The organism is Bradyrhizobium sp. CCBAU 53415 (assembly GCF_028128735.1).
GTDB lineage: Bacteria > Pseudomonadota > Alphaproteobacteria > Rhizobiales > Xanthobacteraceae > Bradyrhizobium.
On the sequence record NZ_LBJF01000026.1, the window covers coordinates 222,561 to 277,406 of the forward strand.

The following is a 54,846-nucleotide window of genomic DNA, read 5'->3' on the forward strand; positions in this document are numbered from 1 at the left end:
GAAATGCTGGCCGTGCCAGAAGGCGAAGATGGCCGGGATCTGCGGCTCGACGCGTTCATAGACGTCAGCCGGATCGAACGTGAACTTGTTGGTCCGCCAGACCAGACGCAGATATTCGGCCGCCAGGACCCCGACGGCACGCTGAAACCAGCTGCTTCGCAGCGTATTGCGAAGCAGTCTTTTCAACGCGCCGGTTCTTGATTCGGGTCGAGCAGCCGGTGGAGATGGACGATGAAATAGCGCATCTGCGCGTTGTCGACCGTGCTCTGCGCCTTCGCCCGCCAGGCAGCATGGGCGGCCGCATAGTTCGGGTAGAGGCCTACGATCTCGACGTCGTCGAGGTTCTTGAAGGTATTGCCCTTGAGATCGACGAGCTCGCCGCCGATGACGAGGTGAAGCAGTTGTTGCGGGGCACTATCTGGCATGAGTCCTGTTCCTAACGGGCTGCCCGGCAAAGCAGTGTCCGACAAGCACGACGAAAGCGCTCAGGCCAAGGGACGGTTGCGAAAATGCGCGACAATGCCCGCATGACGATCGCGTCCCGCTGCCACCAGCACCCCGTGCGCCACTTCCCGGCGGTTATAGAGGATGGGTTCTCCGGAGAGGTCGCTCATCCTACCATCCGCTTCCTGCACGATCAAATCGGCCGCCGCAAGGTCCCAATCATGGCTGTTGCCCCCCGCAAAAGCCGCATCCAGCGCGCCATGAGCGACCCGGCACAGCCGCAGCGCGAGCGATCCGATTCGCCGATGCAGCTTGATCTCGCCGGGCGACGGCTTCAGCCGCTCGACCAGCGGCTTCGGGCCGGCGACGCGGGCGAAGTCGAGCTCGGATCCGGACGTTGCCCGCACCGGCTGGTCGTTGAGCGTCGTGCCCCGGCCGCGCACCGCGAAGAAGAACTCGTCGCTGGCCGGCGCGAACACCGCGGCAAGCACCGGCGAGGCGTCCTCCACCAGCGCCACGCTGACGCACCATTCGTCATGGCCGCCTAGATAGTTGCGCGTGCCGTCGATGGGATCGACGATCCATGTCAGCCGCCGCGACAGTCGCGCCGCATCGTCGGCGCTCTCCTCGGACAGCCAGCCATAGTCGGGAGTCGCAGCGCGCAGGCGCGCTTCCAGGAGATCGTTGACCGCGATATCGGCTTCCGACACCGGCGAGGACGCGCCCTTGGTCCATTTCCTGAGCTCGGTGCGGAACATCGATTGCGCGAGCGCGCCCGCTTCCCGCACCGTATCCTTCAGCAGCGCCGCGTCGCGGGTCAGGATGGTGCTGTCCAGGGAGTTCGCGTCAGCGTCCGCCAAGCGTCAAGCCCTCGATGCGCACCGTCGGCGCATTGACGCCATAGCGGAATTCGAGATTGTTGGCGGGCTGCATCGACTTGAAAATCTCGAACAGATGCCCCGCGATCGTCACTTCGCTGACGGGATAGGTGATCTCGCCGTTCTCGATCCAGAAGCCGGAGGCGCCGCGGCTGTAATCGCCGGTGACGCCGTTGACGCCGGAGCCGATCAGATCGGTGACATAGAAGCCCTGGCTGATATCGGAGATCAATTCGGCCGGCGTCGGCGCGCCGGCCTCGAGATGCAGATTGTACGGTCCGGGCGAGGGCGAGGAGGAAACGCCGCGATGGGCATGGCCGGTCGTGGTGAGGCCGAGCTCGCGCGCGGTGGCGCAATCGAGCAGCCAGGTGGTCAGCACGCCCTCGTCGACCAGCGCGATCCTCTTCACCGCGACGCCTTCGGCGTCGAATGTCTGCGAACGCAGTCCGCGCCGGCGCAGGGGATCGTCGACGATGCGGATGTTCTTCGCGAACAGCTGCTGGCCGAGCTTGTCCTTCAGGAAGCTGGTCTTGCGCGCGATCGAGGCGCCGTTGATGGCGCCGACGAGATGGCCGACCAGGGAGCCGGCGACGCGCGGATCGAACACCACGGGCACCTTGCAGGTCTCGACCTTGCGCGGATTGTAGCGCGCCACGGTGCGCTCGCCGGCGGAACGGCCGACAGCTTCCGGCGACAGCAGATCAGCGCCGTGCGGCGCCGAGGTGAAGTCGTAGTCGCGCTCCATGCTGGTGCCTTCGCCCGAAATGGCGGTCGCGGAAATGCCCTGGCTGGAGCGGAGGTAAGAGCCGTGGAAGCCGGTCGAGGTGACGAGCACCATGCCGCCGATGCCGGCGGACGCCGAGGCGCCGCCGGATTTGGTCACGCCCTTCACGCCGAGCGCCGCAGCTTCGGCCGCGAGCGCGCGGCGCTCGAGTTCGGCGGTCGCCGGCACGTCGGGATCGAGCAGGTCGAGATCGGGGAAGTCCCGCGCAAGCAGCGCGGGATCGGCGAGGCCGACATATTTGTCGTCGGGCGCGACGCGCGCCATCGCCACCGCGCGTTCGGCGAGCTTGGTCACGGCATCGCCGCTGACGTCGTTGGTCGAGACCACCGCCTGGCGCTGGCCGACCAGCACACGCAGACCGACATCGTCGCCCTCGGACCGCTCGGATTCCTCGACACGGCCGTCGCGGACCTCGACGCCCTGCGAGACACCGCGCACCGCGACCGCATCGGCCGCATCCGCGCCGGCGCGCCTGGCCGCTTCGACGAGCCGCTGCGCGAGATCGGAGAGCGCGGACTGATCGAACAGGTCGCGATTGGCCTGCGACGATTCTTGGGTCGAAGGCGTCGAGCTTGGTGAAGAGTTCACGAACGAAATCCTGTTGGGGCGGGGGTCGGGACCGGAACCCACAGATGTGCCCTGGTAGCGCGGACTTCAAGCATTTTCAGCCCGCCAAAAGCTCAGATTCGCGACTTCGGCGCAACGCCTCGTCAATCATGCGTGCCAAGGTCTTGTCAATCATGAGCAGCGGTGACGGTGGGTTAACCAGCCTTTTTAAGCGGTTTCGGAAAGGGGCGCGCTAAGGTCCTCGCATCGACCGGGAACATAATCCCGGCGGGGAGAACTGAAGCCGTGAGGCGTCAAACAGCAACATGCGGGGTCGCTCCCGCCGGGTCGAGCCGCTCCTTGCGGCTCGACCCTCTTTCCCTTCCGGTCCGCTTCGATGCGCATGATCCGCGCGCCGACGGACATGTCAGGCAGATCGAGCTTCATCGCGAGCGTGTCGTGCTGCGCCGTGCCGTCCGCGGCATGCAGATGGCGATCAACGTGCGGGTCAGCGACTTCACCGGCGTCGCCCTGCGCGGCAATGACGAAGCGCAGACGCTCGTCCTCGTGCATCGCGATCCCTCGTTGTCCATTCCGCTGCTGGTCGGCGCCGGTGCCGACGAGATCGCGCAAGCCTGGGCGATCTGGAGCGAGCTCTTCGCGCTGCCGCAGCTCGACGAAGCCGCCCGCAAGCCTGCGCCGCGCCGGCGCCGCGCCAACGCGATCCGCGCCCGCCGACCGAAATTCCTGATGCGCCGGCGCGTTGCGATGACGCGCGAACTCACCGTTCATAAGGGCGAGCGCGAGATCATCGCGCGGAATTAAAGGTGCCGTAGGGTGGGTTAGTCTTACTGCGTCATAGCCGAAGGCGTAACCCACCTCTTATATTTCCGCGGCAACAGAAGTGGTGGATTACGCTTCGCTAATCCACCCTACAAGACCTACGCGGCTCGCATCACCGCGTCGACCAGCAATCCCGCAAACAGCAGCAGGCCAGCATCGCGGTTCGACTTGAACAGGCGCAGGCAGAGCTCGGGATTGTCGATCCTCAAGCGCACGATCTGCAAGGCCAGATGCACGGCGAAGGCCACGAGCCCGAGCCAGGCCGGCCAGCGCGCATCGCCGGAGGCCAGCGCGATGCCAATCGGCATCACCGCGAGCCCGTAGAACAGGATCAGCGCCTGATGCGTGTGCGCGCCGAACAGGCGTGCGGTCGACTTGATGCCGATCAGCGCGTCGTCCTCGGCGTCCTGATGCGCATAGATCGTGTCATAGCCGATCACCCAGGAAATCGCGCCTGCATAGAGCACGAGCGCGGTGAGATCGATGCGTCCGAACGTGACGGCAAATCCCATCAAGGCGCCCCAGGAGAAAGCAAGTCCGAGCACGATCTGCGGCCACCAGGTGATGCGCTTCATGAAGGGATAGATCGCGACGATCAAAAGCGAGGCGATGCCAGTCGCAATCGCGAAGCGGTTGAATTGCAGGAGCACCAGGAGGCCGATCAGCGCCTGCGCGACCATGAAGGCCAGCGCCTGCTTCGTGGTCACCTGCCCCGACGGCAACGGCCGCGAGCGCGTGCGCTCGACCTTGTCGTCGAGGTCGCGGTCGGTGATGTCATTCCAGGTGCAGCCCGCCCCGCGCATCACGAAGGCGCCGATGAAGAACAGCACGATGGTGAGCGGCAGTCCGCGGACGTCATGCGCCATGCCGCTCGCGAGCGCCGCCGACCACCAGCATGGCATCAACAGCAGCCACGAGCCGATCGGACGGTCGAAGCGGGACAAGCGCAGGTAAGGCCGCGCCCAATGCGGCGCGAGCGTATCGACCCAGTTGCCGGTGGAATCGGCAACGCGGGCGGACGTGCTAGTGCCCAGTTTTCGAAGTTCGTATTCCATCGCGGCGTATTCCGGTACGAACTTCGAAAACTACAAGCGCACTAGCCAGAAAATTACAATTCACGTGCCGCTTATCGATTTGAAGTTCCTATGAGGATCTCGCGGCGAGCACCGTAGGAACTTCAAATCGGCGGCACGAGTATCATCGGGTCAGGACGTTGCCGTTGAGCGTATCGAAGGTGCTGCCGCCCTTCCTGCCAGCATTGGCTTCCGGCGCCGAACCCGAGCCCAGGACCTCGCTCAGCGAGGGGCCAGCCGGACGCGCCTGTTGCTGCTGCATCTGCTGCGCCACCATGCAGACCTTCTTATGCATCGCCTCGGTGTTCTTGTGGCCATCCTTCATCTGCGCGCCGACCTGCGCCGGAATCCCGCATTTGGCTGCGTGGGACTCGATGTACTTGATCATCTTCACTTCGGCCTGGCTGAAGTTGCCGATCAGCTTGCAGGCCTCGTCCGGCGGCGCATGGCGGTCGCTCGCGGCCTTGATCAGCTTGCCGCGCTTTTCGGCTTCCTCGCGCAGAGGAATGAAGGCCTTCATGCAGTCCTCGCCGGGACCGGCTTGCGTCGGCGGTGCCGCGCTGAACGCGCCGGCACCTCCGAGTGGCGCGGCGCCGTTCACGGGAAAGGACGATTGCGGCGCCGTGCCGACGGAGGCGACGGGCGCCGAGCCGTTCACGGGCGGAAAGGCGGAGCTGGTCGCTGCCTGGCCGGGCAGCGGCGCCGGGAAGGCGCTTTGGGCGTAGGCGCCCGCGGCACCCATGGTGACCATGGCGGCAGTGATCGGAACCATCAGATGACGGATCATGAAGGCAGTCTCTCCGGCAGGAGCTTACGGGATTCGGCGTCTTCCCATTTGAAGCGCAATCAGCGTGTTCGCGTTTTTACGATTCCCGCCGGCCCTTAACAACCCGTGGAATTGGGCAGGAGCGCGGCGCTGGGACGCATCAATTCGGCGATATTTACCCCCAAAAGTACCGGTTTCGGTTAAGAACGGCGGCAAATCGGACCCTTGAACGATGCCCTCCCACGATTTTCGCGCTCCCCGGCTGTTCGTAGACTCCCCCCTCGTGCAGGACGCCAGGGTGCCGCTCGACCGCGACCAGAGCAATTATCTCGGCAATGTGCTGCGGCTTGCCGCCGGGGCCGAGGTGCTGGCCTTCAACGGCCGGGACGGCGAGTGGCAGGCGGCCATCGAAGGCCGCAAGAGGCCGGATAGCCTCGTGATCCTCCAGCAGACGCGGCCCCAGGACCGGCTACCCAACCTCACTTACGTCTTCGCGCCGCTCAAGCATGCCCGGCTGGATTACATGGTGCAGAAGGCCATCGAGATGGGCGCCGCCGCCCTGCAGCCGGTCCTGACCCGCTTCACCCAGGCCTCCCGGGTCAATACCGAGCGGATGCGCGCCAATGTCGTCGAGGCGGCCGAGCAATGCGGCATCCTCAGCCTCGCCACCGTTGTCGAGCCGATACCGCTGGAACGGTACCTCAGCCAGCGCGCGGCGAGCCGGTTGCTGATCTTCTGCGACGAGGCGGCGGAGGTCCAAAACCCCGTTCAGAGCCTGCAAGGCGCCCGCGAGGCCGGCCAAGGCATTGACGTGCTGATCGGCCCCGAGGGCGGTTTCGCCGAGGAAGAGCGAGCGCTGCTGCTGCGGCAGCCCAAAATCCTGCGGCTGGCGCTCGGCCCGCGGATCATGCGGGCCGATACGGCCGCAGTGGCGGCGCTGGCGCTGGTGCAGGCGGTGCTGGGCGATTGGGGCGGCAAGACTGGCTAGTTTCCGTCGGCGATGCAGTCGCACCAGGCCGTCATGCCCAGGCTTGTCCCGCCTGCGGGGCAAACCAGGGCGAGCCCGGCGAAGACGATGAGCGATGCATTGCCCGTCGTTAAGCGATTGATCCTTTGGAGGTCGAAACCGTTTTCGGGCCATGCTAAGGGCTGCGGCAATCCCCTTGCCCTGCCCGGTTCCGCCGGGACGATGGACCCCTGTGATGACCGCGACTGCCACCTCAAATGCTGCCGGCTCCGCCGCCTGGGCGGATACGCTGCTCTTGTCGTTCGCGCAGGCGGGCTATGTCAGGGCCGAGCCCGCTATCCTGCAATCGGCCGAGCCGTTCCTCGACCTCTCGGGCGAGGACATCCGCAAGAGCCTTTATCTGACCACAGACCTGTCCGGCGAGGAGCTCTGCCTGCGCCCGGACCTGACGATTCCCGTCGCCCGCGACTATCTCGCCTCGAGCCGCGCCGGTCAGCCGGCCGGGTTCAGCTATCTCGGCCCGGTGTTCCGCTACCGCAGCGGCCAGGCCAGCGAATTCCTGCAGGCCGGCATCGAATCGTTCGGCCGCCAGGACCGCGCCGCGGCCGACGCCGAGATGCTGGCGCTGGCGCTGGAGGCGACCGGCGCCTTCGGCGTGGGCGACGTCGAGATCCGCACCGGCGACGTCGCGCTGTTCAACGCTCTGCTCGATGCCCTCAACCTGTATCCGGTCTGGCGCCGCCGCCTGGTCAAGGATTTCAACCGCAAGATCAGCCTGGAGCAGGATCTGGAGCGACTGGCAGCCGCGACCACCGCGACACGCAGCGAATATGAGGGCGTGCTGGCCGCCCTCGCCGGCTCCGACCGCAAGGCGGCGCTCGCCTTCGTCACCGATTTGATGTCGATCGCGGGCACCACCAATGTCGGCGGGCGTACCACGGCCGAGATCGCCGATCGCTTCCTCGAACAATCTACGCTGAAGGGCGGCGCGCTGCCGCGCGAGGCGATTGCCGTGCTCAAGCGCTTCCTGACGATCTCGGGCAACCCCGACGACGCCATCGCCGAGTTGCGCGCACTCACGACCGACGCGAAGCTCGATCTCGCCAAGGCGATCGATCAGTTCGAGAGCCGGGTCGGCTTCATGGCGGCGCGCGGCATCGACGTGAAGCAGACGCGCTTCTCCACCGCCTTCGGACGCGGCCTCGATTATTACACCGGCTTCGAATTCGAGCTGCATCACCGCGGCAACGGCGCCGAGCCGCTGGTCGCCGGCGGCCGCTATGACGGGCTGATGACCCAGCTCGGATCGGCCGAGCCGATCCCCGCGGTGGGCTTCTCGGTCTGGGTGGATGCGCTGACGAAGATCGGCCGCAAGGTGGGAGCTTAAGCCATGAGCGCGCCATTCGTTCTGGCCGTTCCCTCCAAGGGCCGCCTGCAGGAGAACGCCGAGGCCTTCTTCGCCCGCGCCGGGCTCAAGCTGTCGAAGGCCGGCGGCGCCCGCGACTACCGGGGCACCATCGCAGGGCTGGACAATGTCGAGGTCGCCTATCTCTCGGCGAGCGAGATCGCATCGCAACTGTCGCGCGGCTTCGCGCATCTTGGCGTCACCGGCGAGGACCTGGTGCGCGAGAACATCGCCGATGCCGACAAGCGCGTCTCGCTGATCGAAGGCCTCGGCTTCGGCTATGCCGACGTCGTGGTCGCGGTGCCGCAGGCCTGGATCGACGTCCGCACCATGGCCGACCTCGACGACGTCACCACCGGCTTCCGCGAGCAGCATCACATGCGGATGCGGGTCGCTACCAAGTTCGTCAACCTCACCCGCGCGTTCTTCCAGACCCACGGCATCACCGATTACCGCATCGTCGAAAGCGCAGGCGCGACCGAAGGCGCGCCGGCGGCCGGCAGCGCCGAGCTGATCGTCGATATTACCACCACGGGCGCGACGCTCGCCGCCAACGGCTTGCGCGTGCTCGACGACGGCGTGATCCTGCGCAGCCAGGCCAATCTCGTGGCGTCGAAAGATGCCGACTGGTCGCCGCAGGCGCGGGAGACCGCGCGCGTCATCCTCGACCACATCGCAGCGAGGGCGCGGGCCAACAAATACCGCGAGGTCCGCACCCGCTTCCGACAGTGCGACGCCGCCCTGCTCGGCGAAGCCCACAGCCGGTACGGCGTCGAGGCCCCGTTCGGCGGACCGACCTCGTCAGGCATGCTGACGTTGCACTGCCCACCGGGGCAGCTCTACGCGCTGGCGAGCTTCCTGCGCGAGCATGGCGCCGAGACCGTTTCCGTGGTTTCGCTCGACTACGTGTTCGACCGGGAGAACCCGCTGTTCGCCAGGCTGGAGGCGTTCCTGCGGCGGTGAGTCCCAGGTCGGTTCGGCTTTTCCGTTCAGCTTTGCGACAGTAACCGGCAGCTACCATATGCTGTTGAGGATGACCTTGAACGCCTCTGGGACCTTGATCGATGACGCTGGGCTCTGACGTTTCCGGCATGACGACGACGGCAGCCACCGCTGCCGCGAAGGGACTGTCGATAGTCGTCCCCGTCTACAACGAGGCGGCCGGCCTCGCCGCCCTGCATCACCGCATCTGCGATCTCGCGAGGACGCTGCGGCAGCGCTATCGGCTGTCTTGCGAGGTCGTCTACGTCGACGACGGCAGCAAGGATGCGACGCTGTCGATCGCCCGGTCGCTGCCGGCCGACGCGCTCGACGTCCAGGTGGTGTCGCTGTCGCGCAATTTCGGCAAGGAGGCGGCGCTGATGGCCGGCCTCGACCACGCAAGGCTCGGCGCCGTCATGTTCATGGACGGCGACGGCCAGCATCCGCCGGCCCTGATCGAACAGCTGGTGCGGCACTGGATCGACGACGGCTATGACGTCGTCTACACCGCGAAAGCGCATCGCGACAACGAGACCTTCCTGCGCCGCGTCGCCGTGCACGGCTTCTACGCGCTGATCAATTGGGGCGCACGCCAGAAAATCCCCGAGGACGCCGGTGACTTCCGCCTGCTGTCGCCGCGCGCGGTCGCTGCGCTCAGGCAATTGCCCGAGCGCAACCGCTTCTTCAAGGGCCTCGCCAGTTGGATCGGATTCCGCCAGATCCGCGTCGACTACGAGCCTGCGGCGCGCGCCCATGGCGTCACCACCTTCAACGCCGCAAGCCTGCTTGGCCTCTCGATCGAGGGCCTGACCTCGTTTTCGGTTGCGCCCTTGCGCTTCGCCAGCCTGCTCGGCGTCATTCTCGCCGGAGGTGCCTTCCTGTTCGGCCTTTCGATCCTCTGGGAGGTGTTCACGACCGGCAAGCAGGTGCCCGGCTATCCCTCGCTCGTGATCGGCCTGATGACCATCGGCGGCGTACAGCTCATCATGATCGGCATCGTCGGCGAGTATATCGGCAAGATCCTCTCCGAGCTGAAGGCGCGTCCGATCTACTTCGTCGCCGAGCACAGCGAAAGGCATTTCGAGGCCGACAAGGCCGACGACGTCTCCAAGAGGACGGCGGCCGAATGAGCGCGGCGGCAAGGCCGCGGCGGATCTGGCTCTGCGCCGACGATTACGGCATCAGCCCGGGCGTCAACCGCGCCATCCGCGACCTGATCGAACGCGGCCGCCTCAACGCCACCTCGGTGATGATGGTGGGTGCAGCGATCGCGCGCAGCGAGATCGAGGCGCTTCAGTCCGCGGCGAAGACGAGCCCGCGCTGCACGATCGGATTGCACGTGACGCTGTCGGCGCCGTTCCGGCCGCTCACCATGCATTTCCGCCCGCTCGACGGCGACATGTTCATGCCGTTTCCGAAGCTGCTGCGCGCGGGCGTTTTGCGGCGACTCGACCGCGAATTCTTCCGCGCCGAGGTGAAAGCGCAACTCGTGGCCTTTGCAGACGCCTTCGGTCGCGTGCCTGATTTCGTCGACGGCCATCAGCATGTGCAGCTCTACCCGCAGGTGCGCGACGGCTTCGTCGATGCGGTCGTTGAAACTGCGCCAAGCGCCTGGGTCCGCCAGGGCGGCCGCGACCTGCCGCTCAGGCAACGGCTGGCGTCACCAAAAGCCATGGTGCTCGACAGTCTCAGCGCGCAATTCCGCCGCCGCGCCGGCAGCGCCGGCCTCGGCTTCAACCCCGGCTTCGCCGGCGCCTATGATTTCGCGCGCGACGCCGATTTCGGCGCGCTGATGCGACATTTCCTGGAAGGCCTTCCCGACGGCGGCCTCGTGATGTGCCATCCCGGCTTCGTCGATGACGTTCTCGCCGGCCTCGACCCGATGACCGATGTGCGTGAGCGGGAGCACGCCTATCTCGCCAGCGACGCCTTTGCGCGCCTGCTGACCGCCAGCAACGTGACGCTGGAATGAAACCGGCGAGAAGCGGGCCAGGAGGCAGCTTGTCGCATACGGAAATTTAATACGGCCGGCACTGTTGGGGCCACAATGGAACCCTACATCTGCCTCGCGCTTGTTTTGCGCGAGGGAGATTGATCATGACGCCGCAAGAACGCCAGCTCGTCGATGAGCTTTTCGACCGGCTTTCGAAACTCGAAAATGCACCGCGCGATCCGGACGCGACCGCCGCGATCTCCGACGGACTGCGCAAGGCCCCCGGCGCCGTCTATGCGCTGGTGCAGACCACGCTGTTGCAGGACGAAGCGCTGAAGCGCGCCCATAATCGCATCCAGGAGCTGGAAGCCGCCCAAGCGCCCCAGTCCGCCCAGTCCGGCGGCTTCCTCGACACCATGCGCGACTCGCTGTTCGGCGGGAGCCCCTCCCGTGGCTCGGTTCCAAACGTCCCGCCGCGCGACTCGCGGCCGGTGTGGAATAGCGGCCAGGCGATGCAGCAGACGCAGCCGGGCTACGGCCAGCCATATGGACAGGCTTACGGCCAGGGTCCGGGACAAGGTTATGGTGCCCCACCGGTGGGCGGTGGCGGCGGCTCGTTCCTCGGCACGGCGGCCGCGGCCGCGGCCGGCGTCGTCGGCGGTTCACTGCTGCTCTCCAGCATCCGCGGCATGATGGGCGGCGGATCGCATCAGGCTTTCGGCGACACCACCATCATCGAGGAGCGCGGCGGCGGTGGAAGCCCTTGGGGCGGTAGCGACCAGTCCGGTGGCTCGCTCGCGCGTGATGCCGGCCTCAACGACATCGGCTCGAACCGGGACTCCCGCCAGGGCTTCTTCGACCAGGCCTCGAACGATGACCGTAGCAACAACGATCAGAACTACGACAACGATCACGACGACAACATGGACATGGCCGACGACAGCGATTTCGATGGCGGAGACGACGGCGGCAGCGACTACGCCTGAGCAGTTCGCCCGGCAAATGCGGAACGGCCGCCTCCAGGCGGCCGGTTTCTTTCAAGGTATAGCTCAAGCACCTTCTGTGCCGCCGCACGCAGGCGGCTCTTCGATATAATATGACTAATGCGCGCGGTTATTGGACAGCACTGAGCGAGCGTTGCCGGACGCGCCTGACTTCACCACGAAAAGCGAAATCGCCCTCGGACACACGCGACCGTAGACTCCCGGATTTCCAAATTTGGACATAGGTGTTCAACTGGAAGAACACGTTGCTCGTGCCACACAACGTGGCTGCCTCTCTTGGCTAGAGTCGGGGGTTTCGAGAATGAGTCCACTTCAGGAGCGCATTGCAACCTTGAGCGACGTGACAACACATCTGATCACCGAATTGTACGAGTTGGAGGGACTGCACGAGCGCCTCAGGAAGGCAGAGCTGTCGGCGCGGCGGTTGAACCGCTCCGCTCACCCGCCGCATTCGGCTTCATCAACTCGTCGTCGCTGCTCCGCCCCGCGTCTCGGGTCGAGGCGGCACCGTCAGCGAGCATAGACCACCTTGGCAGGCATTCGCCGGAGGCACGCAACGCCTTCGATGTCGCGCATCCCGAGCCGGCGCGGCGCGCGGGGCTGATGGCTCCGTCGAGCGCATGAGTCACATCACCACGACCTTGGTGCCGACATTGACGCGGCCGTAGAGATCGATGACGTCCTCGTTGCGCATGCGGATGCACCCCGAGGAGACGTTGGTGCCGATCGTCCAGGGCTCGTTGGAGCCGTGGATGCGGTAGAGCGTCGAGCCGAGATACATCGCGCGGGCGCCGAGAGGATTTTCCGGACCGCCTTCCATGTGCCGGGGCAGATCGGGCCGGCGCGCGAGCATTTCGGCGGGCGGCGTCCAGTCCGGCCATTCGCGCTTGGCGGTGATCGACTTCACGCCGGACCAGGTGAAGCCGGGACGCCCCACGCCGATGCCGTAGCGCATCGCCCGGCCGTTACCCTCGACGAGATAGAGGAACTTGTTCGGGGTATCGACCACGATCGTACCGGGACTTTCCTTGCCGCTATAGTCAACGAGTTGTTTCTCGAATTTCGGATCGAACAGACGCTGCCGCGGATCGACCGCCTCCTGCTGGAGCGCGTCTTGCTGATATCCCCCCTGCATCTGCGGCTCGCCCATCGGCGGCAGGCGGCGCTGATCGTAATAGGCCGGCTGCTGCTGATACACCGGCTGCTGCGGCGCGTAAGCCGGACCGCGGCCGGGACCATCCCCGAACAGGAACTCGATGAAGCCCCCACCCATGTTCGAATTGGAGGCGACCGGCACCGGCGCCGGCGGCACCTGCGGGGCGTAGAGCACCGCGGGCGGATCGTTCGGAATGCTGTTGTCGAAGGCGCTGGCATCGTTCGCGCCGGCAATGAAGGTGCAAGCGCTGCCGAGCAGCGCGACAGACATTTTCTTGAACATCGACGTACTCTGTACTGTTTCGTCTAGATCACATGCGCCGCGGAAGCTGCCTGGCTGATCGGAGCCCGCGACGTGGTCAATAAAGAGCAAAAGCCGTTTTGTTTGGTAAACGTATCGGGCGCTTGGATTCACCACGTCGCGAGCGGCGGCGCTATTTGGCGATCAGCGTTTATTTTCCATGAACGCCGTGCGTCCATGGTTAATCGCCTCTTTGCGCGGCGTCGCGCGCGGCCGCCCGGCAGTTCCCGCTGTGAACTTCGTGTTAAATCGCTTCTGCCTACAAAGACGCGTGAATGAGGTGGGGGGAGTATCCTGATGGCTGTTCACCGCAAACGTTTTCGTGTCGAGGATATCGTCGGTGGCGAGATGCCCATTCTAGACATAACTGAAGAGGCACCCCCGATGCATAGCGAGATCATGGCTGAGCTGCGCGCGATCCGCGCACAGATGGCGAAGGGCGCGGCCCCGCTGTCCGGAAGCGCAGCCATGGCGGCGATCGACGCCTCGACGGCCCACGAGCTTGCCGAGGCGCGTACCATGCTCGAGACCTACCGGGCCCAGATCGAGCAGTGCGAGAAGCTGAAGGTGGAGCTCGACCTCATCCACGACGCCATCGATCGCACCAAGCGCGAGATCGCGACGCTGCACGGCAAGAGCTTCGACGGCGGCGAAATGGCCAAGGTCAATGGCGAGCTCGGCGCGGTGGTCGGCGGCACCGAGCAGGCGACCCAGCAAATCCTCGAAGCCGCGGAATCGATCGACCAGGCCGCCAGCGCGATGTCCAAGGTGGACTCGGCCGATCAGCAGAAGCGGCTCGCCGACGACATCCAGGAACGCGTCATCTCGATCTTCGAAGCCTGCAACTTCCAGGACCTCACCGGCCAGCGCATCAGCAAGGTCATGACCACGATGAAGTTCATCGAGCAGCACATCAATGCGATGATGGACATCTGGGGCGGCGTCGACGCGATCAAGGCCCATGTGCCGGCGCAGGTCGACAGCCGCAGCGAGGACGAGAAGCTCCTCAACGGCCCGAAGCTCGCCGGCGACGTCGGCCACGCCTCGCAGGACGACATCGACGCGCTGTTCGACTGAGCACGGCGCGAGATAGAGAAAAACAAAACGCCGGCGAGAGCCGGCGTTTTTTGTTTTGCGGGTTTGCCTCGTACGGTCATTCCAGGGCGATGCGTCAGCATCGAGCCCGGAAGCTCGAGGTTCCGGGTTCGGTCCTGTGGACCGCCCCGGAACGGCAATCAGAGCATCACGCCCGCGGCGCGCAGCGGACGTAGACCATGTTGCCGTAGCGGGTGGCGGCGTCCTTGTCGATGAAGCGGGTGATCAGCACACGTCCGTCGAACGAGACGATCTCGCGATCCTGCTCGCCAGGGGTCGGTCCCGCCGGTCCGATGTAGTTCTTGCCGCTCGGCGAGCCCTTCAGCCTTAGTTCCTGCGGCGTCGCCTGGTCGGCCAGATGCATGATCACGCCGCCGGAGGAGCCTGCGGTGATCACATAAGGGTTCTTGCACTGCGCCCGGGCGGCAGCCTCGGTGCGGGCGCGATCGGCCGGGTTCTGGAACGAGGCTAGACCCCAGCGGCCGACGATCTCGTCGGGGCGGATGGTGGCGGGCATTTCCGGAGCCGTGCCCGGTTCGGCCTCGGGCGGAGGCGAGGACGACGAGAAGGACGGCAGGCTCATGCCGCCGCCGCAGGCGCCCAGCAACAGCGCCAGACAAGAGGCGGCCGCCAGATTGGCCACCGTGCGCGCGTGAGCTGAACTGATCATGGCATTCCCCCGAACAAGACCATGGCCGCACCCCTCCCGCAGCCAAGCGCAAAACCGCTGCCGGAGCAATGACGTCCTTTGATACGCCGGCGCCCCGAACAAGTTTCCAATGCCACCATCCTATATCCGCCTCAACAATCGCTTAACCACCTTTGCTTGACAGGATCGCGGCCAACCCATATTCCCGGACCCACTATTAGCACTCGGAAAGCCCGATTGCTAAGCGCGCCTTTCCATCCTCTGAGAGAGGATGGACAGAAACGCCGCCCCACCGACTTCCACTACTTCCAAAGCGAGCCTCCAAAGGGAAACGTCATGGCTAAATCCAAATTTCGTCCGCTGCATGACCGTGTCGTGGTCAAACGTATCGACGCCGAGGAAAAGACCAAGGGCGGCATCATCATTCCCGACACCGCCAAGGAAAAGCCGTCGCAGGGCGAGGTGGTCGCCGTCGGCCCCGGCGGCCGCGACGAGACCGGCAAGCTGATCCCGATCGACCTCAAGGTCGGCGACCGCGTGCTGTTCGGCAAGTGGTCGGGCACCGAGGTCAAGATCGACAATGAAGAGCTCCTGATCATGAAGGAGTCGGACATCATGGGCGTGCTGGCCTAAGGCCATCTGCCTGAACAGCCGCTGAATGCTCCATCGTCATGCCTGGGCTTGACCATCACTTTTCGCAAGATGATGGCTTGCCGGGCCTACGCCCCGCCGAAGCGGCTACAGCCGCGCTGGCGGGTCAGGCCCGGCAATGACGAAGAGAAGCGGCACACACAGCACGAACAAGACACACATCACCAAACACGAGGGATTGCAGAAATGGCTGCCAAAGACGTCAAGTTTTCCGGAGACGCACGCGATCGCATGCTGCGCGGCGTCGACGTTCTCGCCAACGCCGTCAAGGTGACGCTCGGCCCGAAGGGCCGCAACGTCGTCATCGAGAAGTCGTTCGGCGCGCCCCGCATCACCAAGGACGGCGTCACCGTCGCCAAGGAGATCGAGCTCGAGGACAAGTTCGAGAACATGGGCGCCCAGATGGTGCGTGAGGTCGCCTCCAAGACCAACGACCTCGCTGGCGACGGCACCACCACCGCGACCGTGCTGGCCCAGGCCATCGTGCGCGAAGGCGCCAAGGCGGTTGCCGCCGGCATGAACCCGATGGACCTCAAGCGCGGCATCGACACCGCGGTCGCCGCGGTCATCAAGGACATCGAGAAGCGCGCCAAGCCGGTCGCCGCCTCCTCCGAGGTCGCCCAGGTCGGCACCATCTCGGCCAATGGCGATGCCGCGATCGGCAAGATGATCGCACAGGCGATGCAGAAGGTCGGCAACGAGGGCGTCATCACCGTCGAGGAGAACAAGTCGCTCGACACCGAGGTGGATATCGTCGAGGGCATGAAGTTCGACCGCGGCTATCTCAGCCCCTACTTCGTCACCAACGCCGAAAAGATGACCGCCGAGCTCGAGGACGCCTACATCCTCCTGCACGAGAAGAAGCTCTCGGGCCTGCAGGCCATGCTGCCGGTGCTGGAAGCCGTGGTGCAGTCGGGCAAGCCGCTCGTCATCATCGCCGAGGACGTCGAGGGCGAGGCGCTGGCCACCCTGGTCGTCAACCGCCTGCGTGGCGGCCTCAAGGTCGCCGCCGTCAAGGCGCCGGGCTTCGGTGACCGCCGCAAGGCCATGCTGGAGGACATCGCGATCCTCACCGGCGGCCAGCTCATCTCCGAGGAACTCGGCATCAAGCTCGAGAACGTCACGGTGAAGATGCTGGGACGCGCGGGCAAGGTGGTGATCGACAAAGAGAACACGACGATCGTCAAGGGCGCCGGCAAGAAGCCCGACATCGAGGCGCGCGTCGGCCAGATCAAGGCCCAGATCGAGGAGACCACCTCGGACTACGACCGCGAGAAGCTCCAGGAGCGCCTCGCCAAGCTCGCCGGCGGCGTTGCGGTGATCCGCGTCGGCGGCGCCACCGAGATCGAGGTCAAGGAGAAGAAGGACCGCGTCGAGGACGCGCTCAACGCCACCCGCGCCGCGGTGCAGGAAGGCATCGTCCCCGGCGGCGGCGTCGCGCTGCTCCGCGCCAAGAAGGCGGTGGGCCGTCTCACCAACGCCAATGACGACGTCCAGGCCGGCATCAACATCGTGCTGAAGGCACTGGAAGCCCCGATCCGCCAGATCTCCGAGAACGCGGGCGTGGAAGGCTCGATCGTCGTCGGCAAGATCCTGGAGAACAAGTCCGAGACCTTCGGCTTCGACGCCCAGAACGAGGACTATGTCGACATGGTCGAGAAGGGCATCATCGATCCCGCCAAGGTGGTGCGCACCGCGCTCCAGGACGCCTCCTCCGTGGCGGGCCTGCTGGTGACCACCGAAGCCATGGTCGCCGAGCTGCCGAAGAAGGAAGCTCCGCCGGCCATGCCGGCCGGCGGCGGCATGGGCGGCTTCTAAGCTCCGTTCCATTGCTGTATTGCGAAGGCCGCCTCCAGGCGGCCTTCTTTTTTTGCCGACCTGCCGCTCCGCTTTCCAATTCAACCGGCAGCCAAAAACCACTACGGTTGGCGCCGATTCTAATTGTTTGGACATGACCCTCTCGGAAAACCGCTTCACACTTTTCCGGATCATGCCCGTTGCTCGAGGTCTTCGTCGATGCGCGCGCTTCTGGTTTGTTTGACTGCCCTTCTGGCGGCTCTGCTCGCCGTCTCGCCCGAGTTCGCCTCCGCCCAGATGAAGCTGTCGCCGAAGGCGACAGTGCCGGGCGGCACAGAGACGCGCTATTTCACCTCGATCGACGGGCTGATGGACGGCAATGCCGACGTGATCCTGAAGGAGACGCGCCAGGGCAGGACGGTGACGGCGGCGGTGCTCGACGTCTGTTACCCGATCGCGAAAAATTCCGACCGCAAGGACCGCTTCGTCGTCAATCTCCAGGTCGCCGGCCAGTCGCTGACTGGAACGACGCAGAGCCTTGGCGAGAAGTCGCCGGTCAGCGTCAAGCTGCTGCGCAAACAGGCCGGCGACACGTTCGAATTCCGCGGCCAGATCGCGATCGGCCAGGCGGTGACAGAGGTCACCTCGCCGGACAATTCCGATCTCAGCGAAAGGGAATTTCTGGACAATCAGACCTCCGACGACGGCATCACGCCGCAGCCGAAGGATTTCACCGACGTCTCGCCGGAGGCGATTGCAGTCAAGGTCAAGCTCGACGCGGCGACCGACTTCCTGAAGAGCCTGAAGGGCCAGGAGGTCGAGGTGACGCTGGCGAGCCTCAGCGTCGGCTGCGATGCGCTGCGCGCCGGCGAGCAGACCATCAACATGTCGGTCGATCCCGAGCGCGCCGGTGCACTGCTGTCGAAATTCAAGGCGATGCCCGGCGTCACGGCCGCAGGCTGGACCGCAGGGATGGTCGAAATGGACCGCACCATCCGCTTCCCCGCGGCAGACTGGCGCGAGGGCGACAGGATCAACAAGGGCAAGCTCGCAACCGCGGTGGCGAGCGTGCTGAGCAGGACACTTGCGGCAAAGCCGGCCTCGCAGAGCTTCAACCCCGCGACCGGCAGGCTCAAGCTCGTCTTCAAGCGGCCCAATCAGGACTTTCCGGCACTCGAGCTCACCGACACGATCGAGGTCGCAGGGCTCGTATCGCCCGACAGACCGGGCACCACCGACAAGCTCATGCTCTGGATCGGCAGCCCCGCGACCACGACCGCAGACGAGAGCAGCGGTGCCAAGCTCAATCTGTCCGACGACGCAAGCCCGGACGAAGAAGGCGATCTGCCTGACGACAACGGATCGATCGAGGCGCTTGCCAAGGAGCTGAAGGGCCAGCGCTGGGACGCCGACAAGTCGGTGTGGAAGTAGCACGCCGAACGACCGTGCCCCGGACGTAGCGCGAAGCGCTGCGAGCCGGGGCCCGGAGGCGGCAAGCGGAATCGCGGAGAGAAAACCGGGTCCCGGCTCTGCGTCGCATCGCTTAGGCGATGCGCCTTGTCCGGGACACGAGAGCGGACCTCAATTCCCCGTCGTGCGAAAGCGCAGCGGCTTGGGGCCGATCAGCGTCAGCACGTCGCCCTGGCGCTTCCAGGTCTCGACGCTGCCGAGGGCGGCCACGAGTTCGTCGTCGGCCTGCGCCTTCGCCGGCGGACAGGAGCGGTCCTGGATCTGGCCGGGGACGAAGATCACGGTGTTGCCGGCGACCGAGAACTGGCCCTTGCCGCCCTTGCACCAGAGCTCCAGCACGACCTCGCCATGATCGCCGATCTCGATGTTCGGAATTCGTTTCGAGCCTGCTTGCGGCAATGCTTCGAGCGTCATCTCGGTGCCGAACGGGAAATCCTCTTGCGCGCGGGCGCCCCCCGCCAGGAGCCACAGCGCGGCCACCCCACACGCGACCTGCTTCACCGAAATCATCTGGAATCCTTGATCGTTCTGATTCGCCGAGCCTTCTATAAGACGGTGAAGGCGCTGAGAAGGTTCGCCGATGGCAAGATGCCAAAATTCCCGCGGGGCAGAGCCCTGCGGGAGTTTCGCCGGTGCTACGCCGCGTTCAACGCGCGTAAACGAGACTTGGCAACCAAAGAATGATCTGCGGGAACATGATGCAGAGACCGACACCAACCGCCTGCAGCACCATGAAATTGATCGAAGCCTTGAAGATCGTGGCCATGCTGATTTCCGGCGGAGCCACGCTTTTCAGATAGAACAGCGAATAGCCGAATGGTGGACTGAGGAACGCCATCTGCATGTTGATCATGAAGATCACCCCGTACCACAGCGGCACGTCGGCGGCCTCCACGCCGGGGATCCCGAACACGCCGCTCCAGTTCAGGCTCTTCATGATCGGCAGGAAGATCGGCACCGTCAGCAACAGGATACCGACCCAATCGAGGAACATGCCGAGCACGAACAGGATCAGCATCATCAGGAACAGGATGCCGTAAGGCGGCAGCCCGGTGCCCAGGATCGAATTGGCGACGAACTCCTGACCGCCCTTGAGAATGAAGAAGCCGACGAACATGGTGGCGCCGAAGAAGATCCACATCACCATCGCGGTCGCCTTCAACGTGGCAATGGCCGCCTCCTCGACCGCTGGCCAGGTCAACCGCCGATGCAGGGCTGATACGAACAACGCGCCGAAGGTACCGATGCCGGCGGCCTCGACCGGCGTGGCGATGCCGAAGAAGATGATGCCGAGCACGAGAACGATCAAAAGCAGCGGCGCGATCGTGTTCTTCAATAGCCGCAGCTTCTCCTTCATGTCGACCCGCTCTTCCGGCGGAAGGGCCGGACCAAGCTTGGGATTGATGTAGCAGCGGATAGTGATGTAGCCGATGTACATGCCGGAGAGCAGAAAGCCCGGCAGGATCGAGCCGACCAGCAATTCACCGAGAGATTGCTGCGCCACCACCGCATACACGATGGCCATCACCGATGGCGGGATCAGGATGCCGAGCGTGCCGCCCGCCAGCAAAGCGCCGCAGGCGATCTTCTGATCGTAGCCGCGCCTCATCATGGCCGGCAGCGCGATCATGCCCATCGTCACCTCGGTGGCACCGACGACGCCGACCATGGCGGCAAGCGCGGTGCAAGCGAGCACGGTCGCGGAGGCGAGTCCTCCCTTGATCGAACCCAGCCATTTGTAGACGGCATCGAACAGCTCTTCGATGATGCCCGCCTTTTCGAGCATGGCCGCCATGAAGATGAACAGGGGCACCGCGGACAGCTGGTAGTCGGTCATGAATGGGAAAATGCGCGCCGGCGTCATGTTCAGGACGGCGGCGTTGCCGAACAGGAACAGGAAGATGACCGCAAGGCTTCCGGTGCAGAAGGCCATCGGCAGGCCGAGCGCGAGCAGTACGCCGAGCGAGCCGAACATCAGCAGCGTGAGCCAGGCAATGTCGATATTCCACCCCATGGCTCAAGCTCTCCCGCGCGCAAGGAACGTAATGTCCTTCATGAGTTTCGAAATTCCCTGCAGGAAGAGCAGTCCAGCGCCGATCGGCATCGTCAGCTTTACGGTCCAGTACTGGACCCCCCATTCGGTGAACGAATGCTCGTCGTTGCCGATGGCATCGGCGGCGAAACGCCAACTGGTCCAGAACAATACGCCGACGAAGATGAAGAAGAAGACGGACGTCACGATGTCGGCCAGCGCTTTGCCGCGCGGCGAGAACCTGGTGTAGATCACGTCGACGCGCACGTGCTGATCTTCGCGATAGGCATAGGCGCCGGCCAGCATGTATTGCATGCCGTACATCAGGAACATGCTTTCGTGTACCCAATTGGTGGGCGAGTTGAAGGCGAAGCGCGCGATCACCTCGTAATAGTAGACGAACACCGAAAGTACGGCCCAATACGCCGCAAATTCGCCGGCGCGGATGTTCAAGAGCTCGATCTTGTCGGTAAGCCAGGTGTGGACTCCGAGCGTGGGATCTTCACCTGTCCCCAGCTGATCGACATGCGCCACTTGTTCCGGAGGCGGCGGATGAAGCCTGCGCTCCGCGGCCTCGCGTTCCGACGCGCGCCTCACGGCGCCCGGCAACAGCAACGCGTCCGCGAGCAGCATGGCGGCCATCAGGATTGCGAGCCAACGCGAATAGCGCTGCCACCGCGCGAGGCCAGCCTGGGCTTCTGCGAATTGCTGTTCGGCCACCTCGGCGGCGCCCTGGGCCTCCTTCAGCCGCTCGGCCATCTCCGGGGTGGCCTGCGTGTTTGGCGGAACCTGCGCACGCCGGATTGCGGTGTGCGAACTCTCGACGGCGGCACGCGTCCGAGAAACGTCCTCACGGCCATCGCGCATCTCACCGTTGGCGTAGAGGATCAGGAGAAACACCGGGATGAAGACGAGACCCCAGAGATTGCGGAGATAGAGGCGGTGCAGACCCATGAAGCCCGCGCAGAGCCAGAACATGTAGGCGACGAACAGCGACGGCCCCCGCGGGGCGCCGCGCTGCTTCTGGCGCTTGACGAAATACATGGCGATCAGGGGGAACACGATCAGAGTGCCCCAATAGAGCCAATGGGGCAGCACGAAATTCAGACTTGGCATCGAGGCCTCGGTGGAAGCGGGCTGGCTTGCAAATACTCGACCTTGCGGAAGGAGACACTTGGTCCGTCTCCTTCCGCCCTTCAATCGGATCGGGATGGCCTCAGAGGTCGAGCTTCTGGCCGCTGTACATGTCGGGCGTGACGTAGCCGAAGCTGGGAGATTCCATCACCTCGAGCTGCGCCTTGAAGATGCGGGCCGCGTCCTTGTCCTTGTTGGCCCATTTGAACCAGATCGGAACCGCCACTTTCTGGAATTTCTCGAGGTCTTCGGGAGGCAGGCGATTGATCTGAACGCCGGCCTTCTCGAACTTGCCCCAAGCCTCCATGTCGGCCTTCTGAACCGCGCCATGATGGAGCGCCGAATAGGCCTGGACCTCGTTCTCCACCCACTGCTGCATCTTGGGGGAGAGCTTGTTCCAGTGATTCATGCCCACGCAGAAGTCCATCAGGTCGACCGGCTGGTAGATCGACTCCAGGCCTGGAGGTCCCATCCAGATGTACTTCGCGACCTGCTGGAATCCGAGATCCCAGTTGACCGCCGGACCGGTGTAGTCGGCCGCCTCGATGGTTCCCTTCTCGAGGGCCGAGAACACTTCACCGCCCGGCAGCAGGGTCGTCTTTGCGCCAATCGCCGCGAACCCCTCCGCGATCATGCCGCCCGGCACGCGCAGCTTCAGATCCTTGAAGTCCTCGATCGAGCGGATCGGCTTCTTGGAGTGAATGATGTTCGGGCCGTGATGGATGCGGCCGACATACATCAGCCCCTGCTTGGCGAATACGTCGCGCGCGAGCTTCAGTCCGCCATTGCCGTAGAAGAATACGTCCCACTCGTGGGGGTAGCGCAGCCCCATCAGATAGGACGAGAGGAAGGCGGTTGCCGGCACCTTGCCGGCCCAATAGAGCGTGAACGAGTTCATTGCCTCCAGCACGCCGTTCTTCACGCCGTCCAGGAGTTCGAAATCACCGACGACCTCCTTCGCGGCGAACGGTTTGAACTCGAGTTCGCCGCCGGTCTTTTCCTTGATCGTACCGCACCATTGCTTGAACGTGGCGAGCCCCACGCCGGCCGGCCACGACGTTTGCACCTTCCACGTGGTCGTCTCGGCGGCCTGGGCATCGCCGATATAGGGTGCTGCGACGGCGGCCGTGCCCGCAGCGACGAGAAACTTGCGACGAGTAGTCTTCGGCTTGGTCGTTACGTTTGTCATTGGCATTCCTCCCTTGTAGTCGCCGTATTCCGCCCTTATGAGCGGTTATCTTTGCGGCTTAACCTCCGGACTGAGCGGTTATTCCGCGACTTTTTGCATCCAGCTGGAGCAATTTCGGACCAGCCGGTCCGGCTCACATCCTCGCGAAGTCCCGAGGCGTCTTATCCCGCGCCGTTTCGGCCATGCTAGGGTCGAGCTGTGGGCCGGGACAAGCCAACGCAGATTGAAGAGTTTACGACCTTAGTCTAAGCGGCCACGAGATTTCGCCATCGCTTCCTGCGATGCCCCCAATGCCTTGCATCCCCCCCGAGGAGACCCTGCTCTGTGAAGAACATCAGCGCCACGCTCGCGATCGTCTGGCGAATCGCCGCTCCCTATTTCCGATCCGAGGACAAATGGGCCGGCCGCGGCCTGCTGGCCGCCGTGGTCGCGATGGAGCTGGCGCTGGTCGCGATCGACGTGCTGGTGAACCAGTGGCAGAACCGGTTCTACAGCGCGCTCCAGAACAGCGACTGGGATACCTTCGTCAGGGAGATCTGGATCTTCGTCGGCCTCGCCTCAACCTATATCGCGCTGGCTGTCTACAAGCTCTACCTGAACCAATGGCTGCAGATCCGCTGGCGGCAATGGCTGACCCGGCACTATCTCGGCGAATGGCTCCACGGTGCCACCCACTACCGCATGCAGCTCAAGGGCGATGCGGCCGACAACCCGGACCAGCGCATCACCGAGGACGTCAAGAACTTCGTCGAGCAGACCCTGACGATCGGGCTGGGCCTGCTCTCCTCAATCGTGACGCTGTTCTCTTTCGTGATCATCCTCTGGGGCCTTTCCAACGCCGCGCCGCTGCACCTGTTCGGCACCGACCTCATGATCCCGGGCTATCTATGCTGGGGCGCGCTGATCTACGCGATCTTCGGCACCGCGCTGACGCACTGGATCGGCAGCCCGCTGGTCAACCTCAATTTCGAGCAGCAGCGCTATGAGGCCGACTTCCGCTTCAACCTCGTCCGTGTCCGCGAGAATTCCGAGCAGATCGCGCTGCTGAGAGGTGAAGGCGCCGAACGGACCCGCCTGCTCGATCGCTTCGGCTTCGTGATCGCCAACTGGTACGCCATCATGAGCCGGACCAAACGCCTCACGGCGTTCACGGCCAGCTACCAGCAGGCTGCGGTGATCTTTCCCTACGTGCTGGTGGCGCCGGCCTTCTTCGCCAAGAAGATCCAGCTCGGCGACATGATGCAGACCGCATCCGCCTTCTCCAGCGTACAGGGCGCACTGTCGTTCTTCGTCACGGCTTACCGGTCACTGGCGGAGTGGCGCTCGATCGTTGCGCGCCTCGATGGCTTCGAGATGTCCGTCGATTCAGCCGCAAACCTGCCGGCACATGAGCCTGCCATCGCGCTGGAGGTCGCCGGCGGGGGCCGCCATATCGACCTCGAGCAGCTCTGCGTGAACCTGCCCAACGGCACGCCGCTGGTTGCCGCCAAGGCCTTCACCATTGAGACGTCGGAACGCGTATTGGTGACCGGACCGTCGGGCTCCGGCAAGTCCACGCTGTTCCGGGCCATCGCCGGCATTTGGCCGTTCGGTACCGGCGCGGTTGTCATCCCCGAGAAGGCAAAGCTGATGATGCTGCCCCAGCGGCCCTATTTTCCGGTCGGCATGTTGCGCGATGCCGTTGTCTATCCAGCAGCGCCCGGCGCGTTCGACGCCGCGCAAGTCCGCGACGCGCTGATCGTGGTCGGGCTGCCTGACCTTTCTGGGCGGCTGGAGGAGCACGGCCACTGGAACCGGATGCTGTCGCTCGGCGAGCAGCAGCGCCTGGGGCTCGCGCGCGCGCTGCTGCACGTACCGGATTATCTGTTCCTGGACGAGGCGACTGCCTCGCTGGACGAGCCGTCGGAGGCCCGGCTTTACCGGCTGCTGGCGGAGAAGCTGCCGCACGCCACCATCGTCTCGATCGGCCACCGCTCGACGCTCGATGCCTTCCACACGCGCAAGGTCGCGCTGGTAAAGGACGGTACCATCCATGTCCTCGGCAACGCCGGCGCGCCGGCCGAGAAGGAGCCGACCGCGGCGCGCTGAGACGAGCCGGGAACGGCGCGTCTCATTCGGCCTCGTCAGCAATGACGGAGCGTGAAGTACCCGCACGGCTCTCCCACTCGCACTTTGAATCTGACGCCCCCGCAGCCTCGCGTTGCGCTGAGCACCCAGCCCCAAAGCAAAAGGGCGGCAGGTTGTCCCTGCCGCCCTCGCAAGTCGTTTCCGGAAGAACCTTACTTCAGGTTGCTCATCGCGGTCAGGTCGACCGAGAGCTTGGCGACGCCAGCCGCGCTGCACCAGTTCGAGCCGAACGCCGTGGCAGCATTCGCACCGCCGTTGATCGGAGTGACGAAGCCCGGGCTGGAGTTGGTGGCCGAGAAGTCGCTGGTGAAGGCGTTGCAATCGCCCTTCGACATGTCGGTGTCGTAGTAGCGCAGATCGAGCGTGAACACCTTGTAGGTGAAGCCGACGCCGATGTTCCAGGTATTGTAGCTCGGTTCCTTGATGCCGTTCGCGTACACCGGATCGCCCGCGATGCCGTAGAAGATGTCGGAGGTGCCGAACCACTGACGGCCGAACTCACCCGACACATACATGCCGACGCCGCTGGCACCGAACGTCGTGCTCGGCGCGGTCCACTTCGCGGTGATCGAGGCGTAGTTGCCCCAGGCACCGATATTCAGGAAGTTCGGCGAGTAGTATTCGTTGAAGCCGACCGTCCACTGGTCGTTGATGGCGACGTTCAGCTTGGCATAGGCTTCGAAGAAGCTCGCGTCCTTCTTGGCGAAGTTGCCGTTGATCGGAAGGCCGATCGCCCCCTGGGAGTTATCCAGGCTGGTACCGCAATTGCCCTGCGCGAGGGTGCCCTGCGAACCGAAGCAGCTTCCGCCCGGATAGAGATAGCCCCAGACACCGAAATCGAAGGCGAACATGCCGAAGGTCGGGCGGACACCGCCGTAGATATCGACTTCGGCCGCAGCGCGGTTCGGGAACGAGATGCTCGAAGCGGACGTACCGATGTAGAGCTGGAGGTCCTTGTTGACGTTGTAGCGCGGCTCGAAATAGGCCGTGACCGACGGGTTGTGGTTGGACTGGGTGATACCGCGGAAGATGTAGTCGTTCGTGATGCCGGCGCCGAACGCGACATCCCACGGATCGAAGGCCGGTGGCGGCGGGGCCTTCAGCGCCTTCACGCGCAAGTCTGCCGCGAAAGCCGAACCCGTCACCATTGCCAGCGCCGTTGCCAACAAGACCACTTTTTTCATTTCGATCCCCATCACCAGTTCTTACCCAGTCGGATCCCGGAAGCCCCCCGGGGCGAACGACCCATGTGCAAAATTGCGTTACCGCGACAATCTGGATTGAGGGACGTGGACCGTGAAGCAAAAAGCGCGGGCATCTGCCGACTTTTTAGGCGTTTTGACGATTCCACGAAAGGTTGTCAGCCTGTGTTGCTTCTCGATCACATTATTTGCATTCCAAAGTGCACAGGAGGCCCGTGTAAGTCCGGGGGTGGTCGGGCAGCGTAACACGCCGGCTACGAATCAGGCTTGGCGCCGGAAACGGCGGCCGCCGGACCTGCTTGCGGTGATGCAAAAAGGCCGCAGCCCCCGGCGCCGCGGCCTTTTCCGTTTACAGATCCTTCCAAGGGGAACGAGAGGCCTGGTCTATCCCTGTCCCTCGGCCGGCACCGATTCCGCAGAAGACGAAGGCATCGCCCAGCTTGTCTCGACGGCAGGCTCGGGAGCCGGAGCTTCCACCGGTGCTGACGGCTTCGGAGCAGGCGCTGCCTTCGCCTTCTTCGGTGCCGCTTTCTTGGCGGTCTTCTTGGGGGCGGCCTTCTTCACGGCCTTCTTGGCCGACTTTGCCGCAGCCTTCCTGGCGGCCTTGGGGGCTGCCTTCTTGGCAGATTTTTTTGCAGCCTTCTTCGCAGCTTTCTTGGCAGACCTCTTCGCGGATTTCTTGGCTGCCTTCTTTGCGGTCTTCTTCTTGGCCGCTACGACCTTCTTGGCCTTTTTGGCCTTCTTGCTTTTCTTCTTCTTCGCTTTCGCCATCGTGGTCCTCCTGTTGCCGCCGAACAATGGTCGATCGGGCGCCTTCAGTCGTCACCCCGGGAGGAAAGTTCAGGCTCTGAAAGCTCAAACTTACGCGTTCAGTGCCGGCCGCGACCCGCCCGTAGCCCAATCGAGAAGCTCAATCGTGTGTACGACCGGAACTGACGTGCCACTGGCAATCTGCACCATGCAGCCGATATTGCCCGCGGCAATCATGTCCGGCTTGACGCTCGCGATGTTGGCGACCTTGCGATCGCGCAACCGGCCCGCAAGCTCGGGCTGGAGAATGTTGTAGGTCCCCGCCGAACCGCAACACAAATGGCTCTCGGGGACATCTTTCACCACGAATCCATTCTTGGAAAGCAATTCTTTCGGAAGCGCCGTGATTTTCTGTCCGTGCTGCAACGAACATGCGGAGTGATAGGCGACGACGATGTCGTCCTGCCGCTCAGTCGTCGCGAGGCTGAGACTGGCGACGTATTCGGTGATGTCCTTGGCGAGCGCGGACACCTTCGCCGCATCCGCGGCGAGCGCGGCATCGCCTCGCAGCAGATAACCATAGTCCTTGATGACAGTGCCGCAGCCGGAGGCCGTCACCAGGATGGCGTCGAGCCCCTCGCCGGCCGCTTCCTTCCGCCACGCCGCGACGTTGGCGCGCGCCCGCGCCAACGCATCCTGGTCGTTGCCGAGATGATGGGTCAGCGCACCGCAGCACTGCTCGTCCCGGACCAGGACAACCTCGATGCCGTGGCGGGTCAGGAGACTGATGGCAGCCTGGTTGATGCGCGGCGCCAGCACTTGCTGGGCGCAGCCTTGCAGCAGCGCGACCCGGCCGCGCTTCTTGCCGAGCGCCGCAAATACGCTGCCGGCGGCAGGGCCAGCCGGCGGCAATTGGTTCGGGGCCAGCGCCAGCATCGCCTTGATGCGCTGGACCAATCCGGGCGTCGCCGAAGGCCGGGGCGTTGGCAGCAAGACGCTCAGCGGACGGGCCAGCCGCGCCAGCCACATGCTGACGCGGAAGCGCTGCGGGTCAGGCAGAACGAAGGCCAGCACCTGGCGCAACAGCCGCTCGGCCAGCGGCCGCTGATAGCGCTGCTCGATCCGGACCCGGGCCTGGTCGACGAGGTGCATGTAGTTCACGCCCGAGGGGCAGGTCGTCATGCAGGCAAGGCACGACAGGCAGCGGTCGATATGCTTGACCACCTCGGCCGTCGGCGCCTGGTCCTTCTCCAGCATCTCCTTGATCAGGTAGATGCGGCCGCGCGGGCTATCGAGCTCGTCGCCGAGCAGCACATAGGTCGGACAGGTTGCGGTGCAGAAGCCGCAATGGACGCAGGCGCGCAGGATCTTGTCGGCTTCCGCGATGTCGGGATCGGCGAGCTGCGCGAGTGAGAATTCGGTCTTCATGACGCAGCGCCCCGCGTCAGTCGTCCCCGGTTGAGAATGGCCTTCGGATCGAAGCTGGCACGCACCCGCTCGCTCAGGGCGGCGATCCCCGGCGCCTGCGGCTGGAACACGTCGATGGTGCGCCTGACGTCCTCGGCCGCCCGGATCAGCGTGGCGTGCCCCCCAACGGCATTGGTGCGCTCGCGCACGGCCAGGGCATGCGCGTCCGGCTTCGGTGGCACTGCTGCCCAGATCAGCCCGCCGCCCCAGTCGTAGATCAGATCGCCCCCCGTCTCGCGCGCCAATTGCGCGCCGAGCGCCGCGCCCGAGGCCGGCGGGCAGACGATCCGCCAGACCGGCCAGGCGCCCAGCGCGCCGCCGGCCGCGAATGGCAGCACATCGCGGATCGTGGCCCACAGCGCCGCAGATGCCGCATCCTCCACCAGCGTCGCGGTGCCGAACGGCGCCAGCAATTCGCGCAGCGATCCGGCGCGGTGGGCGGCGGAGGCGGTGATCCCCTCGAGCCGCAGCAGGGTCAGCGCCTCGCCCTGGCCCACGAGGTCGCCAAGCCCCTCGGTCCTGGCCCGGTATTCCGATCTCGGCAGATGCGCGGCACCCGAGACATCGAAGGGTGACCCCAGCGCCGCGATCATGGCCTTGTTGGCGGCGGCATCGTCGAGCCCGCGCAGCAGCAGCGTCCGCTCGGCTTCGGGCTTCGGCATCACCTTGAGCGTGACTTCGGTGATCACCGACAGCGTGCCCCAGGAACCCGCGAGAAGCTTGCAGAGGTCGTAGCCGGTGACGTTCTTCACCACCTTGCCGCCGGTCTTGAAGCTGTCGCCAAAACCCGAGACGGCATGCGCCCCCAACAGATGATCGCGCGCCCCGCCCGCCCGGATCCGCCGCGGCCCGGCGAGCCCGGCCGCAATCGTGCCGCCGATAGTGCCTGATACCGGCGTGCCGAGCAGCGGGGCGGTGTTGACAGGCTCGAAGGCGAATTGCTGGTTCTTGGCATCGATCAGCGCCAGCACGTCATTGAGCGGCGCACCGGCCTGGAGGGTGATGATGAGTTCGTTCGGCTCGTAAGAGGTGACGGCATTCAACGCGGAGAGGTCGAGCACGGCATTGGTCGCCATCGCATGACCAATGCTGCGCTTGCTGCCATGACCGATGATCTCAAGCGGCTGCTCGTTCGCGATCGCCGCGCGCACCACCTCTTCGACGTCTTTGGCGTCTCTGACCCTGAGCGTATCCACGGGAAAAGGCGGTACCGAAATTCGCCGCCAAAATCAAATGGGGCGTGACGCCTGCGACCCTTGCCGGACGCGATCGGGGTCCATCACACGCCACAGCAACGTTTCGATCATGGTCGAAGCGTTCACGACATCGACACTTCGATCACCGGCGAACCAAAGCCGGCAGGCCCTCGCTACAAGCTTGCGCCGATCGCGATCGAGACCCACCGATGGAGGTAGACATCATGAACCACTATGCCACGCAGAAATCTCTCCGCGACGCCGTCGACGGCGGCGGTCTGCTCGTGGTCGCGCAATGGGAGGCAAAGCCGGGCGAGGCCGACAAGGTCGCAGGGATTCTCGACCGCTTCCTGCCGGAGGCGCAGCGCGAGGACGGCGTCAAGCTGTTCCTGATCTCGCGCGGCAAGGACAACCCGGCGCAGTTCCTGTTCTACGAATTGTTCCGCGACGAGGCTGCGTTCAAAGCCCATCAGGAGAGCGCGCATTTCAAAACCTGGATCGCCGGCGAGGCTCTGCCGCTGCTGGCGAAGCGCGAGCGGACGCAGTACGGGCTGCTATGAGCGGTCGACGACCTTCTCCCTTGTGGGGCCCCTTGCGGGAGAAGGTGGCATAGGCGGCCTTCGGCCGCCGTTCTTAAGAGAACGCCGAAGCGAAGCTTCGGCTATGGCGCCGGATGAGGGGTTGCTTCAGCGAACTCAACTGTAAGCGGTTCGCGCGGCGAGAACCCCCTCACCCGTTTCGCCGCTCTGCCGCGAGCCACCCTCGCCCGCAAGGGGCCCACATGGGGAGAGCGTGCACCGTCACCGCGACCTTCAGAACCGCGGGATGTCCGGAAATGCCAGCTTGCCGGCGTGCACATGCATGCGGCCGAGCTCGGCGCAGCGGTGCAGGGTGGGGAACACTTTCCCGGGATTGAGCAACCCTTGCGCGTCGAAGGCGCATTTCAGTCGCTGCTGCTGGTTGAGGTCGATCTCGCTGAACATGTCGGGCATGAGATCGCGCTTCTCGATGCCGACGCCGTGCTCGCCGGTCAGCACGCCGCCGAACTCGACGCACGCGCGCAGGATGTCGGCGCCGAAGGCTTCGGCGCGCTCGATCTCGCCGGGCTTGTTGGCATCGTAGAGGATCAGCGGATGCAGATTGCCGTCGCCGGCGTGGAACACGTTGGCACAGCCAAGCTGGTACTTTTCCGAGAGCTCGCGAATCCGCGCCAGCGCCTTCGGCAGCGCGCCACGGGGGATCGTGCCGTCCATGCAAAGATAGTCGGGCGAGATGCGGCCGACGGCCGGAAACGCGGCCTTGCGGCCGGCCCAGAACAGATTGCGTTCGGCCTCCGAATTGGAAATCTGCAGCGTCACCGAGCCGCAGCCTCTTGCGATGCTCTCGACCCGTGTGATCAGCTCGTCGACCTCGATCTTGGGACCGTCGAGCTCGATGATGAGCAGCGCTTCCACATCGAGCGGATAGCCGGCGTGGACGAAGGCCTCCGCGGCGTGGATCGCGGGCCTGTCCATCATCTCCATGCCGCCGGGAATGATGCCGGCACCAATGATGCGCGCCACGCATTCGCCGGCCGCCTCGACCTCCGAGAAGCCGACCATCAGCGCGCGTGCCGTCTCCGGCTTCTGCAGGATGCGCACGGTGATCTCGGTGATGACGCCGAGCAGGCCTTCGGAGCCGGTGATGACGCCCATCAGGTCGTAGCCGGCGCTCTCCGCCGACTTGCCGCCGATGCGCAGGATCTCGCCGCTCATCAGCACGATCTCGCAGCCGAGCACGTTGTTGGTGGTCATGCCGTATTTGAGGCAGTGCACGCCGCCGGAATTTTCCGCGACATTGCCGCCGATCGAGCAGGCGATCTGCGAAGACGGATCGGGCGCGTAGTAGAAGCCGGCATGGGCGACCGCCTGGCTGATCGCCAGATTGGTGACGCCGGGCTCGGTGACCACGACGCGGTTGTCGAAATCGATCTCGCGGATGCGCTTGAACTTGCCGAGGCCCAGCAGCACACCGTCTTCCAGCGGCAGCGCGCCGCCGGACAGCGAGGTGCCGGAGCCGCGCGGCACCACCTTGATGTTCTGCTCTGCACAATACTTCAGGACGAGCGAGACCTGCTCGGTCGTATCGGGCAGCACCACGACCATCGGCGGCTGCCGATAGGCGGTCAGGCCGTCGGATTCATAGGCTCGCATCTCGGCGGCGCTGTCGATCACGCCCTCGCCCGGCACGATTGCGCGCAAAGCAGCAATGATCTCCGCGCGGCGCGCGAGCACCGCCTGGTCGCTCGCAGGCATCATGATGGCCATGACATATCCTTCCGGCTCGTCGCCCACGATCAATTTATCGCGGCAAATCAACCACGTCCGCGCCCGTTTGGGTAGGCCATCCGAAAGTCGGATCGACGATGTTCCGCGAGTTCGCTCTGGGACAAGTAGGAAATCGTGAAACCTGTCATGGTTTGGTGGCTTGTCCAAGCCGAGCAGGCCTGCCAAAAGCGGCGGGTCGACGCTTGTCGATCAGGCAAGAGACTGACCAGACCCACCAGGGAAGAGACGAAGAGCACCCGATGACAAAACTGACTTTTGGCGCACTGACGATCCTCACCGTGATTGCCACCGCACCCGCCGCGATGGCGCAGGATGTCGCGGCCGGCAAGACGTCGTTCAACAAATGCCTGGCCTGCCACGCGATCGGCGAAGGCGCCAAGAACAAGGTTGGCCCCGAGCTCAACGGCCTCAACGGCCGCCATTCCGGCAGCGTGCCGGACTACAATTACTCGGATGCGAACAAGAAATCCGGCATCACCTGGGACGAGGCCACGTTTAAGGAATACATCAAGGATCCCAAGGCCAAGATCCCCGGCACCAAGATGGCATTCGCCGGCATCAAGAACGAGACCGAGATCAACAATCTCTGGGCCTTCATTTCCCAGTTCGACAAGGACGGGAAGATCAAGCAGTAGAGGCAAAAAAGGGGGGCCGCTGGAGCTGGCGCGTTTTCTGCGCGCGAACTGGTATCCACGTCGCTCGAAAACGCTTTAGTCGGCGGCCGCCTGCCCCGGGACAATCCTGCCTATCATGGTCTCGATCTCGGCCTTCACGAGATCCGGCACGGCGTTCTGCACCATGTGGCCGAGGTCCGGCAGCACGATCAGCTTCGCATTGGGCACGGCCGCGGCGAACGGACGCGCGTGGATGCTGGTTTTCACCGTCTTGTCGGGCTCGCCGGCGACGATCGTGACTGGCGCCTTTATCTCGCCATAGCGCGCAACTTGCGCGGCGACCGACTCCTTCAACGTCACCAGATCATAGGCATTGGCGATGAACTCGCGGGGACGCAGCAGCAGCGGCGTCGCAGAGTCCCTGACGAAGCCGTCCGGCATGGTTTGCGGCAGGAAGACGTTGCGTGCACCGGATTCAGCGAGGACATAGCCGAGCGGCAGCGTGATCGTATAGGCGAGCAGCGGACCGATCACGGGCGTTGCGATGATCTCGTTGTAGCGGCCGACACCGCCGCGCCAGGGATGAGTGACGGGGGCGAGCATCACGAGACCGGCAACGCGGCGCGGATGATCGAGCGCGATCCGCGCGCCGAGGGCGCCGCTCCAGGAATGCACCACGAAGACCGCGCGATCGATACCGAGCTTGTGAAGCGCTTCATCGATCATCCGCGCCTGGATCTGCGGCGTCGAATCTTGCCGCCGCGCACGCGGGCTCCAGCCATGGCCGGGGCGGTCGATCAGAATCACGCGACGATCCCCGGCGAGGCTGTCACCGAGCGGCCGGCGCATCGCTTCGAGATTGGAGCTCGCGCCGTGCAGCATCACGATCGGAAGATCCGAATCGCGCGGGCCGATGTCGACGACATGAAGCGTCGCGCCGTCGACCTCGATCATCCGGCCCTGCGGTGGAAAGGCGCGTTGAACGGCGACGATTCCCGCCTGCGTGACCAGCGCCAGCAGAACCAGCGCCGTCACGACTGACATCACGATCATGGAGAGAATCCGGGTGATCCTGGGCACAGGGCAGTTACGGGTCTGATTGGCGGGCAGTTTCGCCGCCGGCTTTCCGCGCTTCCACCGGAAATGCCGGGGCTGTGGATATGTGTATAATTTCAGAACAAAAAACTCAATGGAATCAACAATATTGGCACAGCGCGCGTACGCCCCGAGCAGCTTCATGCAGGCGTCATCGCGGCGTCCATATAATCGCCATGGTCGGTTCCGCCATTTAGGCGCGGGTGGGCGCCGATCCTCCTCGCAACCTCAGGCGATGCGGGAAAGACCGGCAGGATTTGTCCTGGTTTGAACCGGAGAATTTTCAATGAGCTTCAGATCGAACGACACTGCGATCGACGAAATCGTCGCGAGCTGCAACGGCGACCTGCGCGGGGCCGTACGGGCGCTGCTTCTGATCAACGAGCATCTCGAGACCGAACTGGCAAAGGCTTACGCTGCAGCCGCCGATCGCGGCCTCGTCGAGCGCGGCAGCAACGTCCTGCATTGAGGGCAGGCCACACTAGTTCGTACCCTCCTCCCCCTTCTCTTCCTCGGGCGTGACTGCGGGACAGGCGCGGATCGTCGAACGGGCAAGTTTGGCGTCCGCCCTGGACTTGTAGGGACCGTCGCCGAACCAGATGTCGCCAATGATGACCGGATTGCTGGTCACGATATTGCATTGTCCGGTGGCGCGGTTGCCGACCACCCAGAACAATCCGTCGGCGAGGCTCACCGTTCCCGACGCGAGCAGCAATAGGGCTGCGAACACCAAACGCTTCATGGCTGTGCTCCTGCCATGCAGTTAGGCCAGCAACAGGCCCGGCAATAGTCCTGGTGACGCCCTGCATCGGATCGTGGTTAATCTGGGCACGCCGCAACCGCTCGGCAGCTGATCAACTTGTCCCTATTGTGTTGAGCAAGATCTCCTGAAACGACGCGCTGCGCTTTCCTTTGCGGATCGTGCCCTAGATGTCGCGACCTTCGACTTTCTCGGTCAGCGCCTTGACCTGATCGGGGATCTTTTCGAGGTGCGGATTGACGGCGAGCGCCCTGCGATAAGCATCCAGCGCACGCTTCTCGTCGCCGATCTCCTGCATGATCATGCCGAGGCCGGCGAGCGCGCCGAAATGGCGGGGCTCCCGGATCAGCACTTGCTGGACATCGGCGAGAGCGCGGCCATAGTCGTTCTGCATGTAATAGAGCGTCGCACGCCTGTTCCAGGCCTCGATGTAATCGGGCCTGAGCTTGATGACCGAATCCAGCAACTTGATCGCGACATCGATCTTCTTCGCATCGACCGCGGTCTTGGCGCGTGACATCAGAAGCGCCGCGGTGTCGCTCGGGGTCTGGAGCCAGATCGCCCAGATCCGCGCCTCGACATGCTTGGCGCTGACCTCGTCGGGAGCGGCCTTCAGCGCGCCGAACAGAAAATCGAGATTCTTGCTGCGATCGACCTTGGGCAGCTTGGCCGGCGCTTCCGGCAGCTTCTTCTGTTTGCCGGGCGGGTCAACCTGCTGCGCCAGGGCTGGAGCCAGTCCGGCGGTTCCCAGCACAAGGGCCAGACACAAGGTGCGCGCGAAGGGGAATCTGACTGCCATGGCGAAAGTCTAAACGCGCAAAGCCGCCCTTGCAAAGCAAAGGCGGCGTCAAACTCGTGTGAGACCGTGGTCTTGCGGGGCGCGCGACGGCGTCCGGCAGGGCAGGCTCAGCCGCTCGGATCAGCCCTGGCGAGCCTTGAAGCGGCGCTGCACCTTGTTGATCACATAGACCCGGCCCTTGCGGCGGACCAGGCGATTGGCGCGATGGCGACCGCGCAGCGATTTCAGCGAGTTACGGACCTTCATGGCAGAATCCTGAACGTTCGAAAGGCCGTGTTCGGCACTACCGTTTCGGTACGCGCGAATGTGGCAAAATGAGATTTTTCCCGCCGGCGGACCGACCGCCCGGGACGGGGCGGTTCTTAAGGCATGGCGGGAGGTGATGTCAATGTTAACTGCCCCGTTCAGAACCGGCAAATTCGTGAAAACAACCCCATGCACAGTCAAAGTGGCCGGATCGGCCTGATTTGTCCCTAGAGAAATCAAAGCCCTTCGACGACGCCTTGCCAAATTCGTTATATCATATAATCAATTTGGCAACCCGTCGGGAGGAAACCCATGCCGAAACTGAAGCTGCCCAATATCGACGATGTCGTCGCCATCGACATCCACACCCATGCCGAGGAGCCCTGCGGCTGCCATCCCGACGACGGCTATGACGACTTCCAGGCGCAGATGGCGGAATACTTCAAGTCGCCGAACAAGCATCCGCCGACCGTGCCGGAGACCGCGGCCTATTACCGCTCCAAGAACATCGCCGCGGTGATCTTCCCTGTCGATGCCGAGCGCGAGACCGGTTTCCGCCGCTACAACAATTACGAGATGCTGGAGGTCGCCTCCGAGCATCTCGACGTCCTTATCCCCTTCGTCTCGATCGACCCACACAAGGGCAAGCTGGGCGCCCGCGAGGCGCGCAAGCTGATCGAGGAATACGGCGTGCGCGGTTTCAAATTCCACCCGACCATGCAGGGCTTCTACGCCAACGACCGCATGGCCTATCCGCTCTATGAGGAGATCAACAATGGCGGCGCGATCGCGCTGTTCCACACCGGCCAGACCGGTGTCGGCTCGGGCATGCCGGGCGGCATGGGCATGCGGCTGAAATATTCCAACCCGATGTACATGGACGACGTCGCGGCCGATTTCCCCGACCTCAAGATCATCCTCGCCCATCCCTCCTTCCCCTGGCAGGAAGAAGCGCTGTCGGTCGCGACCCACAAGCCGAACGTCTATATCGACCTCTCCGGCTGGTCGCCGAAATATTTCCCGCCGATCCTGGTGCGCTACATCAACTCGATCCTGCAGGACAAGATGCTGTTCGGCTCGGATTGGCCCGTCATCACGCCGGACCGCTGGCTGTCGGACTTTTCCAAGATCGATATCCGCGAGGAGATCCGGCCGAAGGTGCTCAAGGCCAACGCGCGCAAGCTGCTGGGAATCTAGGCGCGTTCCCATCATCGCCACGCATTGAGGGCTTCGATTCCGTTGATCGAAGCCCTCAGACCAGCGCCAGGCCTCCATCGACGAAGAGTTCGCCGCCGGTCATGAAGCTGCTGTCCGAGGGCGCCAGGAACGCGGCCGCCGCTCCCGTCTCGGATGGATCGCCCACAAGCCCGATGCGCGTGGCGGCTTGGGCCAACCCCGGAAGTAACGCATCACTTATTGGATCCGCACGCCGCGACAATCGCGTACAGCAGTTTCGTGGTGCTGTACCCAATATCTTCCCGCGTTAAACCCATGCGCAGGATCACGAGTTTACGCGAGGGGATGATCGCGATCACCTGGCGGAGGTGCCCTTGCAACATGAACGTGTCGGCAGGGAGTCGGAATCCTTGGCCCGGCCCCAACCAAAGCTGTCCGCGACCGTATACCGGGCCATGTCCCTCGTCGGACGCCGGCACAGGCGAGCGCATGTAATCGACAAAGCCCGGCGGCAAAAGCCGTGCACCGTTCCACTCTCCGTTCAAGCGCAGGAATTCGCCGAAGCGCACCCAATCATGCGCATTGGCGAAGAGAAAGGCTTCGCCAAGGAATGTGCCTGAAGGATCGGCCTCAAGAACAGCGCTGGTCATGCCCAAAGGCTTGAACAATCGCTCCTGCGGATACGCTCGCGCGTCCGCTCCAACCGCGTTCTGCCAGAGCCAGGCCAACAGGACGGACGAGCCCCCGGAATAGTTGAACTTCGTTCCAGGCGGGGCGACAAGCGGACGATCCCTCGCGAAAGCCGCCGCATCATTTGCGAGATTCTCCAGCCCGTCAGGGTCGGGAGAATCACCATCTTCACTCCATTTCAATCCGCTTGTCATGGCCATCAAATCGGCCACCGAGATGTCCGCCCGCGCGTCGCCGGCCCACTCCGGAAACAGATTTTTTCGATCGAGCGAAAGCTTTCCGTCCTTGATCGCCATACCGGCCAAGACGGCGTTCACTGTCTTCGTCATCGACCAGCCCTGCAAGGGCGTCGAAGCGTTGAAACCTTCGCCGTAGGTTTCACCGATGATGCGCCCGTCGTGGACCACGACGATCGCGCGCATGCCCGGTCCCTGGAGAGCCGGATCGTTCAGCGCCGCCAGTAAATGCTTGTCGTCGGACAATTGAGCGCTCTCGCCGACCGGCCAGAGCGCATTAGGCTTTCCTGGCAGCGAAGGCGGCACGGCACGATCGGGGATTTCGTCGCTCGAGGCCAGCGTGCAACCACGTCCCTCCTCATATTGAGCGTAGCGTTTGGCAAACAGGCTACGATATGCCACCTCGACACGCTGGTTGGCGGTGTCGACATTGATGTTCAGACGTTTGACGATACGGGGAAGTGCAAACGCCACGTCGGTTCTAATCACCGCATCCGCGTTGCGTTTGGCAATGAACACGTTCGAGCAAACCATTTTGGCCGCAATGGCCGTGGCGGAGAGCAGCCCATTGGGTGGGATGTAGGTCAGCCAGACGCTGAATACCAAAACCCCGAGAAGCACAATCGCGACAACCAGCTTCAACAATCTCAGAACAAGACGCATGCTTCCGACTCGTCTCGAACAAGCGCTGACCACACGCATCATGGACGAGTTCTGCGAAAACTCAACTCAAAGTAGGAGGCTTCCTATCCGACCTTTCTCGATGTCCGAGTTGGATCGTAAGCCGGCGGCCACGCTTGCAGTGGCAGACTTCCGCTTTGCTCTGGTAAGCTGACGATGATGCGCGCTCCCCAATCGGAGTTCTTGCGCCCCACGCCCCCCGGGAGGATTGGCCCATGCCCATCAACGCCATCGTGTTCGACGCCTATGGGACGCTCTACGACATCCAGTCGGTCGCTGATGTCACCGAGGATGCGTTTCCGGGCTATGGCGAGATCATCACGCAAATCTGGCGCATCAAGCAGCTCGAATACAGCTGGTTGCGCTCGCTGATGCGGCGCTACCAGGATTTCGCCGCGGTGACCCGCGACTCCCTCGCCTATACGCTGCGCGTGCTCGGGCTCGCCTATGAGAGCGAGGCGTTCGAGCGCGTGATCGAGAAATATCTGCACCTCGATCCCTATCCCGATGCGGCGGCCGCGCTCGCGGCCCTGAAGCCACGCAAGCTCGCGATCCTCTCCAACGGCAGCCCGGACATGCTGAACGCGCTCGTGCGCAACTCCGGCTTCGACCAATTGCTCGATGCCACCATCAGCGTCGACGCCAAGAAGATCTTCAAGCCGAGCCCGGAGGCCTATGAGCTGATCGGCGAGGTGCTCGGGACCGCGCCGGAGGAGGTTCTGTTCGTGTCTTCCAATCCTTGGGACGCAGTGGGGGCGAAGTCGTTCGGGCTGAACGTCGCCTGGATCGAGCGGATGACGCCGGAAGCCATGGCGCTGGCTTGCGTCGAGAACGAACTCGTGGCACCGCTCACCATGTTCAAGGCGATCCGCACCCAGATGGACGAGCTCGGCTTGGCGCCGGACCATCGCGTCCGTTCGCTCTCGGAGTTGCCGGGGATCGCTTAGCATCGCCGCCCGCCTGCAAGCCTGGAATGAGCTGACTGGAATGAGCCTGGAATCCGTTCGCGCCTTCTTCGCCGACAAAGCCCCCGACATCACCGTGATGGAATCGCCGATCAGCTCGGCCACGGTGCCGCTTGCCGCCGAGGCCTATGGCGTCGAGCCCGGCCGCATCGCCAAGACGCTGTCCCTGCGCATCGGCGAACGCGTGATCCTGATCGTGGCCGCCGGCACCTCGCGCATGGACAACAAGAAGGTCAAGGCGCAGTTCGGCGGCAAGCCGAAGATGCTGGGGCTGGAGGAGGTCGCCGACATCACCGGTCACGAGGTGGGCGGCGTCTGCCCGTTCGGGCTGAAATCGCCGCTGCCGGTCTATTGCGACGTCTCGTTGAAGGCCTTCGACGTGGTGGTGCCGGCCGCGGGCTCGACCCACAGCGCGGTGCGCATCACACCGGAGCGGATGGCCAAGTTGACCGCTGCGGAATGGGTCGATGTCTGCGAGGTCAGGCCGTTAGGCGGCACCGGTTAGGATGCCTGATGCATTTGCCGGTCGGGGAGGTTAGCATGGTGACCATGACCGACGACAAGGTGAAACGACGATTGACGACCGTGCTGTGCGCCGACGTGTACGGCTATTCTCGTCTCATGGAAGCGGACGAGACCGGAACGCTGGAGACGCTTCGCCGCTACCGCACGGCCATTGCGCGCCTGGTCGAACGTCATGACGGCCGCATCGTCAACACCTGGGGCGATGCCATCATCGCCGAGTTCGCCAGCGTCGTCGAAGCCGTGCAATGCGCGGTCGAGATTCAGCAGGAGATCTCCAGCCAGGCCTCGGACGCGCCTCAGGCGAGCCCGATGCAGTTTCGCATCGGCATCAACCTCGGCGACGTGATGGTGGACGGCTCCGACATCTATGGCGACGGGGTCAATATCGCATCGCGCCTGCAAGAGCTCGCCGAGCCCGGCGGCGTCGTGATCTCGAGCTCCGTCTACGATCAGGTGCACAACAAACTGTCGGTTGGTTTCGACTGCCTCGGCCAGCGCCCGATGAAGAACATCGCTCCCCTGACCAGCTATCGGTTGACCCTCGGTGGCCAGGCCGCCGCGCCAGGGAGCGTCGCGATCGAGGAACGCGCAAGGCCCTCAGAGCGAGCGCGGACTCCGCGATTGGAAGAGAGGCGCGCGCCATCTCGCGCGACCAATGTCGTCTCGGATTGGCTCACAAGGCTGCCCCGCCCGGTTGCGGCGGCCCTCACGGTGTCCGCCTTCCTGATTCTGATCAATCTGTTCACCAGCCATAAGATCTGGTTCCACTGGCCGGTCGCAGCCATTCTGTTCGGCGTCGTCTTGCGGATGGTGCTTGGACATCGACCCGAATCGGACAGCCGAGGGGAGCGCTGATCGGGACGGCGCGACCGCATCTTCGCGCCTACCAGCGGTGCATTTTTCCGGATCACGCGCTCATCAGAGTCTAATCGTCGTCATCGTCATAGGGTCGCGGCTGCACCTGCGGAGGTGGCGGCGGCGCGTTGTCATAGCGCGGCGGCGGCGCGACACGATTGCGGGGGAGCTGCTGCGGCGGCGGCATCTGGTTGTTGGATTGGAACACCGCGCGGCAGCCGCTGGAGAGCTGGGGCGTATTCTGCTGCAAACAAGCCGTGATCCGGCTCACGTCGGGGATCTGATCGCTGCAAAGCCGCCAGACGTCCGGCGTGCAGGCCATCTGCTGCTCCATGGTCCCGCGATATTCTTCGGCGAATGCTGCGCCCGGGGCAACGATGCCGCCGATCGCGAGCACGACACCCAGCGCAATCCGCTCTGTCCGCATGTCCCGATCCTTCTCGATTCCCGTGGGTTTTCATCAAATCAATGAGGCGGGAGCCGGTTCTGGACCAACAACAAAACGTGAAAACGCCGCTGGAACTTCGGGGAATTCCGCCGACGCCCCAGTCCGTGGCGCCACCGCAACAGGGCCGAGGCACACCGGCGTCCTGGACCTTTCGCAGAGGGCCAAGCGGCAAGAACCAGGCATATACGAAGCGTTAGTCATGTCCGTCTCCGCCAGGAACGCATGCCCGGATTCGCTGTTGCCCTCCCAGGGAGCGTGGAGCGATGCGAAATCTTGCGACCATCGACGTCGCGCTGGACGAGATGCTGGTGAATCTCGCAGCAATCGTCCTGCGGCTTTCGAAACCCGAATTGACGCGGACGCCGGAAGCGCGGCGCGCCTTGGCGCAATCGATCCATCAATACGGCGTGTGCGCAGCACGCTCGAGCGATCCGCGCGTCCACGAATTGAAGACGCGGCTGGACGAGACGCTCAAGCCGACCTTGCGCATCGTCGCGATCGACGGCGTAAAGGTGTCGTAGTCCCGGTTACGGGAGGCGTTTGAGACCGCTCGCCAGCTACGACACCTTGACCTTCCCGCGCGGGCGCCGCTTGCAGGTGCCCGGCAGCTTCGCTGCGAGAAAGTCGCCGAGCGCTTCGACGCGCGCGGGACGCGGGCCGCCGGGCGGCGTCACCAGATGCACGGCGCCTTCGACCTGCTTCCAGTCCTTCAGGATGACCTCGACCTCGCCGGTGGAAATGGCCTCGCCGACGATGAATTCAGGCAGCTCGGCGATGCCGAGGCCGGCGATCAATACCGGCATCACGGCCTCGCCGTTGTTGACACGAAGCTGCCCGCCCGGGCGTACGCTGGCCTGCTCACCGGCCGAGTTGGTGTAGTGCCAGACGTTGGGCGTCGACATGTAGGCGTAGCTGAAGCATTTGTGCTCGGCCAGATGCATTGGATGCGTCGGCCGTCCGTGGCGTTTCAGATAAGACGGTGCGGCGACCGTATAGCGCGGCATGGTGAAGAGCCGCCGCGCGATCAGCGAAGAGTCCGGCAGCCGGGCGATCCGCACCGCCATGTCAAAACCCTCGCCGATCAGATCGACGGTCGCATCGCTCAAATGCAGATCGACCGAGACCTCCGGATAGGCTTCGAAGAACTCCGGCAGCAGCGGCGCCACCGCCTTGATGCCGAACGTCATGGGCACGGCGAGCCGCACCAGGCCGCGCGGCGCCACCGATTGCGCCAGCGCCTCGTTCTCCGCGGCTTCGCCGTCGGCCAGAAGACGGGTCGCGCGCTCGGCGAGCTTGTGCCCGGCGTCGGTCAGCGCGAGCCGGCGCGAGGTGCGGTTGAACAGCCGCGCGCCGAGCCGCTCCTCGAGCCGCGTAACCGCCTTGGAGACCGTGGCCTTGGACATCGCCAGCTCGCTCGCGGCCCCCGCAAACGACCGCAATTCCACGACTTTTGCGAAAATCGCGAGCGCCTCGAAGTCTGGAAGCTTTGCCATGGGCTTTGGTCCAATCGGGATATTTACTGAAACAATGCGTTTCAACGGTTTCTATTTCTATACCACAGACGAAGGCTTATCCAAGGGTCATCAGAAATTCAGGAAATGGAGAAATCCAATGACTAAGAAGCTCTCGGGCAAGGTTGCCCTCGTCACCGGCGGCTCGCGAGGCATCGGCGCGGCCTCTGCGCGCGCTCTCGCCGATGAAGGTGCCGACGTCGCCATCAGCTATGTCGCCTCGCCCGAGAAGGCAGAAGCGGTGGTCAACGAGTTGAAGGCCCGCGGCGTCAAGGCCCGCGCCTTCAAGGCCGACCAGGCCTCGGCGAAGGATGTGGCGCAGCTCGTCAACGACGTCGCCAGGGAGTTCGGCCATCTCGACATCCTCGTCAACAATGCCGGCGTTGCCGCCGGCGGCGCGATCGACGATGCCAAAGCCGACCCAGAAGCGTTTGCCCGCCAGGATGCCATCAACGTGCACGGCGTAATCGCGGCGATCCGCGCCGCCTCGCAATTGATGGGTGAAGGCGGACGCATCGTCACTGTCGGCTCGATGCTCGCCGACCGCGCCTCGTTCCCGGGCCTTGCCGACTACGTCGCCACCAAGGCAGCCGTCGTCGGCTACACCAAGGGCGCGGCGCGCGACCTCGGCCCGCGCGGCATCACCGTGAACGTGGTGCAGCCCGGTTCGATCGACACCGACATGAATCCGAAGGACGGCGGCGAGTTCGCCGAGACCCAGCGCAAGCAGCACGCGCTGCAGCGCTTCGGCCGCCCCGAGGAAGTCGCGGCCGGAATCGTCTTCCTCGCAAGCCCGCAGGCCTCCTTCGTCACCGGCACGGTGCTCAACGTCGACGGCGGGTTCGGCGCCTGATCACGGCGCAACCTGCTCAAGTAAAGGGAATTACGCAGATGATCGAACTCAGACCTTTCGCAAAGCTCGGCGGCGCCGACCACGGCTGGCTCAAGGCCAAGCATCATTTCTCCTTCGCCAGTCACTATGACCCGAACAACATGGGCCACGGCGCCTTGCGGGTGTGGAATGACGACGAGATCGCACCGAACACCGGCTTTCCCGCCCATCCCCACGCCAACATGGAAATCATCACCTATGTGCGTGAGGGCGCGATCACCCATCAGGACAGCCTCGGCAACGAGGGGCGGACCGAGGCGGGCGACGTGCAGGTGATGAGCGCCGGCAGTGGCATCCGCCACTCCGAGTACAACCTCGAGCCGACGAGGACGCGGATCTTCCAGATCTGGATCGAACCGACGGCGCGCGGCGGCCAGCCGACCTGGGGCTCGAAGCCGTTCCCGAAGGCGGACCGCTCCGGCAAGCTCGTCACCATTGCGAGCGGATTCGACGACGATACGGACGCACTGCCGATCCGCGCGGACGCGCGGGTGCTCGCCAGCACGCTAAGGGCAGGCGAGAGCGCCGAGTACGAGCCGCAGAAGTCGCGGCATCTCTACCTCGTGCCTGCGGCGGGTTCCGTCGAGATCAACGGCGTGCGCGTCGACGCCCGCGACGGCGCTGCGATCCGCGACGAGGCCAGGCTGAAGATCACGGCGCTGGAAGACTCCGAGCTCGTGCTCGTCGACGCGGCGTGACGGCGGCGAGCTACGTCATCTGCCGTCATTCCGGGATGGCGCGAAGCGCCAGAACCGGAATCTCGAGGTTCTCAGGTGCGCAATTGCGCACCATGGTTCGATGCCTCGCATCGCCCCGGAACGACGGCGCAACCACGAACATTGACTGATCATCCAACGGAGACCACCATGACCAAGGTTCTCGTCCTCTATTATTCCGCCTATGGCCACATCGAAGCCATGGCCAATGCCGTCGCCGAAGGCGCGCGCGAGGCCGGCGTCACCGTCGATATCAAGCGCGTGCCCGAGCTGGTGCCGGCCGAAGTCGCGAAGGCCTCTCACTACAAGCTCGATCAGGCCGCGCCGGTCGCCAAGATCGAGGACCTCGCGAACTACGACGCGATCATCGTCGGCACCGGCACCCGCTTCGGCCGGATGGCCTCGCAAATGGCGAACTTCCTCGATCAGGCCGGCGGGCTCTGGGCCAGGGGCGCGTTGCACGGCAAGGTCGGCGGCGCCTTCACCTCTACCGCGACCCAGCATGGCGGCCAGGAGACGACGCTGTTCTCGATCATCACCAACCTCTTGCATTTCGGCATGGTCGTGGTCGGCATGAACTACGGCTTTGCCGGCCAGATGAAGCTCGACGAGGTCTCCGGCGGTGCGCCCTACGGCGCGACCACCATCACCGGCGGCGACGGCAGCCGCCAGCCCAGCAGCAACGAGCTCGCCGGCGCTCGCTATCAGGGACGCCAGATCGCGGAGACCGCGAAGAAGCTGCATGGCTGATGCGACACGGGCGGTATTCTCATTCGAGGATGCCGCCCCATCTGCCGTTAGGATACTTGACGAAGAACGATACGAATGGCCTTCGAACTCTTGTTGATCGCGCAGATGATCCGCAAGCCCGCACAGGCACTTGCGCGGCGCTGGTATTGCCGCAGCCTATTCCGCGCCTCGCGCGGGCGGCTTCGCTGCGCCAGTTGCACGGGATCGTGAAGCCTGTTCGGACGACAAGAAACGCTGCACCCTGCGGCACTTGTTGTCGCGCTCCCTTGTTATCGCGCTCCCTTGCCCATCGCTCTCGCCACAAGGGCGGCGAGCCTGGGATAGCGGCGCAGGCCCTGCGCGGCGTGATCGCGCAATGCAAAGGGCACGCCGCGCCAGGACAGCGCGACGCTGACATCGGTAAGCGGGATCTTCTCGGCGCCGAAGCGGCGCTTGTAGTCCTGATTGCCGATGCTGAGGTCGAAGCGGCGCACGCCCTGTGCATGGAGCGCCGCCATGGTGCGCTCGGTGACGAGCAGCCCGGGCGAGCAGCTCGACCATGAATCGCCGCCGTGGCCGATGCGCAACAGGCAATAGGTCGCGCCGTGCCGGACGCCGAGCGCGGTGGCGACGACACCCTCGTCACACACCAGCGCCGAGATCATGGCATAACCTTCCGCAAGGCCCCGGCGGGCGACCTCGCGATAGAATCGCGCATGGTCCTCATCGTTGAGGACGAAGCGTGATCCGAGCTTTCGCATGCGCGCCTGCTGCTGCATATCCATCACGTCCAGCAGCTCACGCGCACGCGCGACATCCGCGGCAATCTCGAACCGCGCGCCGGCATGACGGCTGAAGACCCGCCAGCAGCGCGGCATCTGCAGGCGCTTGATCGAGGCCTGGTAGTCGCGATAGTCATCGCCCATCGACACGAGATTGCCGTTGAGCGAGGAGGATCCGATCCGGCCGAGCGACACCAGCGGGTTCGGCTTGCCGCCGACCTGGGCAGGCATCTTCTTCAGGCGGAGCAGATCGAAACGGTCGGGCAGCGCGCGCAACGCGTCGATCAGCGCCTTGTTGATCGCATCCGTCGCTTCCGGATCCAACGCGGCATCGAGCACCAGGATCGGTGCGTTGTTGTCGGAGACGCCGAGGTCCGCGAACTCGACGATGCGGATGCCGCGCCTGATATGGCTGATCATCGGCGCGATCGCGATGTCCTTGCCCGTGGTGACATCGGAGATCACGGCGATCAGCGGAGCGACGGCGTGAAACGCATTGTACCAAGCGCCGAGCCAGTGAGCGTGCTGGAAAGCCGTGCGGTGCCCGGCGCTCAGCCGCGAGGCGGCGTGCCGCCAGTCACGGAGGAAACCAACAGCGATTCCCGACGTGCTGGACAGCTGGCCGTCTCGTTGCTCGACGCTGAGAAACGTCATTCGCTGCGCATACGATTACTGAATGTTTCCAGATAGATTATGTTTTATCGCCGACCACAAGCAGCGTCGCTGCTTATCGTTAAGCTAATGCCACTCGATACGACTTGGCTGCGACAAGCTGTCAGCGTTTCGCTTCCATCTGCTCGACGCATTGGAACCTCGCCAGGAAGTGCAGGCCGGCCACGGCAAGCGCGAACATGAACCAGATCGGATTTTGCCGTTCGAGCAGGAAGGTTTCAGTCGCTCCGTAATACAGGCCGAACAGCCACACGGTCAGGAACAGCTTGGCCAGTGCACCACTGCGGCTGTGAGTCTGGGCCGTCTGGAAGTTGCCGAGCGGTGCGAGCACCAGGACGAGAACCACGAGGACCAGCCCGGGCAGACCGATGGTGACGGCAAGGTCGAGATAGCTGTTGTGGCTGTGCGCTGCCGACGTCGCCCATTCGGCGCCTGGGGCGGTCTGCCGCGCGGTCACGTCGTCCCAGAACGCCGCATAGCCGTGACCGATGATCGGCTTTTCGGCGACGGCCGCAAGCGCGAACTCCCAGATCGCAGACCGGCCGGTGAAGGTGGGATCGAGCGGCAGCAGCCGCGTCATCGCCCCCAGCGCCGGGCTAACGACACTGCCGACGGTCAACAGGTTCATCGCGACCAGCGGCGCAAAACAGATGATCCGCTTCAGCCACAGGCCCGGCGTGACATAGACCAGCGAGGCGAGTGCGTAGATCGCAAGACAGAGCGCCGTCGACGTCTTGCCGCCAGTGAAGATCAGGAAGATGCCGGACAGCGCGGCGACCGCCGGCCCCATCACGAACGAGCCCACCGCTGACAGGTAGATGCCGACATAGACAAGGATGGTCATCACGGCCGAGGCGATGTTCTTGTGGCCAAAACTGCCGCGCCAGTCGCCGGCAAGCTGCGGCTCGGTGATGTCGAGCGCCGTATGAATCGAATATTTCGGCGCGAGGAAGACGCCGAGATAGCAGAGCGCGAGCAGCACGAGCGCGGCAGCACCCAGGCAAAGGTTGAAGCTGCGCCGCGTCGGCGGCAGCAACGGCAGCAAGACGGCGAGCGACGTCACGCTGGCCGCGAGCACGAATCGCTGGATCGAAACGCCGCGGCTCTCTGAGAAGATGATGTTGATCGCCAGCCAACCCAGGAGGCAGAGATGAAGCGGTGTCAGCAGGCTCTTCAGCGCGGGTGCATCCGAGGCAGCGACACACAGCACCGCGACCGCAGCCAGGAGGCCCCAGGAAACATACGTCAGCGCCATTCGTCCGCCGACGACGGTGGTGACGTCGGGATTGCGCAGATCCGGGAACGGATCGAGCGTCACCAGCACCAGCAGCAGCGCCCCGACCGCGACGAGGCAGCGCGCCGCCTGCACGGCGTCGAGCCCCGCAAGGCGGTCGCGCAGGACATGGCCCAACGATCGGGCCTCGACGTCGGTCATGTCAGCGGCGCTGCGGTCCATGGCTCAGGACATTTGATGACGCCCGCGAAGCTCCAGCTCCTGGCTCACCCCTGTCGAACGTCCGTCATCGGGCCTGCCGGAGATATGCGACAGCGCTGGCTGCCGCATGATGCTGCGCGCGATCTCATAGTATTGCAGTGCCCGTTGCTCCAAGGTGAGATTGTCCAGGATGTACCCGCGCGGATCGAAGTAGCCCGCGGTACACCCGGCCCAGAAATTTTCCCAGCCCGCCTCGAACCCCGCGATGTCGGTGAACTTGGCACCGCAGCGTCGGTCCCAATACGGCACCGACGACACGGGCGCGAACCTCACCCGGTCGGGATAGTAATCCGGGTCGCGCCACGGCCCGCCCGGATCCCAGGCAAACACCGGCACGCCGCAGGACAAGGCCTGCTGATAGGCGATGCCCTGGCTCTCGCTCTGGCACAGAAAGATCATCGCCCGCGAGCGCGCCAGCGCAACCTGATAGTCTTCTTCCTTGTAGCTGCCATAGCGCAGCTCCGTGAACGAACGACCGTCCTTCAAGAGCCGGTCGCGAACGGGCTCGATCATCTCCGCCGCATAGCGCTCGCGGTCCCAGTGGACCTTGTCGTAGATCAGGACATCGACGGCCTTTTGCGATCGCGCCGACGGCGCCCAGAGATCCGTGTCGATGCCGACGGGCCAGGCCTCCGTCTCGGGCCAGTGCGGCCGGTACATGTCGACGTACCAGGGGCCGGGCACCACGACTTTCTTGACCGGCAGACGCTTGAACAGGTCGGGATCGTCGAGCGGGTGATTGTGGGCGGCAACACCCAGCAGGATCGGGTTCTTCCACGCGAACTTGTCGAGAAGGAAGGTGCGGCCGATGATGCAAGCGAGTTCGTCGGGATGCTGGGCGATGTGACCGTAGTCGTTGACGCGGTAGCGTATGCCGAGCCGATCGAGCCCCGCACAGAGATTGAGGAACACGCGAAGCTGGCCGCTCATGCGCGGCTCGCCGAGCAGCAACCGGCGAGCCATGCGCCGCAGATGCCGGTCGCCGGGAAACCAGCGGTCGTCCTTGTCCTCATAAAAGAGATTCAGGATCATCGCGTCGGGGTCGTGTTCGAATGTCTTTGCGGGCACTGGGATCCATCCGCGGCAGCCGGATGCGCATTCTCGCATGGGACCGGCTGTCGCACTCTTCCAAATTTGCCACAGGCTTAATGCCAGCGGCTTAACGCTATTCTACGAAACCCACGGCCCGCGCGCCTTCGCGGCAACGGTTTGACTGCAATGCGAGTATCATCCGCCGGCAACCGGATTGCGACCGCCGGCGTGGCAGACATGTCCTGGTTAACAGACCGTTAAAGACGAGCCGCATCTTGATCACCGCCGAAGAGGTTCTCGAACTGCCAGCCGCCCCCCGCGCGGCGGCGCCAGCGCGCCTTCCGCTTCAGGTCGGCTCGGCCATTTCGGTGTCCGTCGTCATTCCGGCCAAGAACGCTGCAGCCTATGTCGGCGAGACCCTCGCCAGCGCTCTTGCGCAACGCGAGGTGACCGAGGTGATCGTCGTGGACGACGGCTCGACCGACAGAACCGTTGCGATCGTCCGAGCCGTGCGTGACCCGCGGTTGCGCCTGCTACACAACGATTCCGCGGGTGTCTCGGCAGCGCGCAATCTCGGCGGGCGGCATGCGCGCGGCGAGTGGCTGCTCTTCCTCGATGCCGACGACCGCTTGCGTCCTGGCGCGGTGGCCGCGCTCCTGTCGGCAGCGCGCGGTGCTCCGCGCGCGGTTCTCGTCTACGGCGACTACAACACGATCGACAGCGATGGACGGCAGATCGGCCGACGCGACCTGCTGAAAGGACGCCGCAAGCCGTCCGGCGACGTGCTGACGCGGCTCGCGGCCGGCAACTTCATCGTCAATGGCGGTATCGCGCTCGCACGTGCCGAGGCCTTCCGCGCCGTCGGCGGCTTCGACGTCTCGCTCAGATATTGCGAGGACTGGCATTGCTGGTGCCGGCTTGCCGCGATCGGCGAGTTCGAGTTCGCCCCGAAGCTTCTGCTCGACTATCGCTTGCACACGGCCAACACCATGAACGCGGCGGTGCGAACCCCGCAGGATTTCTTGCCGGCGGTCGCGCGAGTGTTCGACGACGGGCTGATTCTGGCGAGACTGCCCGAGGGCGCGGCGAGCGGGCTGCGTCGGACTGCCGAGATTCATCTCGTCACCTATTCGGCGATGCAAGCGATACGCTTCGGCAGATATCGCCAGGCCTTCGCCTATCTCGCGATGATCGGCCGGCGGTCGCTCAAATCGCTGCCACGCTCCGCGATCAGGGTCGCCCTCGCCCGTTTCGGTATCTAGTCCGCCGCATCAGGACACGATCTTCGAGGCCTCATAAGGCTTCGGCTCGAGGCCGACGGCCGCCAAGACGGCGCCAAACGCGACCATTGCGGGATGCATCGCGACGACGGCCCTGGACGACATCAACAAGACTGCGGCGCGAACCAGCGACAGCGGCACCCGTCCAAGCATCTGCGCAAACACCCGCGCCCGCGCCGCCGCGTTCTGCGCGGCCTTGTACTGCACACGATAGTTGATCGCACCGATGCGCAGGCCACGCTTCGCGATCCAGCCCAGGCTGGTGCGGTTCTGCGGCACGGTCTCGGTGATCACGGCCTCCGCCGTCCAGTGGAACAGCATGCCGGCGTCACGACACCGCACGAAGAAATCACAATCGCCGCCGCCGAGAAAATTGAAGCGCAGGTCGAACGCGGGACGATCGAACCGTTCGAAGGCGGAACGTGTGATCAGACAATTTCCGCAACCATAGATCAGCGGCACCGCACCGCTGTAGTCGTAGGCGGGACAGAAGGCGGGATGACGCGAAAGCCAGGGTTTGCTGTCGTCGTCGAAGACCGGCAGCACCGGCCCGCCGACCACGTCGGCACCGGTCGCCTCCGCAGTGCGGACCATCAGTTCGAGCCAATCGGGCGAAGCGATCTCGTCGTCGTCGATCATCAGGAAACGGGTCGCGGCGGGAAACAGCCCCTGCGCCGTCTCAAATGCAGCATTGATCGCCTGGCAGTTCCCCTGCCGCTTCTCGATGAGGCAAACGCCCTGGAGCCTGCCGGCAGCCAGAAACTCCGCAGCAACCGGCGCGCTCTCGCGCCGGACGGCATCGTTCTCGACCATGACGACGGCAAAGGAACGCGGGGTGCGCTGGTTCGCCAGCGATTCCAGCGTCAGCCGCAGATGCCGCGGACGGCGGAAGCAGGGAATGCAGACGACGATGCCGACCGACAGGTCAATGACCGCAGAGCTCGCCGCGATCTCCCGGTTGGGATCGCACACGACATCCGAGATGCGCGAGGCGGACAGGTCTGTCGGGATCAATGTCATGACGTTCTAGATGTCCGAGATATATTGAAAAAGCCCTGCTTCGATCGCGCATCCCGCGACGGCACATCGCCGCGGGACAGATGCGTCCCAAAATGAACGGCCAATTGACGGCGCGTGCCTGCGCCTCGCGCCGATCTCCCGGCCATCCTGAAACAACATCATGCGCTTAACCGCTTTCGCTTGTTTCTCCCGCGAAATCATGCGCGCGTGATACTGCAATTGGCGGTCCATGCGCCGACGACGCCCAACGTGAACAATGCTGTAGTTAATGCGCATGCGCATTAACTCGGCCGTAAGCACTGCGACCGTTGAGACGGAGCGGTGCCGGATTTGCTCTTCGGGCAAGCGCGTTTTTTCCTGTAAATTTGAATAGAACAAGCGCGGTCAGAAAATATGAACAAGCCAGCCACGATCGATTTCGCAACAGCCAGGGCGATCCAAATCCCTGCGGCAGCGACAGGTACCCAGGCGCTTCATGATCTTGTCCCCGGCGAAGCCCGCGACAGCCTGCTCGCCGTCCATGACGTTCTGTGCCGCAAGCTGCCGCAGGACCGGCTCGCCATCTATGAAGCCGGCGGCGGCTCGTGCAGCGTTCTGCCGCCGGAATTGCTGAGCCGCAGCAAAGTCACCGTCGTCGACATCGACGAGGACCAGGTCCGCAACAATACCTACGCCGACGAGGCGATCCTCGGCGACGTCCAGACCTACAGCTTCGGGCGCGAGACCTTCGATCTGGTGATCTGCTACAACGTGATCGAGCATCTGCCGAACGTCGACGCCGCGCTCCTGAATTTTCGTGACGCGCTCAAGCGCGGCGGGATGATCCTGATCGGCGCGCCCAATCCGCGCTCGCTCTCCGGGGTCGTCACCAAGTATTCGCCGCACTGGTTTCACGTCTGGTTCTACCGGCACATCCGCGGCATCAAGGACGCCGGCCTGCCCGGCGAACCGCCGTTCCCGACGATCTTCCATCCGCTGGTGACGCTGCCCCGGCTCGAAGCATTCGCGGCCGCCAACGGCCTCGATATGATCTATCGTCGTGAAGTCGAGAGTCCACGCTATCCGGAGATGCGCCGGCGCAGCCCGCTGTTTGCGGCGCTGGTCGACGCCGGCGTAGCGGTGCTGAACGCCGTTCTTCCCCGCGGCACCGACGTCCGCCGCGGCGACTATCACGTCATCCTGCGGAAGCGCTGACGGCCATGGCATGTGCGCGGAGCATCACTGGACGAGCGGGGGCTCGCGCCCATGCTGCGCGCGGTAACGAACCGTTAATTCCTGGGAGACTCCGCTCTCGCGAGAGTGACAGGGACGCAACGAACGGCGCCAGCCGCTTAAACGCTTTGTTTGCCATTTCGGTGAATAGTCCCTCAATGAGTATGGTTAATTTTCCCTGTTGCGTTGATTGGGCACCCATATCCCGGGTGCGTGGCGTAAAGCGAAGACTAACCCCTCAGCCCGCGGCAGTTGGAATGAAAGCTGGGGATCATGCTTGACTATAACCAGCCGATCGATGGGGCCGGCCCGGAGGCCTCGCAACGGACGCCTCGGGCCAGCTTTAACGTGCTGGAGCTCGCCAATTTGCTCTGGCGGCGAAAGGTGGCGATCACCGCGGCCGCCCTGCTCGGTGCGACCCTCGCCGTCGTCGTCGGCAAGAGCGTGACGCCTCGCTACACCGCCACCGCTCAGCTCTATGTCGACCCGCGCGAGCTTCAGCTCGTCGACCGCGAGCTCACGCCCCGCGCACAGGACGTCTCCGGCATGTCCATGGTGGTGGAGAGCCAGGCGCGCCTGATCACCTCCAACAGCGTACTGCTCCAGGTGATTCAGAAGGCCGGTCTCGACAAGGATCCCGAATTCGGCGGCGGCGAGGGCACGAGCCTGATGGCGTCACTGCTCGGTCTGGTCGGCCTGCAACCCCGCACACCTTCCGCCGCGGAGAGAAAGGAAGTGCAGCTCGCGGCGCTCGACGCGTTGAACAAACACATCACGATCCGCAAGACCGAGAAGAGCTTCATCGTCGACATCGAGGTCTGGTCGACGGATCCCGCAAAAGCGGCGATGCTGGCCAACACGCTGACCAACGCCTACCTCACGGAATCCCGCAACTCGCAGGCTTCTGCCGCGCGGCGCGCGACCAACGATCTCTCCAGCCGCCTGAAGGAACTGCGCGATCGGCTGCGCAACGCCGAAACCGCGCTTGCCACCTACAAGGCCCAGAACAATTTCGTCGGCACCCAGGATGCGCTGATCAGCGATCAGCAGCTCTCCGCCAGCAACCAGCGGCTTTCGGCGGCACGTGCGGCGACCATGGATGCGCAGGCGCGGCTCGACCAGATCGCGGCGAGCCGGCGTACCGCCGCCGATGCCGGCGCGATTCCGGAGGCGCTGCAATCGCCGACCATCGCGAATCTGCGCGCGCAATATGCCGATGCCCGCAAGAAATATGCGGAGCAGGCCGGCGAGCTCGGGCCACGCCATCCGGCGCTGCGCCAGACCGAGAAACAGGTCGAGGACCTCAAACGCACCATCAACGAAGAGATCGACCGCTTCGCCCAGTCCGCCAAGAACGATTTGACGCGGGCCCGCGATTTTGAAGCCTCGCTCAACCGGGCGCTGGAAGCCCAGAAGCGGCAGAGCGTCCAGCTCAGCCAGGCCGCCGTGCGCCTGCGCGAGCTCGAGCGCGAAGCCGATGCCAGCCGCGACGTCTATCAGTCCTTTCTCAAGCGCTCCCGCGAGACCGAGGAGCAGGAGAGCCTGAACACTTCGGCGGCCCGGGTCATCGGCGAGGCAACCGTGCCGCAGCGGCGCTCGTTCCCGCCGGCAATGAGCCTGTTCGCCATGATCGGCTTCATTTTCGGGGCGATCGCGGCGTCAAGCTGGTTCGTCGCGGCCGAGCTCCTGCTCGCTGCAACCGCGCCGGCGCCGACACCCGCCCGTCCACAGCGCTCGCCGGCGCCGGATGCAACGCGGGTTCCACAACGCGCGCGACCTCCGGAGGCGGCGCCGCCTCAGCGAGCCCCGCGAGCTCCGGAAGTTGCTCAGGCTCCCCCGGAACTTGACGCACCTCCGCTGCAGCCTTCGATGGTCGAGAGGCCGCTGGTCGAAAAACCGCTGATCGCACGGCTCCAGGAGGCCGACGTCATCCACACGCTCGGCGCCATTCTCGCCACTGGCAGCGGCGTCGACCTCACGCGGCTGGGTTGGCCGACGCTCCGCCCCGGCTTTCCCCTGACGACGCTGCTCAACACCTGGCGCGACATGCGGGCCGTGGTGGCCCGGCATGCCGGCGGCAAGACGATGCCGGTCATTGCGCTTGTCGGCGCCAGCGAGACCACCGGGCGCAGCGTCACCGCGCTGAATTTCGCGCTGGCGGCCGCGCGCGACGGGGCCCGCGTGCTGATGATCGATGCCGACCATCAGGCACGCTCGCTCTCGAACAGGGTCGTCCGTCCCGGCAAGAA

At 64.4% G+C, this 54,846-nt stretch carries 55 protein-coding genes and 1 pseudogene (2 of these 56 running past the window's edge); 26 read left to right on the forward strand and 30 right to left on the reverse strand.

The genetic code is table 11. The annotated features are described in order from the left end of the window. The 4 genes in view from XH87_RS25100 to XH87_RS25115 are tightly spaced (at most 60 nt apart) and all read right to left on the reverse strand, a layout consistent with a single transcriptional unit that may run on beyond the window. Nucleotides 1-186, reverse strand: the 5' end (the start) of a protein-coding gene (locus tag XH87_RS25100; protein WP_158667828.1) for a lysophospholipid acyltransferase family protein. It extends 528 nt beyond the left edge of the window; 186 of the gene's 714 nt are visible here — the first part of the coding sequence; its start codon is at nucleotides 184-186; its stop codon lies off the left edge, out of view. After that, on the reverse strand, nucleotides 183-425 hold the full coding sequence (locus XH87_RS25105; protein ID WP_025033794.1) for a DUF4170 domain-containing protein: 243 nt from the start codon (nucleotides 423-425) through the stop codon (nucleotides 183-185). Before XH87_RS25105 ends, XH87_RS25100 begins: the two co-directional genes overlap by 4 nt. 60 nt (nucleotides 426-485) lie before the next feature. Further along, on the reverse strand, nucleotides 486-1,304 hold the full coding sequence (locus tag XH87_RS25110) for a 3'(2'),5'-bisphosphate nucleotidase CysQ (RefSeq protein WP_035716439.1): 819 nt from the start codon (nucleotides 1,302-1,304) through the stop codon (nucleotides 486-488). After that, on the reverse strand, nucleotides 1,291-2,694 hold the full coding sequence (locus XH87_RS25115) for a TldD/PmbA family protein (RefSeq protein WP_271589308.1): 1,404 nt from the start codon (nucleotides 2,692-2,694) through the stop codon (nucleotides 1,291-1,293). Before XH87_RS25115 ends, XH87_RS25110 begins: the two co-directional genes overlap by 14 nt. Before the next feature lie 264 nt (nucleotides 2,695-2,958). Here XH87_RS25115 and XH87_RS25120 point away from each other — a divergent pair, with 264 nt between their 5' ends. Continuing rightward, the gene (locus XH87_RS25120) at nucleotides 2,959-3,477 is read left to right on the forward strand and encodes a DUF6101 family protein (protein WP_271589309.1); all 519 of its coding nucleotides are present in this window, start codon (nucleotides 2,959-2,961) and stop codon (nucleotides 3,475-3,477) included. A gap of 116 nt (nucleotides 3,478-3,593) precedes the next feature. On the opposite strand, the gene ubiA is transcribed toward XH87_RS25120, so the two are convergent. Both ubiA and XH87_RS25130 read right to left on the reverse strand, forming a co-directional pair. Then, nucleotides 3,594-4,550, reverse strand: coding sequence for a 4-hydroxybenzoate octaprenyltransferase (gene ubiA, locus XH87_RS25125; RefSeq protein ID WP_271589310.1), 957 nt, complete (start codon nucleotides 4,548-4,550; stop codon nucleotides 3,594-3,596). 142 nt (nucleotides 4,551-4,692) lie between these two features. Beyond that, a complete protein-coding gene (locus tag XH87_RS25130; RefSeq protein ID WP_158668669.1) occupies nucleotides 4,693-5,355 on the reverse strand; it encodes a hypothetical protein in 663 nt (220 codons plus the stop codon). 211 nt (nucleotides 5,356-5,566) lie between these two features. On the opposite strand from XH87_RS25130, the gene XH87_RS25135 reads away from it, so the two are divergent. The 6 genes from XH87_RS25135 to XH87_RS25160 all read left to right on the forward strand — a co-directional run bounded on the left by XH87_RS25135 (nucleotide 5,567) and on the right by XH87_RS25160 (nucleotide 11,606). Further along, nucleotides 5,567-6,322 (forward strand): 16S rRNA (uracil(1498)-N(3))-methyltransferase, encoded by a 756-nt coding sequence (locus XH87_RS25135; protein WP_271589311.1) that lies wholly within the window; start codon nucleotides 5,567-5,569, stop codon nucleotides 6,320-6,322. Between the two features lie 214 nt (nucleotides 6,323-6,536). Next, a complete protein-coding gene (locus XH87_RS25140) occupies nucleotides 6,537-7,688 on the forward strand; it encodes an ATP phosphoribosyltransferase regulatory subunit (RefSeq protein WP_271589312.1) in 1,152 nt (383 codons plus the stop codon). A 3-nt stretch (nucleotides 7,689-7,691) separates the two neighbouring features. Further along, a complete protein-coding gene (hisG, locus tag XH87_RS25145; protein WP_158668667.1) occupies nucleotides 7,692-8,669 on the forward strand; it encodes an ATP phosphoribosyltransferase in 978 nt (325 codons plus the stop codon). A 101-nt stretch (nucleotides 8,670-8,770) separates the two neighbouring features. Beyond that, entirely contained in the window at nucleotides 8,771-9,817 is a 1,047-nt protein-coding gene (locus XH87_RS25150) for a glycosyltransferase family 2 protein (protein WP_271589313.1), read from the forward strand. Beyond that, complete coding sequence (locus XH87_RS25155; protein WP_271589314.1) at nucleotides 9,814-10,659, forward strand: ChbG/HpnK family deacetylase; 846 nt, start codon at nucleotides 9,814-9,816, stop codon at nucleotides 10,657-10,659. The genes XH87_RS25150 and XH87_RS25155 overlap by 4 nt, the downstream gene beginning before the upstream one ends. Nucleotides 10,660-10,784: 125 nt before the next feature. Continuing rightward, nucleotides 10,785-11,606 (forward strand): DUF2076 domain-containing protein, encoded by an 822-nt coding sequence (locus tag XH87_RS25160; protein ID WP_271589315.1) that lies wholly within the window; start codon nucleotides 10,785-10,787, stop codon nucleotides 11,604-11,606. Between the two features lie 643 nt (nucleotides 11,607-12,249). On the opposite strand, the gene XH87_RS25165 is transcribed toward XH87_RS25160, so the two are convergent. Continuing rightward, complete coding sequence (locus XH87_RS25165; RefSeq protein ID WP_271589316.1) at nucleotides 12,250-13,062, reverse strand: L,D-transpeptidase; 813 nt, start codon at nucleotides 13,060-13,062, stop codon at nucleotides 12,250-12,252. A gap of 315 nt (nucleotides 13,063-13,377) precedes the next feature. On the opposite strand from XH87_RS25165, the gene XH87_RS25170 reads away from it, so the two are divergent. Beyond that, complete coding sequence (locus tag XH87_RS25170; protein ID WP_035716671.1) at nucleotides 13,378-14,157, forward strand: protein phosphatase CheZ; 780 nt, start codon at nucleotides 13,378-13,380, stop codon at nucleotides 14,155-14,157. Between the two features lie 166 nt (nucleotides 14,158-14,323). On the opposite strand, the gene XH87_RS25175 is transcribed toward XH87_RS25170, so the two are convergent. Beyond that, nucleotides 14,324-14,845: a hypothetical protein gene (locus XH87_RS25175; RefSeq protein WP_199762938.1), complete on the reverse strand. Its 522-nt coding sequence runs from the start codon at nucleotides 14,843-14,845 to the stop codon at nucleotides 14,324-14,326. Between the two features lie 315 nt (nucleotides 14,846-15,160). Here XH87_RS25175 and XH87_RS25180 point away from each other — a divergent pair, with 315 nt between their 5' ends. The 3 genes from XH87_RS25180 to XH87_RS25190 all read left to right on the forward strand — a co-directional run bounded on the left by XH87_RS25180 (nucleotide 15,161) and on the right by XH87_RS25190 (nucleotide 18,703). After that, nucleotides 15,161-15,457: a co-chaperone GroES gene (locus XH87_RS25180; protein WP_025033779.1), complete on the forward strand. Its 297-nt coding sequence runs from the start codon at nucleotides 15,161-15,163 to the stop codon at nucleotides 15,455-15,457. 204 nt (nucleotides 15,458-15,661) lie between these two features. Next, nucleotides 15,662-17,293, forward strand: coding sequence for a chaperonin GroEL (groL, locus tag XH87_RS25185; RefSeq protein WP_035712608.1), 1,632 nt, complete (start codon nucleotides 15,662-15,664; stop codon nucleotides 17,291-17,293). Nucleotides 17,294-17,491: 198 nt separating this feature from the next. Continuing rightward, the gene (locus XH87_RS25190; RefSeq protein WP_271589317.1) at nucleotides 17,492-18,703 is read left to right on the forward strand and encodes a hypothetical protein; all 1,212 of its coding nucleotides are present in this window, start codon (nucleotides 17,492-17,494) and stop codon (nucleotides 18,701-18,703) included. 150 nt (nucleotides 18,704-18,853) lie between these two features. Here XH87_RS25190 and XH87_RS25195 read toward each other — a convergent pair whose 3' ends face one another. The 4 genes from XH87_RS25195 to dctP form a co-directional block, all read right to left on the reverse strand. Beyond that, nucleotides 18,854-19,252 carry an META domain-containing protein gene (locus tag XH87_RS25195; protein WP_035712614.1) on the reverse strand — a complete coding sequence of 133 codons (399 nt, stop codon included), beginning with the start codon at nucleotides 19,250-19,252 and terminating at the stop codon, nucleotides 18,854-18,856. A gap of 136 nt (nucleotides 19,253-19,388) precedes the next feature. After that, nucleotides 19,389-20,756, reverse strand: a complete 1,368-nt coding sequence (locus tag XH87_RS25200; protein ID WP_271589318.1) for a TRAP transporter large permease — start codon at nucleotides 20,754-20,756, stop codon at nucleotides 19,389-19,391. 3 nt (nucleotides 20,757-20,759) lie between these two features. After that, complete coding sequence (locus XH87_RS25205) at nucleotides 20,760-21,890, reverse strand: TRAP transporter small permease subunit (RefSeq protein ID WP_271589319.1); 1,131 nt, start codon at nucleotides 21,888-21,890, stop codon at nucleotides 20,760-20,762. A 100-nt stretch (nucleotides 21,891-21,990) separates the two neighbouring features. Further along, a complete protein-coding gene (dctP, locus tag XH87_RS25210; protein ID WP_158668659.1) occupies nucleotides 21,991-23,097 on the reverse strand; it encodes a TRAP transporter substrate-binding protein DctP in 1,107 nt (368 codons plus the stop codon). A gap of 324 nt (nucleotides 23,098-23,421) precedes the next feature. On the opposite strand from dctP, the gene XH87_RS25215 reads away from it, so the two are divergent. Next, nucleotides 23,422-25,185, forward strand: coding sequence for an ABC transporter ATP-binding protein/permease (locus XH87_RS25215; protein WP_271589320.1), 1,764 nt, complete (start codon nucleotides 23,422-23,424; stop codon nucleotides 25,183-25,185). Between the two features lie 191 nt (nucleotides 25,186-25,376). Here XH87_RS25215 and XH87_RS25220 read toward each other — a convergent pair whose 3' ends face one another. The 4 genes from XH87_RS25220 to XH87_RS25235 form a co-directional block, all read right to left on the reverse strand. Then, entirely contained in the window at nucleotides 25,377-26,408 is a 1,032-nt protein-coding gene (locus tag XH87_RS25220; protein WP_271589321.1) for a TorF family putative porin, read from the reverse strand. A 402-nt stretch (nucleotides 26,409-26,810) separates the two neighbouring features. Beyond that, complete coding sequence (locus tag XH87_RS25225; RefSeq protein ID WP_271589322.1) at nucleotides 26,811-27,197, reverse strand: histone; 387 nt, start codon at nucleotides 27,195-27,197, stop codon at nucleotides 26,811-26,813. Nucleotides 27,198-27,287: 90 nt separating this feature from the next. Continuing rightward, entirely contained in the window at nucleotides 27,288-28,604 is a 1,317-nt protein-coding gene (glcF, locus tag XH87_RS25230; protein ID WP_271589323.1) for a glycolate oxidase subunit GlcF, read from the reverse strand. Continuing rightward, nucleotides 28,601-29,839, reverse strand: a complete 1,239-nt coding sequence (locus XH87_RS25235; protein ID WP_271589324.1) for an FAD-binding protein — start codon at nucleotides 29,837-29,839, stop codon at nucleotides 28,601-28,603. The genes glcF and XH87_RS25235 overlap by 4 nt, the downstream gene beginning before the upstream one ends. Before the next feature lie 224 nt (nucleotides 29,840-30,063). Between XH87_RS25235 and XH87_RS25240 the strand changes: the two genes are divergently transcribed. Beyond that, nucleotides 30,064-30,399 (forward strand): putative quinol monooxygenase, encoded by a 336-nt coding sequence (locus XH87_RS25240; protein WP_271589325.1) that lies wholly within the window; start codon nucleotides 30,064-30,066, stop codon nucleotides 30,397-30,399. A gap of 252 nt (nucleotides 30,400-30,651) precedes the next feature. Here XH87_RS25240 and XH87_RS25245 read toward each other — a convergent pair whose 3' ends face one another. Next, nucleotides 30,652-32,145: an FAD-linked oxidase C-terminal domain-containing protein gene (locus XH87_RS25245; protein WP_271589326.1), complete on the reverse strand. Its 1,494-nt coding sequence runs from the start codon at nucleotides 32,143-32,145 to the stop codon at nucleotides 30,652-30,654. Between the two features lie 260 nt (nucleotides 32,146-32,405). Between XH87_RS25245 and cycA the strand changes: the two genes are divergently transcribed. Continuing rightward, on the forward strand, nucleotides 32,406-32,801 hold the full coding sequence (cycA, locus tag XH87_RS25250) for a cytochrome c-550 CycA (protein WP_035712649.1): 396 nt from the start codon (nucleotides 32,406-32,408) through the stop codon (nucleotides 32,799-32,801). Between the two features lie 75 nt (nucleotides 32,802-32,876). Here cycA and XH87_RS25255 read toward each other — a convergent pair whose 3' ends face one another. After that, complete coding sequence (locus XH87_RS25255; RefSeq protein WP_271589327.1) at nucleotides 32,877-33,833, reverse strand: alpha/beta fold hydrolase; 957 nt, start codon at nucleotides 33,831-33,833, stop codon at nucleotides 32,877-32,879. Between the two features lie 328 nt (nucleotides 33,834-34,161). Here XH87_RS25255 and XH87_RS25260 point away from each other — a divergent pair, with 328 nt between their 5' ends. Further along, nucleotides 34,162-34,344, forward strand: coding sequence for a hypothetical protein (locus tag XH87_RS25260; protein ID WP_035712653.1), 183 nt, complete (start codon nucleotides 34,162-34,164; stop codon nucleotides 34,342-34,344). Nucleotides 34,345-34,356: 12 nt separating this feature from the next. Here the strand turns inward: XH87_RS25260 and XH87_RS25265 are convergent, their stop codons facing one another. The 3 genes from XH87_RS25265 to ykgO all read right to left on the reverse strand — a co-directional run bounded on the left by XH87_RS25265 (nucleotide 34,357) and on the right by ykgO (nucleotide 35,680). Then, nucleotides 34,357-34,617 (reverse strand): hypothetical protein, encoded by a 261-nt coding sequence (locus tag XH87_RS25265; RefSeq protein ID WP_271589328.1) that lies wholly within the window; start codon nucleotides 34,615-34,617, stop codon nucleotides 34,357-34,359. A 184-nt stretch (nucleotides 34,618-34,801) separates the two neighbouring features. Further along, nucleotides 34,802-35,434, reverse strand: a complete 633-nt coding sequence (locus XH87_RS25270) for a tetratricopeptide repeat protein (protein ID WP_271589329.1) — start codon at nucleotides 35,432-35,434, stop codon at nucleotides 34,802-34,804. Nucleotides 35,435-35,554: 120 nt separating this feature from the next. Beyond that, a complete protein-coding gene (gene ykgO / locus XH87_RS25275; protein WP_006611362.1) occupies nucleotides 35,555-35,680 on the reverse strand; it encodes a type B 50S ribosomal protein L36 in 126 nt (41 codons plus the stop codon). A gap of 312 nt (nucleotides 35,681-35,992) precedes the next feature. On the opposite strand from ykgO, the gene XH87_RS25280 reads away from it, so the two are divergent. After that, nucleotides 35,993-36,877: an amidohydrolase family protein gene (locus XH87_RS25280; protein WP_158671753.1), complete on the forward strand. Its 885-nt coding sequence runs from the start codon at nucleotides 35,993-35,995 to the stop codon at nucleotides 36,875-36,877. Nucleotides 36,878-36,932: 55 nt separating this feature from the next. Here XH87_RS25280 and XH87_RS25285 read toward each other — a convergent pair. Next, nucleotides 36,933-37,064: pseudogene (locus XH87_RS25285) on the reverse strand (SDR family oxidoreductase); the annotation flags it as partial. Nucleotides 37,065-37,089: 25 nt separating this feature from the next. After that, nucleotides 37,090-38,445: a serine hydrolase domain-containing protein gene (locus XH87_RS25290; protein ID WP_271589330.1), complete on the reverse strand. Its 1,356-nt coding sequence runs from the start codon at nucleotides 38,443-38,445 to the stop codon at nucleotides 37,090-37,092. A gap of 233 nt (nucleotides 38,446-38,678) precedes the next feature. Between XH87_RS25290 and XH87_RS25295 the strand changes: the two genes are divergently transcribed. Genes XH87_RS25295 through XH87_RS25305 form a run of 3 tightly spaced genes read left to right on the forward strand, consistent with a single transcriptional unit; the run spans nucleotide 38,679 to nucleotide 40,808 of the window. Continuing rightward, nucleotides 38,679-39,410 carry a haloacid dehalogenase type II gene (locus tag XH87_RS25295; RefSeq protein ID WP_271589331.1) on the forward strand — a complete coding sequence of 244 codons (732 nt, stop codon included), beginning with the start codon at nucleotides 38,679-38,681 and terminating at the stop codon, nucleotides 39,408-39,410. Between the two features lie 40 nt (nucleotides 39,411-39,450). Next, nucleotides 39,451-39,933 (forward strand): YbaK/EbsC family protein, encoded by a 483-nt coding sequence (locus tag XH87_RS25300; protein WP_035712669.1) that lies wholly within the window; start codon nucleotides 39,451-39,453, stop codon nucleotides 39,931-39,933. A 44-nt stretch (nucleotides 39,934-39,977) separates the two neighbouring features. Then, nucleotides 39,978-40,808: an adenylate/guanylate cyclase domain-containing protein gene (locus XH87_RS25305; RefSeq protein WP_271589748.1), complete on the forward strand. Its 831-nt coding sequence runs from the start codon at nucleotides 39,978-39,980 to the stop codon at nucleotides 40,806-40,808. Between the two features lie 70 nt (nucleotides 40,809-40,878). Here the strand turns inward: XH87_RS25305 and XH87_RS25310 are convergent, their stop codons facing one another. Next, nucleotides 40,879-41,235 (reverse strand): hypothetical protein, encoded by a 357-nt coding sequence (locus tag XH87_RS25310; RefSeq protein ID WP_271589332.1) that lies wholly within the window; start codon nucleotides 41,233-41,235, stop codon nucleotides 40,879-40,881. 284 nt (nucleotides 41,236-41,519) lie between these two features. On the opposite strand from XH87_RS25310, the gene XH87_RS25315 reads away from it, so the two are divergent. Continuing rightward, entirely contained in the window at nucleotides 41,520-41,777 is a 258-nt protein-coding gene (locus XH87_RS25315; protein ID WP_271589333.1) for a hypothetical protein, read from the forward strand. A 36-nt stretch (nucleotides 41,778-41,813) separates the two neighbouring features. Here the strand turns inward: XH87_RS25315 and XH87_RS25320 are convergent, their stop codons facing one another. Next, complete coding sequence (locus XH87_RS25320; protein WP_271589334.1) at nucleotides 41,814-42,749, reverse strand: LysR family transcriptional regulator; 936 nt, start codon at nucleotides 42,747-42,749, stop codon at nucleotides 41,814-41,816. A gap of 118 nt (nucleotides 42,750-42,867) precedes the next feature. On the opposite strand from XH87_RS25320, the gene XH87_RS25325 reads away from it, so the two are divergent. The 3 genes from XH87_RS25325 to wrbA all read left to right on the forward strand — a co-directional run bounded on the left by XH87_RS25325 (nucleotide 42,868) and on the right by wrbA (nucleotide 45,125). Beyond that, nucleotides 42,868-43,620 (forward strand): SDR family NAD(P)-dependent oxidoreductase, encoded by a 753-nt coding sequence (locus XH87_RS25325; protein ID WP_271589335.1) that lies wholly within the window; start codon nucleotides 42,868-42,870, stop codon nucleotides 43,618-43,620. A gap of 38 nt (nucleotides 43,621-43,658) precedes the next feature. Continuing rightward, complete coding sequence (locus tag XH87_RS25330) at nucleotides 43,659-44,357, forward strand: pirin family protein (protein WP_271589336.1); 699 nt, start codon at nucleotides 43,659-43,661, stop codon at nucleotides 44,355-44,357. 168 nt (nucleotides 44,358-44,525) lie between these two features. Further along, nucleotides 44,526-45,125 (forward strand): NAD(P)H:quinone oxidoreductase, encoded by a 600-nt coding sequence (gene wrbA, locus XH87_RS25335; RefSeq protein WP_271589337.1) that lies wholly within the window; start codon nucleotides 44,526-44,528, stop codon nucleotides 45,123-45,125. Nucleotides 45,126-45,394: 269 nt separating this feature from the next. Here wrbA and XH87_RS25340 read toward each other — a convergent pair whose 3' ends face one another. From XH87_RS25340 to XH87_RS25350, 3 genes are all read right to left on the reverse strand, one after another. Next, the gene (locus XH87_RS25340; RefSeq protein WP_271589338.1) at nucleotides 45,395-46,540 is read right to left on the reverse strand and encodes a GNAT family N-acetyltransferase; all 1,146 of its coding nucleotides are present in this window, start codon (nucleotides 46,538-46,540) and stop codon (nucleotides 45,395-45,397) included. A 121-nt stretch (nucleotides 46,541-46,661) separates the two neighbouring features. Continuing rightward, nucleotides 46,662-48,014 (reverse strand): O-antigen ligase family protein, encoded by a 1,353-nt coding sequence (locus XH87_RS25345; RefSeq protein WP_442868304.1) that lies wholly within the window; start codon nucleotides 48,012-48,014, stop codon nucleotides 46,662-46,664. 3 nt (nucleotides 48,015-48,017) lie between these two features. Further along, nucleotides 48,018-49,121, reverse strand: coding sequence for a glycosyltransferase (locus XH87_RS25350; RefSeq protein ID WP_271589340.1), 1,104 nt, complete (start codon nucleotides 49,119-49,121; stop codon nucleotides 48,018-48,020). 239 nt (nucleotides 49,122-49,360) lie between these two features. Here XH87_RS25350 and XH87_RS25355 point away from each other — a divergent pair, with 239 nt between their 5' ends. Beyond that, nucleotides 49,361-50,347, forward strand: coding sequence for a glycosyltransferase (locus XH87_RS25355; protein WP_271589341.1), 987 nt, complete (start codon nucleotides 49,361-49,363; stop codon nucleotides 50,345-50,347). A 9-nt stretch (nucleotides 50,348-50,356) separates the two neighbouring features. On the opposite strand, the gene XH87_RS25360 is transcribed toward XH87_RS25355, so the two are convergent. Further along, nucleotides 50,357-51,385, reverse strand: a complete 1,029-nt coding sequence (locus tag XH87_RS25360) for a glycosyltransferase family 2 protein (protein WP_271589342.1) — start codon at nucleotides 51,383-51,385, stop codon at nucleotides 50,357-50,359. Between the two features lie 6 nt (nucleotides 51,386-51,391). Beyond that, nucleotides 51,392-51,661, reverse strand: coding sequence for a hypothetical protein (locus XH87_RS25365; RefSeq protein WP_271589343.1), 270 nt, complete (start codon nucleotides 51,659-51,661; stop codon nucleotides 51,392-51,394). Nucleotides 51,662-51,778: 117 nt separating this feature from the next. Between XH87_RS25365 and XH87_RS25370 the strand changes: the two genes are divergently transcribed. Then, nucleotides 51,779-52,579 (forward strand): class I SAM-dependent methyltransferase, encoded by an 801-nt coding sequence (locus tag XH87_RS25370; RefSeq protein ID WP_271589344.1) that lies wholly within the window; start codon nucleotides 51,779-51,781, stop codon nucleotides 52,577-52,579. 291 nt (nucleotides 52,580-52,870) lie between these two features. Further along, nucleotides 52,871-54,846, forward strand: partial view of an exopolysaccharide transport family protein gene (locus XH87_RS25375; protein ID WP_271589345.1) — the 5' portion only. The gene runs 394 nt beyond the window's last position; the window shows 1,976 of its 2,370 coding nt (coding positions 1-1,976); its start codon is at nucleotides 52,871-52,873; its stop codon lies off the right edge, out of view.

What these genes read in the sequence shown, in the direction of transcription:
- ubiA (WP_271589310.1), bottom strand. Translation starts at nt 4,550, where the DNA reads ATGGAATACGAACTTCGAAAACTGGGCACTAGCACGTCCGCCCGCGTT.
- XH87_RS25325 (WP_271589335.1), top strand. Translation starts at nt 42,868, where the DNA reads ATGACTAAGAAGCTCTCGGGCAAGGTTGCCCTCGTCACCGGCGGCTCG.
- XH87_RS25205 (WP_271589319.1), bottom strand. Translation starts at nt 21,890, where the DNA reads ATGCCAAGTCTGAATTTCGTGCTGCCCCATTGGCTCTATTGGGGCACT.
- XH87_RS25340 (WP_271589338.1), bottom strand. Translation starts at nt 46,540, where the DNA reads ATGACGTTTCTCAGCGTCGAGCAACGAGACGGCCAGCTGTCCAGCACG.
- XH87_RS25140 (WP_271589312.1), top strand. Translation starts at nt 6,537, where the DNA reads ATGACCGCGACTGCCACCTCAAATGCTGCCGGCTCCGCCGCCTGGGCG.
- XH87_RS25130 (WP_158668669.1), bottom strand. Translation starts at nt 5,355, where the DNA reads ATGATCCGTCATCTGATGGTTCCGATCACTGCCGCCATGGTCACCATG.
- XH87_RS25190 (WP_271589317.1), top strand. Translation starts at nt 17,492, where the DNA reads ATGCGCGCGCTTCTGGTTTGTTTGACTGCCCTTCTGGCGGCTCTGCTC.
- XH87_RS25315 (WP_271589333.1), top strand. Translation starts at nt 41,520, where the DNA reads ATGCGAAATCTTGCGACCATCGACGTCGCGCTGGACGAGATGCTGGTG.
- groL (WP_035712608.1), top strand. Translation starts at nt 15,662, where the DNA reads ATGGCTGCCAAAGACGTCAAGTTTTCCGGAGACGCACGCGATCGCATG.
- XH87_RS25165 (WP_271589316.1), bottom strand. Translation starts at nt 13,062, where the DNA reads ATGTTCAAGAAAATGTCTGTCGCGCTGCTCGGCAGCGCTTGCACCTTC.
- XH87_RS25360 (WP_271589342.1), bottom strand. Translation starts at nt 51,385, where the DNA reads ATGACATTGATCCCGACAGACCTGTCCGCCTCGCGCATCTCGGATGTC.
- XH87_RS25260 (WP_035712653.1), top strand. Translation starts at nt 34,162, where the DNA reads ATGAGCTTCAGATCGAACGACACTGCGATCGACGAAATCGTCGCGAGC.
- XH87_RS25370 (WP_271589344.1), top strand. Translation starts at nt 51,779, where the DNA reads ATGAACAAGCCAGCCACGATCGATTTCGCAACAGCCAGGGCGATCCAA.
- XH87_RS25295 (WP_271589331.1), top strand. Translation starts at nt 38,679, where the DNA reads ATGCCCATCAACGCCATCGTGTTCGACGCCTATGGGACGCTCTACGAC.
- XH87_RS25345 (WP_442868304.1), bottom strand. Translation starts at nt 48,014, where the DNA reads ATGGACCGCAGCGCCGCTGACATGACCGACGTCGAGGCCCGATCGTTG.
- XH87_RS25290 (WP_271589330.1), bottom strand. Translation starts at nt 38,445, where the DNA reads ATGCGTCTTGTTCTGAGATTGTTGAAGCTGGTTGTCGCGATTGTGCTT.
- XH87_RS25270 (WP_271589329.1), bottom strand. Translation starts at nt 35,434, where the DNA reads ATGGCAGTCAGATTCCCCTTCGCGCGCACCTTGTGTCTGGCCCTTGTG.
- ykgO (WP_006611362.1), bottom strand. Translation starts at nt 35,680, where the DNA reads ATGAAGGTCCGTAACTCGCTGAAATCGCTGCGCGGTCGCCATCGCGCC.
- XH87_RS25280 (WP_158671753.1), top strand. Translation starts at nt 35,993, where the DNA reads ATGCCGAAACTGAAGCTGCCCAATATCGACGATGTCGTCGCCATCGAC.
- XH87_RS25330 (WP_271589336.1), top strand. Translation starts at nt 43,659, where the DNA reads ATGATCGAACTCAGACCTTTCGCAAAGCTCGGCGGCGCCGACCACGGC.
- XH87_RS25150 (WP_271589313.1), top strand. Translation starts at nt 8,771, where the DNA reads ATGACGCTGGGCTCTGACGTTTCCGGCATGACGACGACGGCAGCCACC.
- XH87_RS25220 (WP_271589321.1), bottom strand. Translation starts at nt 26,408, where the DNA reads ATGAAAAAAGTGGTCTTGTTGGCAACGGCGCTGGCAATGGTGACGGGT.
- glcF (WP_271589323.1), bottom strand. Translation starts at nt 28,604, where the DNA reads ATGAAGACCGAATTCTCACTCGCGCAGCTCGCCGATCCCGACATCGCG.
- XH87_RS25265 (WP_271589328.1), bottom strand. Translation starts at nt 34,617, where the DNA reads ATGAAGCGTTTGGTGTTCGCAGCCCTATTGCTGCTCGCGTCGGGAACG.
- XH87_RS25300 (WP_035712669.1), top strand. Translation starts at nt 39,451, where the DNA reads ATGAGCCTGGAATCCGTTCGCGCCTTCTTCGCCGACAAAGCCCCCGAC.
- XH87_RS25225 (WP_271589322.1), bottom strand. Translation starts at nt 27,197, where the DNA reads ATGGCGAAAGCGAAGAAGAAGAAAAGCAAGAAGGCCAAAAAGGCCAAG.
- XH87_RS25135 (WP_271589311.1), top strand. Translation starts at nt 5,567, where the DNA reads ATGCCCTCCCACGATTTTCGCGCTCCCCGGCTGTTCGTAGACTCCCCC.
- XH87_RS25155 (WP_271589314.1), top strand. Translation starts at nt 9,814, where the DNA reads ATGAGCGCGGCGGCAAGGCCGCGGCGGATCTGGCTCTGCGCCGACGAT.
- XH87_RS25175 (WP_199762938.1), bottom strand. Translation starts at nt 14,845, where the DNA reads ATGATCAGTTCAGCTCACGCGCGCACGGTGGCCAATCTGGCGGCCGCC.
- XH87_RS25170 (WP_035716671.1), top strand. Translation starts at nt 13,378, where the DNA reads ATGGCTGTTCACCGCAAACGTTTTCGTGTCGAGGATATCGTCGGTGGC.
- XH87_RS25105 (WP_025033794.1), bottom strand. Translation starts at nt 425, where the DNA reads ATGCCAGATAGTGCCCCGCAACAACTGCTTCACCTCGTCATCGGCGGC.
- wrbA (WP_271589337.1), top strand. Translation starts at nt 44,526, where the DNA reads ATGACCAAGGTTCTCGTCCTCTATTATTCCGCCTATGGCCACATCGAA.
- XH87_RS25160 (WP_271589315.1), top strand. Translation starts at nt 10,785, where the DNA reads ATGACGCCGCAAGAACGCCAGCTCGTCGATGAGCTTTTCGACCGGCTT.
- XH87_RS25180 (WP_025033779.1), top strand. Translation starts at nt 15,161, where the DNA reads ATGGCTAAATCCAAATTTCGTCCGCTGCATGACCGTGTCGTGGTCAAA.
- XH87_RS25310 (WP_271589332.1), bottom strand. Translation starts at nt 41,235, where the DNA reads ATGCGGACAGAGCGGATTGCGCTGGGTGTCGTGCTCGCGATCGGCGGC.
- XH87_RS25245 (WP_271589326.1), bottom strand. Translation starts at nt 32,145, where the DNA reads ATGGCCATCATGATGCCTGCGAGCGACCAGGCGGTGCTCGCGCGCCGC.
- dctP (WP_158668659.1), bottom strand. Translation starts at nt 23,097, where the DNA reads ATGACAAACGTAACGACCAAGCCGAAGACTACTCGTCGCAAGTTTCTC.
- XH87_RS25200 (WP_271589318.1), bottom strand. Translation starts at nt 20,756, where the DNA reads ATGGGGTGGAATATCGACATTGCCTGGCTCACGCTGCTGATGTTCGGC.
- hisG (WP_158668667.1), top strand. Translation starts at nt 7,692, where the DNA reads ATGAGCGCGCCATTCGTTCTGGCCGTTCCCTCCAAGGGCCGCCTGCAG.
- XH87_RS25365 (WP_271589343.1), bottom strand. Translation starts at nt 51,661, where the DNA reads ATGCGCATTAACTACAGCATTGTTCACGTTGGGCGTCGTCGGCGCATG.
- XH87_RS25240 (WP_271589325.1), top strand. Translation starts at nt 30,064, where the DNA reads ATGAACCACTATGCCACGCAGAAATCTCTCCGCGACGCCGTCGACGGC.
- XH87_RS25195 (WP_035712614.1), bottom strand. Translation starts at nt 19,252, where the DNA reads ATGATTTCGGTGAAGCAGGTCGCGTGTGGGGTGGCCGCGCTGTGGCTC.
- XH87_RS25305 (WP_271589748.1), top strand. Translation starts at nt 39,978, where the DNA reads ATGACCGACGACAAGGTGAAACGACGATTGACGACCGTGCTGTGCGCC.
- XH87_RS25320 (WP_271589334.1), bottom strand. Translation starts at nt 42,749, where the DNA reads ATGGCAAAGCTTCCAGACTTCGAGGCGCTCGCGATTTTCGCAAAAGTC.
- cycA (WP_035712649.1), top strand. Translation starts at nt 32,406, where the DNA reads ATGACAAAACTGACTTTTGGCGCACTGACGATCCTCACCGTGATTGCC.
- XH87_RS25255 (WP_271589327.1), bottom strand. Translation starts at nt 33,833, where the DNA reads ATGATCGTGATGTCAGTCGTGACGGCGCTGGTTCTGCTGGCGCTGGTC.